We start from the raw sequence: 56,614 nt of genomic DNA, 5'->3' as shown, positions 1-56,614 counted from the left end.
GGTTTCTTCCAGTTTCCCGCGGACCTCGGCCAGGTGCCTTCTGCTGACGGGAAGTTCGGCGTCGCCCACCAGCACGCTGGCCCGGCCTGTTCCCAGGCGCACCTGTTTAACCTGATCCATCGCCACCAGGTACGAGCGGTGCGTTCGGAGGAAACCCGCCTCCGCCCACTGCCGTTCAAGATCGTTCAACGGGATCCGGATCAGGTAGCTGGCCTCCGCTGTGTGTAGCCGTGCATAGTCGCCCTGTGCCTGCACATAGCGGATCTCGTCGCGGCGGATCATCTTGCTGACCCCGCCCTGATCAACCGTAATGACCTCCGGCGGGCTCGCTCCATCCTCCATGAGCTCGCAGATGCGCCGTACAGACTCCGTGAGCCGCTCCGCGCGGATGGGCTTCAGGAGATAGTCGACAGCGCGAAGCTCGAAGGCCTCGAGCGCACGGTCTTCATCCGCCGTGACGAAAACGACGGCGGGAGGCCGGCTGAAGCGCGAGATTACCCTGGCGATGTCCAGCCCGGAGAGCGAGGGCATGTGAATGTCCAGGAACAGGGCGTCAATCGGGTTGCCCTGGAGGATCCGCAGCGCTTCGGCGCCGCTCGAGGCCCGGTGAATTGCTGTGATGCGGGCGTCTTTCGAAAGCAAGAATCCCAGCTCGGCGAGTGCCGGAAGCTCATCATCGACGATGACAACGTTGACCATGGTCCCAGATTACGCTCCCGGAACAGACGGTCCGGGATCGGTCAGGTTTGGTGGGCGGGTTGGGATTTCGGGATCCGGAGTGTGATGAGGGTTCCGGCGCCTGGCGCGGTGTCGATGATCAGTCCGTGGGAATCGCCGTAGACCTGGCGCAGGCGTGAATCGACGTTCCGCAGGCCTACATGAACCCCATCCAGGTGATCTGCGAGCACGGCCCGCAGGCGTTCGGGATCCATCCCCACGCCGTCGTCCTCGATGGTCACTTCGGCGTAGGCGCCGGCGTCGTGCGCGGTGATCGTGATGTTGCCGTTGCCGTCCCTGGAATCAAGCCCGTGGCGAACGGCGTTCTCCACCAGCGGCTGCAGGCTGAGGAAGGGGATCACGGTGCTGAGTACCTCGGGTCCGATTTGCAGGCTCACCTTCAGCCTGTCGCCGAACCGTGCACGCTCGAGGAGCAGGTAGCGGTCGATGGATTTCAGTTCTTCCGCGACTGTGGTGAAGTCGCCGTGGCGCCGGAAGGAATAGCGCGTGAAGTCGGCGAATTCGACAACGAGCTCCCGCGCACGCTCCGGGTCCGTATTGATGAACGAGGCGATGGCGTTCAGCGAGTTGTAGATGAAGTGGGGGCTGATCTGAGCCCGCAGCGCGCGGACTTCGGCTTCCATGAGCTGGGTCCGGGAGGAATCCAGTTCCGCGAGTTCAACCTGCGTGGCCACCCAGGCGCCAACCTCGTTTGTTGCCCGGATGAGGCCCGCATTAACGGCTGCGCCGAAGACGCCGACGGTTCCCACGATCCTGCCGCTCACCCGGATGGGTGCGATGACGGCGTCGTTGAGGTCCGTGCCGCCGCCCGCGCCGGTTGTAGTGCCGCGCAGCTGAGCCTCACGGAAAATTTGGGTACGCCCGCTTGCCAGCACCTCCCGGGCCAGAACCAGAACGCCCTCGGGCGCCGTGCCGGCGCCGTCCCAGGCGAGGATTCCGTTGGTGTCGGTGATCAGCAGCGCTTCGGAGCGCAACAGCCCGCGCAGGTGCCGGCTTGCCTTGGTGGCGCCGGTGGGGGTCAGACCGGCACGCAGGTGCTCCGAGGCCAGGGCAACCGTATGCAGGGTTGCGTAGGTGGCACGGTCAGCATCGGAGCCAAGATCACGGTAAGAGCGGGAGAACTTGAATCCCAGAACCGCGACCACGGCCAGGGTGATCACGACGACGGCGGCCACCAGCGCGACGTCGGCGGCGGGGCTCAGCATGGCTCAAGGGTAGCGCCGCCGGGCCCGGAACCCGTGAACCGTTCGTCGCAGCAGGAAGCCGTTCACCGCAGGTACTGCTCCGCTGGGCGATACACGCCGGGCAGGGCCTTGGATTAGCCCGCCCATCTGCCCGACAGTGATGGGAGTCACACACTTCAATGGAGGAGAAAACTCATGGGTCACGACCCGTCCGCCCCCGGCGCCGCGCAAGCGGCTGCTGTGGATTTCACCGAGGTCCAGCAGCGGCCCGCGTTCAAGGAGTTGAGGAAGCGCCACCGAAGCTTCGTCTTCCCCATGGCAGCGGCCTTCCTGCTGTGGTACTTCCTGTACGTGCTGCTCGCCGACTATGCGCACGAATTCATGTCGACGCCTGTCTTCGGCCACGTCAACATCGGCCTGATCCTTGGGCTGGCGCAATTCGTCAGCACTTTCGGGATCACCATGTGGTACGTCAGCTACGCCAACAAGCGCCTCGATCCCATCGCAGAGGAACTGCGTAACGATCTCGAGGAGCAGGCTCCCGATGTCTTCCACGAGGGAGGTTCCAAGTGAGGCAGTACCTGCCGCTGCAGACAGTCGAAACCACGACAGTCGGCGAGCCCTGGCTGAACATCACCATCTTCGGATTGTTTGTTGCCATCACCCTGGTGATCGTGCTGCGGGCGAGCCGCAACAACAAGACAGCTGCAGACTATTACGCAGCGGGCCGATCCTTCACCGGACCACAGAACGGCACCGCCATCGCGGGGGACTACCTCTCCGCGGCATCTTTCCTCGGCATCGTGGGGGCCATCGCCATCAACGGCTATGACGGCTTCCTGTACTCCATCGGATTCCTCGTTGCCTGGCTCGTGGCACTCCTCCTGGTCGCTGAACTCCTTCGCAACACCGGCAAGTTCACCATGGCCGATGTGCTCTCCTTCAGGTTGAAGCAGCGCCCGGTCCGCATCGCGGCGGCGATCACCACGCTCGCCGTCTGCTTCTTCTACCTGCTGGCGCAGATGGCCGGAGCCGGCGGCCTGGTGTCGCTCCTCCTGGGGATCGACGACCGCGTGGGGCAGTCGCTGGTGATCACCGTCGTCGGCGCGTTGATGATCCTTTATGTGCTGATCGGCGGCATGAAGGGCACCACCTGGGTCCAGATCATCAAGGCCTGCCTGCTGATCGCAGGTGCGTTCGTGATGACAATCTGGGTCCTCGCAATTCACGGATTCAACCTCTCAACGCTGCTGGGCGCGGCCATCGAAACCGCGGGTAATCCGGACATCACCGGACCGGGACTCCAATACGGCGCAACCGGAACCTCGCGCCTCGACTTCGTGTCCCTGGCGCTGGCCCTGGTCCTTGGAACTGCAGCCCTGCCTCACGTTCTGATGCGCTTCTACACCGTGCCCACTGCCAAGGAAGCCCGCCGCTCAGTTGTCTGGGCCATCTGGCTGATCGGTGCGTTCTACCTGTTCACCCTGGTGCTCGGCTACGGCGCCGGAGCCCTGATCGGCGCCGACCGCATCAACGGAGCTCCAGGAGGCGTGAACTCTGCGGCGCCGCTGCTCGCGTTCGAACTGGGGGGACCGCTGCTCCTCGGCATCATTTCGGCGGTTGCGTTCGCCACTATCCTCGCGGTGGTGGCCGGTCTGACCATCACAGCGGCTGCATCCTTCGCACACGATATCTACGCAAACGTGGTGCGGCGGGGCAAGGTCGATCCGGACGGCGAAGTGAAGGTGGCGCGCCGCACCGTCGTCGTTATCGGACTCCTGTCGATTGTCGGCGGGATCGGCGCGCAGGGCCAGAACGTGGCCTTCCTGGTGGCACTGGCCTTCGCCGTTGCGGCAAGCGCCAATCTGCCAACGATCATCTACTCGCTGTTCTGGAAGAAATTCAACACCCAGGGGGCGCTGTGGAGCATGTATGGCGGACTCGGCGCTGCGATAGTCCTCATCGCTTTCTCCCCGGTGGTGTCCGGCGGTGAGAAGTCGATGATCCAGACCGCGGACTTCGCCTGGTTCCCTCTCAGCAATCCCGGCATAGTTTCGATTCCGCTGGCATTCTTCCTCGGCTGGCTGGGTACCGTCCTGGCCAAGCGCACGGAGGATTCGCAGAAGCAGGCTGAAATGGAGGTGCGTTCGCTGACCGGTGTCGGCGCCGAGAAGGCGGTCGATCACTAGCGGCAAAAGAAGCAGGGCCGGAACTTGAGGTTCCGGCCCTGCTCTCGTGTTTGGACGTCAGTGCCCGGGATGTTCCCCGGGAACCGGAGGCGTCCCCGGAGTTGTACCGTGCTCGCCGTGCGGCACCGCGAAGTCTCCGGCGGTGGAAGCGGCGAGTCCCGGCGTCGTAATGGCAGCAACAACGAGCGCTGCGCCGAAAAGGACACCAAGAAGCTTGCCGGGTGAGGATTGAATGCCCCGCTCGGCGGTTCGGCGCAGTGCGCCCTGGCAGCAGAGTTGGAGCAGCAGGAGGGCGAGGGCGCACGCGAGCGTCAGGTCGAACCGGCGTAGGTCCGACGGCGCCAGGAGTGCTCCCCAGGTGAGCGCGCCGAGAACGACGGCGGCAACTAACGGCAGCGCGCGCCCGACCGTGCGCAGCACTCCGGCGAGCACGCGACTTGCCGGATCTTCCCCGCGCAGGGCCGCGAGCCCTGAAAACGTGTGCAGCAGTGCCCATCCGCCCGCTGCCGTTCCGGCAAGGATGGCCGTGGGAGTTCCGCCTGGTTCGAGCAGCGCACTGGCGGCGAGTGCAAAAAAGCTGAGTCCGGCGCCGAGTGCGGCGAAGGCTGCAAAGAGGCGGAGGAACTCGCCCAGCAGCGGTCCTTCCGCCGTCGAACCGGCGCCGGGTCGTGGAGCCGAGACCTGCTGCTCCACGACCGCGACACTGATCATTTCCGCAACTGCCGGTTACGCGCTGTGTGCGCGGGTGCCGGAGGTGCGTACAGCCTTGTCCTGGGAAAGCCCGACGCCCAGCAGGATCACTGCGCTGGCAAGGTGCAGTACGTTGTCGGCACCGTTCAGGGCGATGATGTTCAGCGAACTGCCCACCAGGAAGAGGCCGAGGACGCCCACCAGCAGGTAGACGGCACCGACGGCGGTGTTGACGCCCTTCGCAGCGCTGACGGAATTCAGGCCTGCGAGCAGAAGCGCGGCGCCGATGGCAAGGTGGATGACATTGTGGAGCGGGTTGACTTCGAAAACGATGAGCGTATTGCCCTCGGTCGCGAAGAAGCCCACACCGGCGGTGACGAAGAATCCGAGGACGCCGACCAGCAGGTAGACGGCGCCGAAGACGGTTGCCACGAGGCGGTTCGGTGAGGTGCGCATGATGGTGCCTTTCTGGTAATCCCCCGGTCCCTATGTGTCCGGAGGAGCTCCGCGAAGGAGCTTTGCCCTCAATTCGGCCCAGCACCGCTTCCGGATGGCTCGGGCAGGCAAACTACTCCTCGGAACCCCTTTCCAACAGCGGTTCCATGCGGTAAGGGATGAGTTCGTGCATCGCCAGGGAAGTGTCGCACCGTTCAACGCCGTCACACGCAAGGATTTTTCCGTTGATCCGGAAGAGGTCCTCAGCATCCACCGAGACCACCCGCACCAGGATGTCCGCCTGGCCGGTGAGGCCGTGGGCTTCCAGGACTTCAGGGATGTCATCGAGCTTTTCGGTGATGGCCGCGAGCTTTCGCTGGTCCACGTGGACCTGGATGAAGGCAGTCAGCGGGTAGCCGAGTGAAGCCGGATTGATGCGGCGTTCGAAGGAGAGAAACACGGAATTCTTCTCCAGGCGCGCCATGCGTGCCTGGACCGTGTTGCGGGAGAGTCCCAGCTTCTGGGCGAGCGCGACCACCGTTCGCCGGGAGTCGCGGGCGAGGGCAAGGAGGAGCCGTGCGTCGGTACTGTCCAGGGGCTGCATAGTGCGCAACGGTAGCACGGGCGGGACGCACCAAACAGAGCACAATGCTCAGTGAAATCGGATTCGGTTGTGCCAGGTGGCTTGCGTGAGTATGGTCACAGTAACAACGGGCAATGGCGCCCCCGCCCCGCTGTGCTGACCTGGACACGGCTCGCAGGTGCGTGCAAGACCGCCTGAGACGCTATTGAGAAGGATGTGTGAATCGTGCCTCTGAACAACAGAGTGGATGCGGATCCCGACGAGCTGGTGCAGCTCATCGGCCCCAACGGCGAACGTCGGGAGAACGCGGATTATGACCGCTGGGTAACCGATGTGGACGGCCCTGCACTGCAGGCGCTGTATGAAGACATGGTGGTCATCCGTCGGATCGATGCCGAGGCCACAGCACTCCAACGCCAGGGAGAGCTGGCGCTATGGCCGCCGCTGCTTGGCCAGGAGGCCGCGCAGATCGGTTCCGGCCGTGCGCTGCGCGAGGATGACTTCGTCTTTTCGAGCTACCGCGAAAACGGTGTCGCGTACTGCCGGGGCGTGGACCTCACTGACCTCCTGCGCGTCTGGCGCGGCAATGCCTCTTCCGGCTGGGATCCGTACGGAATCAACATGGCCACCCCGCAGGTCATCATCGGAGCGCAGACGCTCCACGCCACCGGTTACGCCATGGGCATTCTGAACGACGGCGCGGATGCAGTTGCCGTGACGTACTTCGGCGACGGCGCCACCAGCCAGGGTGACGTCAATGAAGCAATGGTGTTCGCTGCCAGCTACCAGGCTCCGGTGATCTTCTTCTGCCAGAACAATCACTGGGCCATCTCGGAGCCGGTCGGCCTGCAGGCGCACGTCCCGATTGCCCACCGTTCCCCCGGTTTCGGTATCCCCTCGGTCCGCGTTGACGGCAACGATGTACTGGCCTGCCTCGCGGTGACCCGCGAGGCACTGGACCGCGCGCGCACCGGCGGTGGACCGACCTTCATTGAAGCGGTTACCTACCGCATGGGTCCGCACACCACGGCGGATGACCCTACGCGCTACCGCGACGCCAATGAACTCGAGGACTGGGCTGCCAAGGACCCGATCGCACGTCTGGCCGGTCTGCTCGATTCGGAAGGTTTGCTGGCGGCTGAGGTGACAGATGCTGTGAAAGCCAAGGCCGACGACGTCGCAGCCCGCCTGCGCGAAGGCTGCATCTCCATGGCGGAGCCGGAAGCGCTCGATGTCTTCAAGCACGTGTACAGCGAACCCAACTCGTGGCTGGCGCGCCAGCAGGACCAGTATGAGCAGTACCTCGCCTCGTTCGAATCCTCGAATTCTGATTCGACGGAACTCACGGAAGGGAGCCGCTGATGTCCACCATGACTTTCGGCCGCGCCATCAACGCAGGCCTGCGCAAGGCAATGGAGAATGACCCGAAGGTTGTCCTCATGGGCGAGGACATCGGCAAACTGGGCGGTGTCTTCCGAATCACCGACGGATTGCAGAAGGACTTCGGCCAGCATCGCGTAATGGATTCCCCGCTCGCGGAATCCGGCATTATGGGCACCGCGGTGGGGATGGCCTACCGGGGCTACCGCCCGGTGATCGAAATCCAGTTCGACGGGTTCATCTACCCGGCGTTTGACCAGATTGTCTGCCAGGTAGCCAAACTGCATTACCGCACACAGGGTGCGGTGAAGATGCCGTTGACCATCCGCGTGCCGTTCGGCGGCGGCATCGGTTCCCCGGAGCACCACTCCGAGTCGCCGGAAGCGTACTTCACGCATACTTCGGGGCTGCGCGTCATCAGTGTCTCCAACCCGCAGGATGCCTATGTGATGATCCAACAGGCGATCGCAAGTGACGATCCCGTCCTGTACTTCGAGCCGAAGCGCCGCTACCACGTCAAGGGCGAGGTGGATGAGAGCGTGGACATCACGGCGTCGAGCATGAATGATGCGCGCGTGGTGGTCGAAGGCAGCGACGTCACTCTCGTCACGTACGGGCCGCTGGTGCCGACTGCGCGCGACGCCGCGACCGCCGCGTCCGACGACGGCGTGTCGGTCGAGGTCATCGACCTCCGCTCGCTCGCGCCGATCGACTTCGCCACCGTAGAGAAGTCGGTGCGCAAGACCGGCCGTCTGGTGATCACGCACGAGGCAGCGCAATCGGGCGGACTTGGCGCGGAAATCGCGGCCAGCATCACCGAGCGGTGCTTCTACCACCTGGAGCATGCACCGGTGCGCGTCACCGGATTCGACATCCCCTACCCCTATTCCAAGCTCGAGTTCCACCATCTTCCCGACCTCGACCGGATACTGGACGGAGTGGACCGTGTTCTCGACCGGCCCAACTCCCTCAGCTCACAAAGCGGACTGGAAGGATAGTGGCCCCGTTGATCAAGGAATTCCGACTACCGGACCTGGGTGAAGGCCTCACCGAATCGGAGATCGTCAGCTGGCATGTGGCTGTCGGTGACACCGTGGAGCTCAATCAGGTCATCGCGGACGTTGAGACGGCGAAGGCTGTCGTCGAGCTCCCTTCGCCCTACGCCGGCGTGGTGGCCAAGCTGCATGAGCAGCCGGGCACCGTGGTGGAGGTCGGTTCGCCGATCGTCTCCTTCGACATTCCGGGCGGCGAGTCGGAAACGGCAGCGGAGCCCGACGACGACGCCGCGCCGGCCAAGCGCGAACCGAACCTCGTGGGATATGGTGCCGCAGTTGAAAAGTCCGGCCGGCCCACACGGCGGGCGCGCCGCGGTGCCGCGCCGACGCTACCCGCCAAACCCGCCGATGCCCCGACCGTCGATGAGGCGGAGCCTGCAGCGGTACAGGACTCCTTCTCACCTACTGATCCGGAGCCGGAGGCACCCGCCAACTCAGGCGGAGCCTCCGCTGAGCGGCCGCGGTCAACACCGCCCGTGCGCAAGCTCGCGCGGGATCTGGGTGTTGACCTCGGCACACTCCAGGGGTCCGGGCCCCAGGGCCTGATCACCCGGGACGATGTGATGGCTGCACAGGGCGGCCAGGATGAGCCCGCGGACGCATCGGCCCCTGCGGCACCTACCGCTTCGACCGAACGGGAAACCCGCACCCCGATCAAGGGCGTGCGGAAGCATACTGCGGCCGCAATGGTAACGAGCGCGTTCACCGCGCCGCATGTCACCGAGTTCCTCACGGTGGACGTCACGGAGTCCATGGAGCTGCTCGCGAGGCTGAAGTCGAGCCGTGCGTTCGCGGATGTCCGCATCAATGTGCTTACGCTGGTCGCCAAAGCCCTGTGCATAGCGCTGGACCGCAACCCGACGCTCAACTCCCGCTGGGACGAAGCGGCCCAGGAGATTGTCCAGCACCACTATGTGAACCTTGGCATCGCGGCGGCAACTCCGCGTGGGCTGATGGTTCCGAATATCAAGGACGCCCAGGCGCTGGGCCTGCGCGGGCTTGCGGACGCGCTGAAGAACCTCACGGACACTGCCCGTGCGGGCAAGACCAGCCCCGCTGACCTCTCGGGCGGCACCATCTCGATCACCAATGTCGGGGTCTTCGGGATCGACGCCGGTACGCCGATTCTCAACCCGGGGGAGGCCGCAATCCTCGCCATGGGGTCGGTGCGGAAGATGCCTTGGGAACATCGGAACGAGATCGCCCTGCGGCAGGTCATGACGCTCAGCCTGTCCTTCGACCACAGGCTGGTTGACGGCGAGCAGGGATCGCGGTTCCTCGCGGACCTGGGAACAATCCTGTCCGATCCGGGTATGGTCCTCACTATGGTCTAGTTGGACCATTTACCTCGGAAGTTTTGTGCAGCTATGGTGGTTTCCACGCCGTCGAACTCACCAGAGCTGCACAAAACTTCCCGGGTTGGTGCCGGTTCTAGCGCAGTTCCAGCACCAGTTCCCGGACGACGGCGCCGCGTGCATTCGCGAAACCCTGCGCTTCCCCGATGGTGGTGAAGCCGTACCGTTCCAGGATGCGGATGGAGTTCGTGTTGTCCGCGACAGCCCGGGCGCGTAGCGGCCGTTCGGGGAACTCTTCGAGGAAAAGCCCAACGGCCGCCGTCGTAATGCCCTGCCCCCAGCGTGCCTTGTCAATCCAGTAGCTGATTTCAGGGATGCCGTTCTCGCGGTAGGCGAGGATGCTTCCCACCACCTCGCCGTCGGAGACGATGGTGCGCACTGTGACCGTTGGATCGTTCAGGATGTCTTGCCAGTGATGGTTGAAGACGCCGCGGTCCGAGGGGTTCTTGGCGCTGAATGCGGCCATGTGGTTGGCGCTTGGGTCGAGCTGGTGGGAGAAGAACTCGTCCAAATCGGCGGGTTCGACGGCGCGTAGCGTGATCACTGGGAGCTTTCAGGTAGACGGAACAGTAAGTGCAGCACGTGGAACTGTTTGCTTCTTCATCAGCGTACTAGGCACTCAGGCATCGACGTTCAGTGCAGCCCAGGCCATGTCTTCGAGGAGTTGGCGCAACTCAGCTGTATCCCTGCTGCTCTTGCGGCGGTGGGTGGAATGGGGCGTCGAGTTGATGAGACCGAAGGCTGCGTGCGCTTTGCGGCGGAGCTGGCTCCGGGTTGAGGTGGGGTCGAGGGTGGCCAGCGCGTCCACCCACACCTCGACGTAATTGCGCTGCAGTGAGCGGACCGTCTCCTGGTCGGCTTCCGCGAGCGAACTGAGATCCCGGTCCTGCACCCGGATGACGTTGGCATTGCGCAGGGCGAAGTCCACCTGGAATTCAATGAGGCCGCGCAGCGCCTGCTCCGGGGTGGGGGACTCGGCCACCACGGCGTTGCTTCCCTCGAGCAGATCCTCGCTGACTCCGGTCAGCAGCGCTGCGAGGACGGCGGGCTTTCCGCTGAAGTGCCGGTAGACGGCAGGACCGCTTACACCGGCTGCTGACCCGAGGTCCTCAATGGACACACCGTTATAGCCGCGTTCAGCGAAGAGTTGTGCGGCGGCATCGAGCAGCGCGGCGCGCCGGGACGCCTTGGCCAGACTGCGGCCGGTCATCCTGATGGGTACTGCGGCGTCCATGCCCGCCTTCCGTAAAACTGTGTGCGTATTTCTGTTGGCACCCCGGAGGGCTTTACCTATTGTGGTGGACATGTCGGTTAATAGCCACTAACCTAATTTGAGTTAATGTCTACTAACTGAGCGGGTTACCGAAAGGACGTCAATGGAGACCCTGGCATCGCGCCTGGACCCTGGAGCTGACGCGTTCCGGCTAAATGATGCCGGCCAGCGCGAGCTCGCTGCCGAACTTCGTGAGCGGCTCGCGAAGACCGCACTCGGCGGCCCTGAACGGTCACGTGAACGGCATGTGGCCCGCGGCAAGCTATTGCCGCGGGAACGCATCGATCAGTTGCTTGATCCGGGAAGCCCGTTCCTTGAGATCGCTCCGCTGGCGGCAAACGGGATGTACAGCGATGAGAGCCCCGGGGCCGGCGTCATCGCCGGCATTGGGCTCGTCCACGGCCGTCATGTGCTCGTAATCTCCAATGACGCCACGGTCAAGGGCGGCACCTACTACCCGATGACCGTCAAAAAACACCTTCGCGCGCAGGAAATCGCACTGGAGAACAACCTCCCATGCGTGTACCTCGTTGACTCCGGTGGAGCCTTCCTTCCGAAGCAGGATGAGGTTTTCCCTGACCGTGAGCACTTCGGCCGGATCTTCTACAACCAGGCCACCATGTCCGCACGGAAAATTCCGCAGATCGCTGCGGTTATGGGTTCATGTACCGCGGGTGGTGCCTACGTCCCTGCGATGAGCGATGAGACGGTGATCGTCCGTAACCAGGGCACCATTTTCCTTGGCGGACCGCCGCTGGTGAAGGCCGCAATCGGCGAGATCGTGACCGCGGAGGAACTGGGCGGCGGTGACGTCCACGCGAAGACCTCCGGCGTCGTCGACCATCTCGCGGAGAACGACCAGCACGCACTCGAAATCGTTCGGGACATAGTCTCAACCCTGCCGCTTCCCGAAACCGCGTGGACTCCCGGGACGAGCGAGGCCCCGGTTGTGGACCTGCAAAGCCTTTACGGCGCCGTGCCGGTGGACGTGAACGCACCCTATGATGCCCGCGAGGTCATCGCCCGGATCGTGGACGGAAGCCGCTTCCACGAGTTCAAGAAGGAATACGGCACCACCCTGGTCACGGGGTTCGCGTCCCTTCACGGACACCAGGTGGGGATCGTTGCGAACAACGGCGTCCTGTTCGGCGAATCCGCGCTCAAGGGCGCCCACTTCGTCGAGTTGTGCGATCAACGGGGAATTCCGCTGATCTTCCTGCAGAATCTTTCAGGGTTCATGGTCGGCCGCGACTATGAAGCCGGCGGTATCGCCAAGCACGGAGCAAAGATGGTGACCGCGGTGGCAACGTGCCGGGTGCCCAAGCTGACCGTCGTCGTCGGCGGCTCGTTCGGTGCTGGCAACTACTCGATGTGCGGGCGTGCCTACTCGCCCCGCTTCCTGTGGATGTGGCCGGCCAGCCGAATCTCGGTCATGGGTGGAAACCAGGCGTCCTCCGTGCTGAGCACGGTCAAGCGCGATCAGCTCGAGAGCCGTGGCGAGGAGTGGAGCGCCGAGGACGAGGAAGCTTTCAAGGCCCCGATCCGCGAGCAGTACGAGGCGCAGGGCAGTCCCTATTACTCGACGGCCCGCCTCTGGGATGACGGCATCATTGATCCGGCAGATACTCGCCGGGTGCTCGGTCTGGCGCTGGATGTCTGCGCCAACGGACCGCTGCCCGAGACCTCCTTCGGCCTCTTCAGGATGTGAGACCCATGAAAAACACAGCACTCTTCGACTGCGTACTGGTCGCAAATCGCGGTGAGATCGCTTGCCGCGTCATTCGCACCCTCCGCGCGCTGGGTATCCGTTCGGTGGCCGTCTACAGCGATGCCGACGCCGGTGCCCGCCACGTGGCCGAAGCGGACCTCGCGGTACGCATCGGCCCCGTGGCGCCCGCGCAGAGCTACCTGAACATCGAAGCGATTATTGCCGCCTGCAAGGCGACGGGCGCCCAGGCTGTGCATCCCGGCTACGGGTTCCTCAGCGAGAACCAGGCGTTCGCACGTGCCCTGGATGACGCCGGCGTCGCGTTCATCGGACCCAAGGTGCACGCCCTCAACATCATGGGCGACAAAATCCGGTCGAAGAACCATGTGACCGGCTTCGATGTACCGGTGGTTCCGGGCATTGCGGAGTCGGGCCTGAGCGACGCGGACCTCATTGCCGCGGCGCCGCAGGTTGGCTACCCGCTGTTGATCAAGCCGTCGGCCGGCGGCGGCGGCAAGGGTATGCATGTAGTGGAGCGTCCCGGGGACCTCCCTTCCACGCTCGAAACCGCGCGGCGCGTCGCGGCTTCCGCCTTTGGTGATGACACGCTGTTCCTGGAGCGGTTGGTTCGCAAGCCGCGCCATATCGAAGTGCAGGTCCTGGCGGATACGTACGGGAACGTCATTCACCTGGGCGAACGGGAGTGTTCCCTGCAGCGCAGGCACCAGAAGGTCATCGAGGAAGCACCGTCTGCGCTGCTCGATGAGGCAACCCGGGCGCGTATCGGCGAAGCGGCCTGCAACGCCGCACGCAGCGTCGACTACGTCGGCGCAGGCACGGTGGAGTTCCTTGTCTCGGACGAGGCCCCGGACGAGTTCTTCTTTATGGAGATGAACACGCGCCTGCAGGTGGAGCACCCGGTGACTGAGATGGTCACGGGGGTGGATCTCGTTGAATGGCAGGTACGTATCGCGGCAGGGGAGAAGCTGACCGTCGCCCAGGACGACGTCGTACTGACCGGCCACGCGGTCGAGGCGCGCGTCTACGCGGAAGACGCCGAGGCAGGCTTCCTGCCCTCGGCGGGCACCGTCGTCGGGCTCTCTGAACCGCAGGGTGAGGGCGTGCGCGTGGACAGTTCGCTGCTGCCCGGGCTGGAGGTGTCGCCCACCTATGACCCCATGCTCTCGAAGGTCATCGCCTGGGCATCGTCCCGGCCAGAGGCGCTTGATCGTTTGGACACAGCGCTCGCAGGCACGCGGATCGCGGGACTGCGGACCAACGTCGAGTACCTGCGCCTACTGATCAACGACGACGACGTTCGCGCAGGCAAGCTCGACACCACCATGATCGAGCGCAAACTTCCCGATCTCACCTTCCGTGCACCTACGGACGCTGAAATCGCTGCGGGCGCGGCATTGCTTTCCGTACCCGATGCGTCGGGGACCGGTGCGTCCGCCGATTCGCCGTGGCACCGTGGAGACGGCTGGCGGATCGGCGGTGCCCATGTCGGCATTCCCCTACAGCTGGAGGTCGGGAGTTCCGCTGTCCGCAACGTGACGCTCACACGGGACGGCGACGTTTCCCGCGTCGATGTCGGCGGCACCGTGTTCCAGGTGTCCCTCCTTCCTGGCGGCCCGGACACCGTGCCGCTCCGCGCCGTCGTCGACGGCGTCACACTTTCCACCCGTTTCGTGGCCGCCGGATCCACGCTGTGGCTCACGGACGCGGGCTGGTCCATGCCCGTGCGCAGGCTCTCGCGGCAGGAGATCCTGCAGGCGCAGCTGGCCTCGATCGCCCGTGCCGAAGGGACAGCGGATCCCGAGGTTCGCTCACCGATGCCGGGCACCGTGATCACGGTGAACGTGGCCGACGGTGACACCGTCGAGGAAGGTCAGGTCCTGCTGAGCGTCGAGGCAATGAAAATGGAGCACCAGTTGACCGCCGCCGTCACGGGAACGGTGGTCATCAACCTGAGCCCGGGCGATCTGGTTTCCGCAAACCAGGTGGTCGCGCGTATCCACCCTGAGCAGTCAGACACCCCCACAGAACAGGAAGAGCCCACATCATGAATTTCGAACTGAGCGAGGAATACCAGGATCTCGTCGATACCGTCCGTGACTTCGCCGACCAGGTTGTGGCACCGGTCTCGGCGAAGCACGACGAGGAACACAGCTTCCCGTATGAGGTCATCGCGCAGATGGGGGAGATGGGCCTGTTCGGGCTCCCCTTCCCCGAACAGTACGGCGGCATGGACGGCGACTACTTCGCGCTGTGCCTTGCCCTGGAGCAGATCGCCCGCGTTGACCAGTCCGTCGCGATCACCCTCGAAGCGGGCGTCTCCCTTGGCGCCATGCCGATCTTCCGCTTTGGCACCCAGGAGCAGAAGCAGCACTGGCTGCCGCAGCTGACCAGCGGCGAGGCGCTTGCCGGGTTCGGGCTGACCGAGTCCGAGGCGGGTTCGGACGCGTCTGGGACGAAAACCAACGCGAAGCTGGTTGATGGAGAGTGGATCATCAACGGCACCAAGGAATTCATCACCAACTCGGGCACGGACATCACCCGGCTCGTGACGGTTACCGCGGTCACCGACACCAGCACGCGCGAGGACGGCTCCGTGAAGAAGGAGATCTCAACGATCCTCGTTCCCACCGACACGCCGGGCTTCGCTGCTGAAAAGGCCTACAACAAGGTCGGTTGGAACGCGTCGGACACCCACCCGTTGACGCTCAAGGACGTGCGGGTTCCCGAGGCTAACCTGCTCGGTACCCGCGGCCGCGGGTACGCCAACTTCCTGCAGATCCTTGATGAGGGACGCATCGCCATCGCCGCGCTTGCAACCGGTGCCGCACAGGGCTGCGTCGATGAGTCCATCCGCTATGCCAAGGAACGGCAGGCTTTCGGAAGCAACATCGGTGCCTATCAGTCGATCCAGTTCAAGATCGCCCGGATGCAGGCACGCGCGCACACTGCCAGGCTCGCGTACTACGACGCCGCCTCCCGGATGCTCGCAGGCAAGCCGTTCAAGACGCAGGCCTCCATCGCTAAGCTGGTCGCAGGCGAGGCAGCCATGGACAACGCCCGCGATGCCACCCAGGTATTCGGTGGTTACGGGTTCATGAATGAGTTCACGGTGTCCCGCCACTATCGTGACTCGAAGATCCTTGAGGTCGGAGAGGGAACCACCGAAGTGCAGCTGATGCTCATTGCCCGCGAACTCGGACTCTAGGCTTCACTGATAAAAGCGTCGAAGGAGAAGCAGTGATAGACAAAGTTGTCGCTTCAGCCGCTGAAGCCGTGGCGGACATCCCTGACGGTGCATCGCTGGCCGTCGGAGGGTTCGGGCTGTGCGGAATTCCCGTGGCATTGATCGACGCGCTGCATAGCCAGGGAACCACTGAGCTCGAGACCATCAGCAACAACTGCGGCGTTGACGGCTGGGGCCTGGGCCGGCTGCTGGACGATCACCGTATCCGGCGGACCGTGAGCTCCTACGTGGGCGAGAACAAGGAGTTCGCCCGGCAATACCTGTCCGGTGAGCTGGAGGTTGTCCTCACGCCGCAGGGCACCCTGGCGGAGAAACTGCGCGCGGGCGGCGCCGGGATACCCGCGTTCTACACGACGGCAGGTGTGGGCACGCAGGTCAGCGAGGGCGGGCTTCCCCAGAAGTACGACGACGCCGGCAACATTGCGGTTGCCTCCCAGCCCAAGGAGGTACGCGAGTTCGGCGAACAGGATTATGTTCTCGAAGAGTCAGTCGCTCCCGACTTCGCGTTGGTCCATGCCTGGAAGGGTGACCGGCACGGCAACCTGGTCTTTCATGCGACGGCGATGAACTTCAACCCCCTGTGCGCCCAGGCCGGACGTATCACCATCGCTGAGGTGGAAGAACTCGTGGAACCGGGTGATCTCGACCCCGCCCAGATCCACACCCCGGGCATTTTCGTTCAGCGGGTCGTTCACACTCCGGACACCGAGAAGCGCATTGAGAAGCGGACAGTGTCACTGAACTCTACTGAACCGTCCAGCCAGGCAAAGGAGCACTAGAGAATGGCGCTGACACGAAATGAACTGGCTGCGCGTGTTGCGCAGGAGTTGGAGAACGGGCAGTACGTCAACCTTGGTATTGGGATGCCCACGCTCATTCCCAATTACATTCCCGAGGGCGTAGAGGTTGTCCTGCACTCCGAGAACGGGATCCTCGGCGTCGGTCCGTACCCCACCGAGGAGCAGCTTGACCCGGATCTCATCAATGCGGGCAAGGAAACCGTGACGGTCAACAAGGGTTCGGCGTTCTTCGACTCGGCCGCTTCCTTCGGGATGGTCCGAGGCGGGCATGTGGACCTCGCGGTGCTCGGCGCGATGGAGGTTGCGGCCAACGGTGACCTCGCCAACTGGATGATCCCCGGCAAGATGGTCAAGGGCATGGGCGGCGCCATGGACCTGGTGTTCGGTGCCAAGCGGCTCATCGTCATGATGGAGCACGTGGATCGGAACGGGAATCCCAAGATCGTCAAGGATTGTTCCCTTCCCCTGACCGGCAAGGGCTGTGTTGATCGGATCATCACCGATCTTGCCGTGATCGATGTAGACCATGAGCGTAACGGCGGGACGCTGGTCCTACGTGAGACAGCATCTGGTGTGAGCGTCGACGAGGTTGTTGCTGCGACCGGAGCTCCACTGGAGGTCGAGCTCGATGACCGCTGAAGAGTCCGGAGCCCGCACAATTGTTCAGCGCGGGCTCTACTATGACGAACTTGAGACGGGCGTCGTCTACGCACACCGCCCCGGCAGGACGCTCACTGAAGCGGACAATGTCCTGTTCACTACGATGACAATGAACACGCAGGCGCTGCACCTTGATTCGGCGTGGAGTGGGGAGCAACCCTTCGGCCAGCGTCTGGTGAACTCGATGCTCACCCTGGCAACCGTCGTCGGGCAGTCAGTCACCCAGCTCACCCAGGGAACCATCGTCGCCCAGCTTGGACTGAACGATATTTCCTTTCCCAAACCCGTCTTCCACGGGGACACCCTCTACACCGAGACCGAGATCACCGAGAAGCGTCCGTCGAAGTCGCGTCCCGGGCAGGGACTGGTAACCATGAAGCACACCGGACGGAACCAGGACGGTGAGGTGGTGGCCCTGGCTACCCGGACCGTGCTGATGTGGACCGCGGGTGCGCATGGGGAGGGCAGGGGCGTTCATGACTGACTTCGGCATGGGGCCGGCCCTGCTCTTTTGCCCCGCAGACCGCCCGGAACGTTACACCAAGGCAGTGGAACGTGCGGATGCCGTGATCATTGACCTCGAAGATGCGGTTGCACCCGAGGACAAACCGACTGCACGCCAGGCGCTCGTCGAAAGCACACTTGATCCGGCGCGGACCGTCGTGAGGCTGAATCCCGCGCAGACTCACGATTTCGCGAAGGACCTTGAGGCGCTTCGGGATACCCCGTACCGCACCGTGATGCTTGCAAAAGCCGAGGGGGCTGCCGACCTGTGGGGGCTGAACGGCTTCGAGGTCATCGCCCTCTGTGAGACTGCTCGTGGTGTGATGAACGCAGCCGAGCTGGCTGAGGAGCCCAACGTAGTTGCGCTGATGTGGGGTGCCGAGGATTTGGTGGCTTCCCTTGGGGGGACGGGCAGCCGCAGGAACGACGGCGGTTACCGCGACGTCGCTTTGCACGCGCGGTCGCGGGTGCTGCTTGCTGCTGGAGCCGCGGGCAAGCACGCGGTGGACGCTGTGTACGTGAACATTCCCGACCTCGACGGTCTGGCCGAGGAGGCGCGCGATGCAGTGGCGTCCGGCTTTGGCATGAAGGCCTGCATACATCCAAGCCAGGTCCAGGTCATCAGGGATGCGTACCGGCCTTCAGAGGCCGAGGAGCAATTCGCGCGTGACGTCCTCGCAGAAGCGCAGCGTCAGGGCGGCGTGTTCAAGTTCCAGGGCAAGATGGTCGATGGGCCGACTCTTCGGCATGCCGAGCAGACTCTGCGCCGAGCGACGCGCGACTGAAGCGGGCGGGGCGCGCCTAATGTTGACGGTCGCGGTGCCGTCTATTGTTCCGTGTCGTCCCAGCCGAGATTGCTTGCCATGCGCCGCAGTACGTCCACGGTTGCCTGGTACTCAGCCGGAGAGATCCCCTCAGCGATAAGATCCCGGTTTCGCTCAACGATTGCGGTTAGTTTCAGCACGCTGCTGCGGCCCAGGTCAGTGAGGGAGTAGCGGCCACCGTCGAGGCTGATCCAGCGACTCTCCGTGAGTTCGGCGATGTCTTCGCCGGTTGTCTCTTCAGGGGGTGTCTCGCCGGCAACCGCACCGCCCGTCGATGGCTCGATGACGGCGTCAGGAAAAGCCTCAGCCAACTGAGTTGTCGTTGCAGGCGTTTCGGCCAGCACGTTCAGGAGCTGCCATTGGCGGCGGGTTACACCGTGTTCCTCCATAGCAGCGTTGAACTGATCGGTGATCAGTCGGTCGACGAGTGCGAGCCAGAATCCAATGGGGCGTTCCACGTTTCCACTGTACAAGTACGCAAGGTGGTCCAGCGCGAAAGCAGCGGTCGATCAGGGCCTGCACTTCATCAGGAGCATTCGTCGGTCGGATCTTCGGGCATTGGCATCGGGGTTGCGCTTCTCATCTCGGCTTCAGTCAGCGGAGGGCCTGTCGCGGTTTCTTCTGCGCTTGCGGCCGAAGGGCGGCTCGATGCGCTGACTGGTGGGATTGATTCAGGCGCTTCAGAATCTTCAGTGGATGTGCAAGTAGTAGCTGGACTAGGCAAGTCGCTTCTCGGTGAACCGCTGGCGGGCTCAGACGGGAAGCCAGACTCAGCGCCGCACCCAACGGCGGACATCAATCCGATCGCTAGGACCGATACCGCCAGTGTTCGCCGTGCTGGTGCATTAAGGACGCTCATGCTCAATCATGTCCCGGCGCAGGAGCCATTGGAAGGTAATTCGGTTGGTCCGCTGCCAACGTAGGGGTGCTTCCTACTCGGCTATGACGGTCACGCTGGCGGTGTGATCATGAACGCCAAACGCAGGAGGACCGGCGTGGGGACGCAGGTTGACCGCTGATCCGGTATGTCATGGAATGTATGTCGATCACCTTAGCTACCCCGGACGTTGCGAATCTGGGTCAGGTACTTGAAGCCCTGCGCTCCTGGCAACACGATGGCATGCCCATACAGCTCCATCCGGGCGATATTGGATGGGCCTGGCAGATCGGTGCGTCGGCCCTGGCCGAGCGACTCCGGATTTGGTCCCTCGATGGAAGCATCCACGCTGTCGGACTGCTGGACGGCCCCACGCTCCTGCGGTTGGCGGTCGCTCCAGATGCCAGTGAGAATGAGGAGCTTGCCGCGCGTATTCTCACCGATGTTACTGACCCATCGCGTGGAGTCCTACCGAGCGGAACATCATCCGTTGAGGCGCGCTTCGGAACCGCAATACGATCTGGTCTTCAGGATGCCGGGTGGATGGGAGACGAACCCTGGACGCCCTTCGCCCGCGACCTCACCGCACCCGTGCAGGAGTGCGGCATGCGCATCGAGACCGTAGGGCCGGAGCTGGCCAATGCACGAGTCCAGGTGCAGAATGCATCCTTCGACAACTCACGCTTTAGCGAGGAGCGATGGCGCACCATGGCGAATGGCCCGGCCTACACCGATGCGCGTTGCCTGCTCGCATATGACGAACAGGGATCGGCTGTGGCAACCGCGACCGTCTGGTCCGCCGGAATCAACAGGCCCGGCCTCATCGAACCGATGGGCGTGGCGGGGAACCAGCGCGGCCACGGCTACGGGACTGCGATCACACTGGCGGCCGCCGCAGCGCTTCAGGAAATGGGATCACCGAGTGCGCTCGGGTGTGCGGAGAGCGCAAACGTGGGTGCTGTCGCTACTTACAAGGCGGCCGGATTCACCTGCTACCCGGAGGTCCACGACTTTCGCCGGAATGTATAGCCCGGCGCTTGCTTCCAAAGCGACCGTACGCCCGCGAGCACGGTTCCACGCAGCCCGTTCAGGGCCGTGTGATGGAATGGGTAAGGAACTGAACGCCTCGAAGGTTAGGACACCATGAAGGTAGTTATCGCCGGAGCGCACGGAAAAATCGCACGTCAGTTGACCCGCCTTCTGAATGATGGTGGCCATCAGGTGACCGGTTTGATCCGTTCCGAACAACAGATCCAGGACATTAACGACGACGGCGGTACGCCCGTGGTGCTCGACCTTGAGTCGGGCACGGTGCAGGAAGTGCAGCAGCACCTTCAGGATGCGGACGCCGTCGTCTTCGCTGCCGGAGCAGGATCGGGTAGCGGGATTGAGCGCAAGGACACCGTAGACCGGGCTGCATCCGTGAAGCTGGCCGACGCTGCCGAGGCCGCCGGCGTCGGACGATTCATCCAGGTTTCGGCCATGGGCACTGACGCCGTTCGTGACGGTCAGCGCCCTGACGGGCTCGACGACGTCTTCTACGCCTACCTGCAGGCCAAGCTTGCAGCAGAGGAAGACCTCAAAGTCCGCCGTACCCTGAGCTGGACCATCCTGCGCCCGGGCCAGCTCACCGACGACCCCGGCACCGGCCGGGTGAAATTGTCCTCGCACGCCGGACGAGGCCCAGTACCGCGCCAGGACGTCGCCGCTGTACTCAGCGCCTTGCTGGAGTCACGGCTTGGAGACCGCAGGGTGCTCGAGCTGGTAGCGGGCCCCGAATCAATCGCTGACGCGATCGCGGCCATTCCCCGCTGAGAAATCCGCACCAAAAAATCAAGCAAGCCGCGGTACGGAATACTGAGGGTATGGAGTTCTCCCGCGTACCATCAGCCCCACGCCGCGTCGTCATCCTCGGGTCAACCGGCTCCGTGGGGGTTCAGGCGCTGGACGTCATCGCGCAGGCGCCCCACCTGTTCACGGTGGCGGGCGTCTCGGCAGGCGGCGGGAACCTGGCACTGTTGGCGAGCCAGGCGGTGGAAGCCGAAGCTCCCGTCGTTGCAGCGGCAACCGGCACAGAACGGGAGCTTCGCGACGCCATCGCACTAGCCGCGCGGGATGCCGGCAAGTCCGGCTACCGGCCTGAAATCCTCACCGGCACCGACGCGTCGGCCACGCTTGCCGCCTGGCCGCACGCCGACGTCGTTCTCAACGCCATCACCGGATCCATTGGGCTGGCACCCACGCTCGCCGCACTGAAGCAGGGGCATCTGCTCGCGCTGGCCAATAAGGAGTCGCTCATCGCGGGCGGCCAACTCGTGAAAGACGCCGCAGGCGAGGGGCAGATCGTGCCGGTCGACTCGGAGCATTCCGCCATCGCCCAGGCCCTGCGCGCCGGAACACCCGACGAGGTCGAGCGACTGATCCTCACCGCGTCGGGTGGGCCGTTCCGCGGCCGCAACAGGGCAGAGATGGAGGCCGTCACTCCGGCGGAGGCGCTTGCCCACCCCACCTGGGATATGGGACTCATGGTGACAACCAACTCCGCGACCATGGTGAACAAAGCACTGGAGGTCATTGAGGCGCATCTGCTCTTCGATGTGCCGCTGGAGCGAATCGACGTCGTCGTGCATCCGCAGTCGGTGATCCATTCCATGGTGGAGTTCATCGACGGCTCCACCCTTGCGCAGGCATCACCGCCCGACATGCGGCTGCCTATCGCCCTCGGACTGGGCTGGCCGAAACGGGTGCGCGGCGCGGCGCGCCCCTGTGACTGGAGTGCAGCGGCCTCCTGGACGTTCGAGCCACTTGATCATGAAGCGTTCCCGGCCGTCGAGCTGGCCAAGCAGGCCGCCGGTCGCGGCGGGACCCACATGGCCGTCTACAACGCCGCGAACGAGGAGGCGGTGGCTGCCTTCCACACCGGACGCATCCGATTCACCGCTATCGTTGACACGGTCAGCGCGGTGCTGGCTGAACACACCAGCGACCAGCTTCTTACCCTCCAGTCAGTGCTCGACGCCGAAGACTGGGCACGCCGCAGTGCCCGGATTCGTTGTGGTTTGCAGGACTGAATCCCACCGCCCGAAAAGGAATCTTCGTTGTCCATTGTGCTCTTCCTAGCCGGCGTGATCTTCGTTGCGGTTGGCATTGCCGCATCCATCGCGCTGCACGAAGTGGGCCACCTCGTCCCCGCCAAGCTGTTCAAGGTGCGGGTCACGCAGTACATGATCGGCTTCGGCCCGACAATCTTCTCGAGACGGAAAGGCGAAACCGAGTATGGCGTGAAGGCGCTTCCGCTTGGCGGCTACGTATCGATGGTCGGTATGTTCCCGCCGGGGAAGAACGACGACGGCGAGGGCTCCGTCCGGCAGTCCAGTACCGGCATGTTCCAGCAGCTCGCGGCGGACGCGCGGCAGGCGGCAGCGGAGCAGCTCCAGCCAGGCGACGAAAACCGGGTCTTCTACAAGCTGTCTATCTGGAAGCGCATTGTCATCATGCTCGGTGGGCCGGTGATGAACCTGATCATCGGCATCGTCATGTTCGCGGTGCTCATCATGGGGTTCGGTTCCGCCCAGGCCACCACTACTGTCTCGGACGTTTCGCGTTGTGTGATTCCGGTCAGCCAGCAGGAGGAGACAGGCCAGACTGACTGCGCTCCGGGTGACCCGACCGCCCCTGCCTACGAAGCCGGCCTGCAGCCGGGAGACAGGATCGTGGGCTTCGACGGCCGGGAGGTCACTAGCTGGGAGCAGCTCTCCGCCTGGATCCGTGACACCGCGGGCCAGGAAGTGCCGATCAGTTACATCCGGGACGGCGAGACGATCACTGCGACCATCGAACCTCTGCTGACCGAACGCCCAATCCCGGATGTGGACGGCCGCGCCAAACTGAACGACGACGGCACTCCCGTCATGCAGGAAGTCGGCTTCGTAGGCGTGGGCCCCCAATCCGAACTTGTCCCGCAGCCGGCCTCCGAGGTCATGCCTGCGGTGGGGGACAGTCTGGTGAGGGTCACCGGCGTCGTTCTCAATCTTCCCCAGCGCGTAGCCCAGGTAGCCGAGGCAGCCTTCTCGGATGCACCGCGCGATCCAAACGGCCCGATCAGCGTGGTGGGCGTGGGCAGAATCGCGGGCGAAGTGTCCGCGATGGAGGAAATTCCGTTCGAGGCCCGTGCCGCCACCCTCGTCGGCCTGGTCGGTGGGGTGAACCTGGCACTGTTCGTGTTCAACCTGATTCCGCTCCTGCCCCTGGACGGCGGCCATGTTGCCGGTGCGCTCTGGGAGGGCTTGCGGCGTATGGTTGCCAGGGTTTTCAGGAAGCCGGATCCGGGGCCTTTCGACATGGCCAAGCTCCTTCCTCTGACCTACGTTATGGTCGTTCTCCTCATGGGTATGGGCGCCCTGTTGATCTACGCCGATATCGTCAAGCCGGTCAACCTGTTCGGCTAGGTTGAATTTGGATTCTCACCCTTATTTGGTTGAATTGGAGTTATCAACCATCTAAGGTTGACAAATGTACGTCCTGACGATTGACCAACGAAACAGCCGAAAGGGCCAGGACCGGATCCCGGAACTGATTTCGGCGCTCAGCGATATCCGGACCGAAATTCCCTTCGAACGCTCGGTCGGTGATGAGGCGCAGGCTGTCCTGTCCTCCGCCGAGGGTGTCATCGACGTGACTATGCGGTGCCTCCGGGATGGCGGGTGGTACGTGGGTATCGGTGTCGGGGCGATCGAGCTCCCCCTTCCCGCGAGTCCTCGGGAGGGCAGGGGCGAAGCGTTCGTGGCGGCGCGCGCCGCCGTCGAACGCGCCAAGAAAGCCGCAGACCGCACGCCTGTCGCTGTCGAGGGCCCATCTCCGGCGGCGGAAGCGGAGGCCGTGCTTGCCCTGATCGGACGGTTCGTGATGCACCGCTCCCAATCCGAATGGCGGATCCTGGATCTGTTGGAGCCGCAGCAGAGGGGAAGCCAGTCCGCCGTCGCCCGCGCCCTGGACATCAGCCCGCAAGCTGTCAGCAAAGCCGTGAACAGGTCCGCCTGGATCGAGGAATGGGCGGCACGTCCGGCTGCGGCAGTATTGTTGCAGCTGGCAGATCAACCGAAAGGCCGGGGGGAATGAACTGATGGAGATCCTGTACGGAATTTCTGCCTTGTTCGCGGCCGGATTCCTCGGTTGGCCGATCACGCTCACAGTGCTCCGCCTCGCTAGCAGCGTCGATGAGCGTGAATCCCCGGATGATGGGACCGAGGCGCACGACGACGGCGCGTCGCCAGAATCCGAAGCCGCCACGACTGCCGCCCCAACCGGCTCACCGGACACAGCGGGCGTCCTCAGCGGAGGATTGGTGATCGGCATCCTCGAGCGGATGGCAGTGGCGCTGGCCATCCTCCTGAACGAGCCGGTGGCCATCGCCTACGTCGTCGCGATCAAAGGTCTGGGCCGGTATGCAGAGTTGAAGGAAACCCCTGCGGCGGCCGAACGGTTCATCATCGGCACCCTCACCTCGCTGCTGTGGGCCTGTGGTGTCGCCGGTCTCACAGCGGCCTACCTCCTCTGATCAGGTAGCGCCTACCGGCCCCGAAGTTCGTTGCGCTTCGCACCGGTCCTGAGCCACTAGACTCAACAGCATGAGTGTTTTCGCAGTCGAGTACGTATACGGGGCCGAATCCGCAGCGGCCCGGGATGAGCACCGGCCGGCGCATCGTGAATGGCTGAACGGACTGGTCAAGCAGGGGAATGTTCTGGCCTCAGGTCCCTTCGTTGACAACGCCGGCGCGCTCTTGCTGTTCGTTGCCGAGAGCGAAGCAGATTTGAATGAACTCCTGAAGCAGGACCCTTTCGCAACGGCGGGCACCATTTCCGCCGTCAAGACAACGCAGTGGAACCCCGTTGTCGGCGTTCTCTCGGAGCACGCGGACAAATAGCCGTAGTAGTACCACCAGCAACCTACCCCTGGAGGATGCATTGACCTCGGTCAACCTCGGAATGCCTGACGCACCGCCACCTACCCTCGCCCCTCGGCGGAAGACCCGCCAGATCAAGGTTGGGTCCGTGGGGGTCGGATCCGACTCACCTATCAGCGTCCAGTCGATGACCACCACCCCGACCACCGACATCAACGCAACGCTCCAGCAGATCGCTGAGCTCACGGCGTCGGGCTGTGACATTGTCCGTGTTGCCTGTCCTTCAGCAGACGACGCCGAAGCGTTGCCCATCATCGCCAGGAAGTCGCAGATCCCGGTTATCGCGGACATCCACTTCCAGCCGAAGTACGTCTTCGCCGCAATCGATGCGGGCTGCGCCGCAGTGCGCGTGAACCCCGGTAATATCCGCAAGTTCGATGATCAGGTGAAGGAAATTGCAGCCGCCGCGAAGGCTGCCGGCACGTCGATCCGGATTGGCGTCAACGCTGGTTCACTGGACCCCCGCCTGATGGAAAAGTACGGCAAGGCCACTCCGGAGGCGCTGGTTGAATCCGCTGTGTGGGAAGCATCGCTGTTCGAGGAACACGACTTCCACGATTTCAAGATCTCGGTCAAGCACAACGATCCCGTGGTGATGGTCCGCGCCTACGAGCTCCTCGCCGAACGTGGGGACTGGCCTCTGCACCTCGGTGTAACCGAAGCCGGACCGGCCTTCCAAGGGACCATCAAGTCCGCCACAGCCTTCGGTGCGTTGCTGTCAAAGGGGATCGGTGACACCATCCGCGTCTCCCTCTCCGCCCCGCCGGTCGAGGAAATCAAGGTGGGCAATCAGATCCTGCAGTCGCTCAACCTGCGTCCGCGGAAGCTCGAGATCGTTTCTTGCCCGTCCTGCGGAAGGGCGCAGGTGGATGTCTATACCTTGGCTGAAGAGGTGACTGCCGGGCTTGAGGGCATGGAAGTGCCCCTGCGCGTCGCGGTGATGGGCTGCGTGGTGAACGGACCCGGCGAGGCACGGGAGGCGGACCTCGGTGTGGCCTCCGGAAACGGTAAGGGGCAGATTTTCGTCAAGGGAGAGGTCATCAAGACTGTCCCTGAGGACCAGATTGTTGAGACACTCATTGAAGAAGCAATGAGGATTGCCGAAGAGATAGGCGTTGCCGATGGCGAATCTGCTGGGTCGGGTGGCCCCGTGGTTACCGTCCGGTAAGGAGCCACCGCGCGAAGCCGAGTTCCGGACGCTTGGCAGGAAAGACACGCCACAGCTGTGGCGGCTGGTGAATTCAGACAGCACGGCCAACGTGTTCATGGCCTCGCACCTGGAAATAGCGGGATCAGCCGCGCCGTCGTCGTCGGGTGGAGAAGTGATCGGCACTTTCCGCGGCTCGCGCCTGGTTTCCGCGTGCTGGACCGGTGTCAACGTTGTCCCGGTTGGCATGGCGGACGACGACGGCGCGTTGCTCGGATCGCAGCTTGGAATGAGCGGCCGCCGATTCTCATCCATCTTCGGTCCGGCCTCGTCCGTGATGTCGATCTGGTCCACGTTGAAGCCCTTCAGTCCTGAACCGTTCGACGTGCGTGCCGAGCAGCCGTTGCTTGAGATCCGACAACCCTCAGCCATTCCGCCCAATCCGTCCTTGCGTTTCACCCGCCCGCACGAGCTTGAGAAAATTCTTCCCGCGTGCGCCGCAATGTTCGAGGAAGAGGTGGGCTACTCGCCCTATGTAGGCGGGGAGGAGCACTACCGCAGGCGCGTGGCCGGCCTGATCCGCAGGCAGCACTCGCTGGTCGATTTCGACGACGACGGCCAGGTCATCTTCAAGGCTGAGCTCGGCACGGTGTCGGCCCGTGCCGTCCAGATCCAGGGCGTCTGGATGAACCCCGCCTACAGAGGGAAGGGCCTGAGCGCCGGCTACATGTCCGGGGTTGTCGGCGAATCCCTCAAACTCGCTCCTGTCGCAAGCCTCTACGTGAATTCCTTCAACACCCGTGCGCTGGCCCTCTATAAGACGGTAGGGTTTACCCGCACCGGGGAGTTCGCCACGGTACTGTTCTAGCAATGCTCCCTCGCAAGTCTCAGCTGAAAGGCCCGTCATGAAAAAAGCGACCCTGTACGCAGGCGGCACAGCAGTTCTACTTGCCTTGTCTTTCGGTGTGAGCGCCTGTTCGGGGGATCCGGCAGGGGAGGAGCCGTCGTCGTCGGCTGTATCCACCAACCCGAGTGAAGCACCGTCCGAAGCGCCGTCCGACGAGCCGTCCGACGAGCCGTCGGGTGAACCGACTGAGGCTGACTCCACCGAACCGGCATCGACTGGCACGCAGTACACCGCAGATGAACTTGAGGCAGTGCTGACCGCAATCAACGAGGCAGAGGCGCTGAATGCGCAGGTTATTCCTGACGCGGAGCTTCGCCCGCTGCTTGAGGGCAGCGCCGCGGAAGGACTCGAAGACATCGTGGTCACTCCCGAAGAATGCAACGTCTTCGCCGAGTCCGACCTCCCGGAGCTGACCGCGGAAGCGAATCTTGCGGTCATGACGTTCGCGGGGGAGTCCTCGCTACAGCCGGACACGTTGAGCCTCTCGAGCGTGCCCTCCGAGGAAACCATCGCCGAGCAGCTTGCTGCCAGCCGCACCCAGCTTGAGCAGTGCTCGGAATTTGAGATGGAGATTTCGGGCCAGGTGGTCACGGCAGCCGTTCAGGAGCTCGAAACGGAAACCGACGCGGAGGAAGAAGTAGCCGTCCAGACCACCGTCCAGGTTCCCGGAAGCGTCCAGGAATCGGTGACGGTCACGGGCTTCGTCGGCAGCACCAGCATCAACGTGCTCGTTGGAAGCTCCGGGGACCCGCAGGCGGATGTGGAACGCGCTGCCGGGTTGATCAATCTGGCCGTCGCGGAGCTCGCAAAACTGTAGCCGGGGCCGGTGTCACCGGTTAGCTTCCGGACCGGTTAGATTGGTAGATGTTGTTTGCCGCCGCCGGTCAACGGATCGGCGGGGGATAGTGCCAAAGAAACGGATTCCAAGCGTGGTCCTTCGACTCTCCACCCTCTTCCTGCGCACCCTGCGCGAAGATCCTGCCGACGCTGAAGTCGCCAGTCACCGGCTGCTGTTGCGCGCAGGCTATATTCGCCGGGCAGCCCCGGGCATCTACAGTTGGCTGCCGCTGGGCCTTAAGGTCCTCGCGAAAGTGGAGAACATCATCCGCGAGGAGATGGATTCCATTGGTGCCCAGGAGGTCCACTTCCCCGCGTTGCTGCCCAAGGAACCCTATGAGGCCACGAACCGGTGGACGGAGTACGGGGACGGCATCTTCCGGCTGAAGGACCGCAAGGACGCGGACTACCTGCTGGCGCCCACCCACGAGGAAATGTTCACGCTCCTGGTCAAGGACCTGTACAACTCGTACAAGGACCTTCCCCTGAACCTCTACCAGATCCAGACCAAGTACCGGGATGAGGCACGCCCCCGGGCAGGGCTCCTGCGCGGGCGCGAATTCATCATGAAGGATTCGTACTCCTTCGACATCGATGATGACGGTCTGGACCGCAGCTACCATCTGCACCGGGCGGCCTACCTCCGGATCTTCGAACGCCTGGGGCTCGAAGTTATACCTGTTGCTGCAACGGCCGGCGCCATGGGTGGGTCCAAGAGCGAGGAGTTCCTCCACCCAACGGAAATCGGTGAAGATACGTTCGTCGTGTCCGACGGCGGCTATGCAGCCAACGTCGAAGCCGTCAGTACCGTTGTGCCTGAGGATATCGATTACACGGATGCTCCCGGCGCCGAGGTGAGGGACACTCCCGACACTCCAACCATCGAGACCCTCGTAGCGCACGCCAATGCGGCCCTTCCGCGTGAAGAGCGCGATTGGACGGCGGCGGACACCCTCAAGAATGTCGTCCTCGCCGCCGTCCTTCCCACAGGTGAACGTGAACTTGTGGTCATCGGCGTGCCCGGGGACCGCAACGTCGACCTGAAACGCATCGAAGCCAATATCGGCGCGCACCTCTCAGTAGGCGGCGAGGTCACCGTCGAGGCAGCTACTGATGAAGACCTGAAGAAGCACCCCGGGCTCGTCAAGGGCTACATTGGACCCGGTCTGAGTCTTGATGCGGCAGTACTCGGATCCAAGGGCTCAACCGGGCTCACCTACCTGGTGGATCCCCGCATCGTATCCGGAACCGTTTGGGCGACCGGCGCCAACGTCCGCGGCAAGCACGTCTTCGGGCTGGTGGCGAGCCGAGACTTCTGCTGGGACGGCGTGATCGAATCCGTGGAAGTGAAGGAGGGCGATCCCGCTCCTGACGGCTCCGGGTCCCTGCGCACTCAGCGCGGGATCGAGATGGGTCACATCTTCCAGCTTGGTCGCAAATACGCGGAGGCGCTGCACCTGAAGGTGCTGGATCAGAACGGCAAACTCACCACTGTGACCATGGGCTCTTACGGTGTTGGCGTGACCAGGGCGGTGGCTGCGCTCGTCGAGTCCAACCGGGACGAGAAGGGTATCGTGTGGCCGCGGAACGTCTCCCCGGCCGATGTCCACCTGGTGGCCACGGGTAAGGGCGAGGAGGTTTTCGCTGCTGCGGAGCAGCTTGCGAAGGAGCTCGACGCCCACGGTATCGGCGTGATGTATGACGACCGTCCCAAGGTGTCGCCAGGAGTGAAGTTCGGCGACGCGGAGTTGATCGGTATTCCCACTATCGTCGTTGTTGGCCGCGGACTGGCGGAGGGCGTTGTCGAAGTGAAGGACCGGGCTTCCGGGACGAGCGAGAACGTGGCGGTTGCCGACGTCGTCGATCACCTCCGTGCGTTGATCAAAAACTAAGGGCACCCGTTGGTTTCAGGGCTGGAGGAGATCCAGCTCGCAACAATCGTGCTTGTAGTTGTTGCCGGTTTCGCTGCGGGCTGGGTGGATGCGGTGGTCGGCGGTGGTGGACTCATCCAACTCCCCGCGCTTCTCATGGTTCCCGGTATCACGCCGGTGCAGGCGCTTGCGACCAACAAGATGGGATCCATCTTCGGTACGACCACCAGTGCCGTCACCTACTTTCGGCGAGCCAGGCCGGACCTGAAAACAGCAGTTCCCATGGCGGTGATTGCGCTGGCTGGAAGCTTCGGCGGAGCAATACTTGCCTCGTCACTGCCGGCCTCCGTGTTCAAGCCAGTCATCATTGTGGCGCTGATAGCCGTCGCTTTCTTTACAGCGTTCCGTCCGACGGTAGGCACCCTGACGAAGCTCCGGTACACCGGTCACCGCCACTACGGCACAGCGGGTGCCATTGGGCTGGTAATCGGCTTCTACGACGGGCTGCTCGGACCGGGCACGGGTTCCTTTCTCATCATTGCAATGGTGACCCTGCTCGGTTACAGCTTCCTGGGGGCCAGCGCGAAAGCGAAGATTGTGAACATGGCCACCAATCTCGGGGCTCTGGCGTTCTTCGTGCCGAATGGCTCCCTGCTGTGGGGGCTTGGGCTGCTGCTCGGCGGCGCCAACATGGCGGGCGGATATCTGGGTTCGAGAATGGCGATCACGAGGGGCAGCACTTTCATCCGGGTTGTTTTCCTGGTTGTGGTCGCGGTGCTGATCGTGAAGCTCGGCTACGACGTGTGGGCTGAAAATATCCGCTGACCGGCGAACCACATCAGGGATTGGCGAGGCGATGCGCCGGCGGCAGGTTTGACAGCGGCTTACGCAGCAGGTTGCTGGCGACCCAGAGCGAGCGGTCGGCGTCGTCATGCAATCCGTCGCGCAGGTAACCCAGCGCGTTGTCTACTTCCCGTACCACGGACCAGTCCCGGCCAAGCATGGGATCAAGTCCAGCGGCCAGTGCGAGGTCGGTGCAACGGTCCCTCAAATGTGCCGCGGGGTCGGTTGCCTGAAGATCGTGAACACGGTTCCACAGCATCGGTGCCACGGCGAATTCGGCGTCGCCCAGCACCGGCTTCGGGTCGATGGCGAGGAACTGTCGGGGATGCTCCAGCACAGGGAGGATGTTGAAGTAGTGGAGGTCGGAGTGAACCAGGACATCGCAGCTGCTTCGCCGTCCAACAGCGCCGTGTACCTGGCACACCTCCAGCGCGTATTCAAGCAGCCAACGGTCGAACGGACGGCCGAGGGACTCCCACTCAGCCGGCAGGGTGTCAGTCCATTGTTCGGCCAGGTCCGCCACCGATGGGATATCCCGCCACAGTTGGTCTGGGGACTGCAGGGTGGATGGCGCAATGGACAACCTGCGCATGATCGACCCCCAGACCTCCGCGGTGTCCGCAAGCGCGATCTTCGCGAGGGAGGAGTCGCCGTCGAGGCGTTCCAGGAGCAGGACGTAGTCTTCGCGGGCACTGTCCAGGAGTTCGACGGCGCCCCGGCCGTCCCACAGCGCCAGTGCGTCCGGTTCGGGAAGGGCCTCCGCGTGCGGGACCGTGATTTTCAGGACCGCGGGACGCCCATCGGCGCAAACGACCGGAAGCACAATGGCGCCGTGGCCGGTCCAGGGTTCTGCGCCCGGCTCGAGATCGAGGACGAGTTCCCACTCATCCAGGTAGCGGGCGGCGAGTGCGGGCCAGCCATCAAGCCATGCCCTGCCGCTCGGCAGGTTCAGCGCGTTCCGCACAAGCGACCGCGGTAGCTCGATGTCCAGTGCACCCACCTGCTAAGCCTAACCGTTGGCAACGGCGGGGATGGGATTCAAGAGCGGCGGCCTCATAGTGCCTCTGCGCTAACCCGCGTTTGTAGCGACGTCGGGCAGCTTCGGGTGGAGACTCGGATGAATCCCCGGAAACTTGCCGAGCCCGGCGGCGCCTCCAGCGGCGCCGGCGGAGCGCTGCGCCGTTTCCGTAAGCCGGGTGATTGCCCAGTCGCGGGCAGCGCCGGGGGCGCTGACTCCCACCAGGTCCGCGTAGGTTCCAACGAGCGCTTGCTCCAGGTTCTGCAGGGCGGCGTCCGGCTCAGTCAGGAATAAGCGGTCCAGTGCGTAGGCTCCGGCAGGAAGCGGCTCGGCTACGCAGCGGTCAGCCAGGATCGCCGAGCCGACGGCCGCCGCGGACTCGTGCCCTGCCACCCCGGAGAGATAGGGTTCCGGCTCAGCCGACCGCGCGGCAACAACCTGGTACGCGTAGGCAGTGCGGTGCTCAGCCAGGACCGCCGAACGTGTACCGTCCTGGTCCTCCTCGGCTTCGAACGCTTCGTCCTGTGCGCAGGCCGGGGCGTCGTCGTCATACTCCATGTCCGCCACCGGCTCCGGCGGGGCTTCCACGCCCAGACTCTTGGCGAGAGTGCGTGCTTGCAGCCACTGCGAAGTACCCACGGACGCCAGCAATCGCGCGGGGCCGGCCTCCACCGTGGCTGCGGCGGCGAAAGCAGCCGTGAAGGAAGCCGTCAGGTCAGCCAGGAATTCGGGCGCGGTCTTCGCCTCAGCGGCGGCTGGCGGAGATTGGGCAGCCGGCTGGGTAACCGGGGAAGCGTCCGGCGAGCGGGTCGGGTGGGCGGATGCGGCCGGTCGCAGAGCCGCAGCGTGCAGTTCGAGAAGTTCGGCGAGCGTGGCGTAGGACCCGGCCTCGTCCGCGGCGGCGGACCCTGCAATGGACCGGGCTGCTGCGGCAAGATCGTCTGCTGACGCCGCGCTGTTCACGAGCGCCTGTTCGCTGGCACTCAACTGTGGCTCCGGCGTCTGGCGGCCGATGACCAGCCCGATGCCGGCGACCAGTACCAGCACCAGGATCAGAAGCACGCCGCGAAGCATCCGGCGTAGCACTCCGCCACCACCGTTACCGGGGGATTCGGAGCGGGCCGGGGCCGCCGCGGAAGGCTTCACAACCGATCATCATGCCATGGCTGGAGGCAACGCATGCTCCCATTCACTGGACTGACATAAAGTCGTTAGGGTAGTAGCTACAAGATCATCGAGCGGGAGGCGACAGTGGGTAAGCAGACCACACCAGCAGCAAATCGCCGGAGTACGCCTCCTGCGCACGTAAATCCCGCAGATGAGGCAGCAAGACTGCGCGAGTTCCTGCAGCCGGTGGTGCAGAAGCACGGTCTCCTCCTGGAGGACGTTGAAGTCCGGATCGCTGGAAGCCACCGCACCGTCAACGTGATTGTCGACGTCACGGAGGATCAGGAGGGCGGGGTGAGCCTGGAGACCATTTCGGATGTCTCCCACAGCCTGTCCGAGGCCATGGACGCGGATCCGCAGGACGACGGACGTCCGTACAACCTCGAAGTTTCCTCACCCGGTGTCTCGCGGCCGCTGACCGAACCGCGCCACTGGCGGCGCAACGTCGGCAGGCTGGTTTCGGTCGAGCTTATCGATGGCGATGAGCTTGTTGGCCGCCTGATCGAGGCCCAAGACACCCTTGTGGTAGTTCGCCCGCAGCTTCCGGTCAAGAAGGGCATGAAACCGAAGGTCGGGCAGGAGCAGGAGTTGGCCTATGACAGAATCCGCAAGGGAACCGTCCAGGTCGAGTTCACCCACGCTGAAGCTGAGGAACCCGGCGGCGAAGATGTCTGAGTTTCACGAGAATCGCTGGCCAAGGAGGCCCCAATGGACATAGATATGAGTGCTTTGCGGCTACTGGAACGCGAGCGCGAGATTCCGCTCGACCTGCTCATTCCGACCATCGAGCAGGCGTTGCTGGTTGCCTATCACAAGACCACCGGAGCCCAGGAGATCGCGCGGGCTGAGCTGGACCGCAAGAGCGGGCATGTGACCATCTGGGCAACCGAAATCGACGACGACGGCGTGGCCGTCGGGGAGTACGACGACACGCCTTCCGGCTTCGGCCGGATCGCGGCGAGCACGGCGCGGCAGATCATCCTGCAGCGCCTGCGGGATGCCGAGGATGACAACATCCTCGGTGAGTTCCGCGGGAAGGAAGGCGAGCTTGTTGCCGGGCTGATCCAGCAGGGCAACAACCCGCACATGATCCAGGTCAACCTCGGCTCCGTCGAGGCCCTGCTGCCGCCGCCGGAACAGGTTCCAGGGGAGAAGTACCTGCATGGCACCCGCCTTCGGGCGTTCGTCGTGGACGTACACCGCGGCATGAAGGGGCCATCGATCACGCTTTCGCGCTCCCATCCGGGGCTGGTCCGCAAACTTTTCGAGTTGGAGGTCCCTGAGATCGCCGACAAGACAGTGGAGATTGTCGCCCTTGCTCGTGAAGCCGGCCACCGAACCAAGATCGCTGTCAAAGCGCATGTTCCCGGCGTCAACGCAAAGGGTGCCTGCATCGGCGAGATGGGTTCGCGTGTGCGCGCAGTGATGAACGAGTTGAATGACGAAAAGATCGACATCGTGGATTACAACGATGATCCGGCTGCCTTCATCGCGAGTTCCCTTTCGCCGTCGCGGGTTACATCGGTGACAATCACAGACGAGAACACGCGCAGCGCCCGCGTGGTGGTGCCGGACTACCAGCTGTCACTCGCAATCGGCAAGGAGGGCCAGAATGCCCGCCTGGCTGCCAAACTTACGGGCTGGCGGATCGATATCGTGTCCGACGCTGCGCAGGGCTGAGGTTCCCACAGGTTGCCGACAAGTGCTGGATGCGCCATATCGGGTGCCGAGGCGCTAGAATAGATAGGGCTTATGTTATTGCGCCACCAACCGGTACGAACCTGCATTGGTTGCCGCTCGCGTGATGACCAGGCCAGTCTGGTCCGGTGGGTGGTTATCGATCATGGCGGCGTCAACGTCGCCGAGGTGGATTTCCGCCGTCGGCTAGTGGGCCGGGGTGCCTGGTTGCATTCCCGACCGTCCTGTGTGGAGCTCGCGCTCAAACGCAAAGCGTTCAACCGTGCCTTCCGAGGCGCCGCTGAGACGCGTGGCGTTGAGCAGTGGCTCCACACACTCCAGTCAGTCTCCTGATGGCGACTGACTGCAAGAACACCGTCCTCCCTGAAAGCGGGTCAGAAAACTGATGGAAACCCGATGAGTACCCAGCGATGAGTGCCCAACGATGAACAATCTGTTGAGCTCTGCATTCGGCGCGTCAACTGCCTCGGCAGCTGGGGCGTGCAGTAGGAATTAGACGGTTCGCCCCTGACTCGGTGCGGACCGAGACAGGAGAAATGTGGCCAAGGTCCGCGTACACGAGCTCGCCAAAGAGCTCGGAATTACCTCAAAGGATGCAGTAGCCAAGCTGCAGGAACTGGGCGAATTCGTCCGGTCGGCATCCTCAACTATCGAAGCGCCGGTCGTGAAGAAACTCCGCGGCGCATTCCCCGATGCCCAGGAAGCCAAATCGCCGGCTCCCACCAAGGCACCGCAGCCAGCCCCCAAGGCTGCTGCTCCGAAGCCCGCTGCGGCTCCGGTTGCCAACGACTTGCCTGCCGAACCCAAGGCTCCGTCCGCTCCCGCTGAGCAGACGCCGGCGGCCCCGGCGTTCAAGGCGCCAGAGGCCCCGAAGGCAGAGTCGGCGTCAGGGCAGGCCGAGGGCGGCACTTCCGAAACCAAGCCGGCTCCCAAGCCAGCCGCAGCGCGTCCGGCCCCGGCCCGTCCCGCAGCAGCCCGCCCCGGGGACCGCACCGGTAGCCCGCGTCCCGGCAACAATCCCTTTGCCACCTCGCAGGGCATGCCCCGCGGCGGACGTGGCGACGGCGACCGCTCCGGCGGCCCCCGTCCCGGCAATAACCCATTCGCTACCTCGCAGGGCATGCCCCGTCCCGGCGGTCGTCGGGATGACGAGCGCGGGGGGCAGCGGCCCGCGGCCGGTGCGGGCGGACCGCGCCCTGCAGCAGGTGCTGGCGGTCCTCGTCCCGGAGCACCCCGACCGGGTGCACCAAGGCCGGGTGCCCCCCGCCCGGCCGGCGCCGGCGGTGCGCGCCCAACGCCGGGCATGATGCCGAACCGGACTGAGCGTCCGGCAGCTCCGGGCCGTGGTGGCGCTCCCGGTGGCGCTCCTCGTCGTGGTCCCGGTGGCGGACCCGGCGGCGGAGGAGGCGCCCCCGTCGGCGGTGGCTTCGGCAAGGGCGGCCGCGGTCGCGGCGGAACAGCCGGAGCATTCGGCAAGGGCGGCGCAGGCCGCGGCAAGCAGCGCAAGTCGAAGCGGGCGAAGCGGCAGGAGCTCGAGCAGATGTCGGCCCCATCGCTGGGCGGCGTCAGCGTACCCCGCGGCGATGGCAGCACCGTTATCCGCCTGCGTCGCGGCTCCTCGATCACCGAATTCGCCGAGAAGATTGATGCAAACCCGGCGGCACTGGTCACAGTGCTGTTCCACCTCGGTGAAATGGCTACGGCCACCCAGTCGCTGGATGAAGGCACTTTCGAGGTCCTCGGCGCGGAGCTGGGGTACAAGATTCAGGTTGTATCGCCGGAGGACGAGGAGCGCGAGCTGCTCGAGAACTTCGACATCGACCTGGACGCCGAACTCGACGCCGAAGGTGATGCACAGCTCGAGGCGCGCCCGCCGGTAGTTACCGTCATGGGCCACGTCGATCACGGAAAGACCCGGTTGCTGGATGCAATCCGCAAGTCGAACGTCGTCGCCGGCGAACACGGCGGAATCACCCAGCACATCGGTGCCTACCAGATCGACCATGAGCATGAGGGCGACAACCGTCCGATCACGTTCATTGACACCCCGGGCCACGAAGCGTTCACCGCCATGCGTGCCCGTGGTGCCAAGGTCACCGACATCGCCGTGCTGGTGGTCGCCGCGGACGACGGCGTCATGCCCCAGACTGTTGAGGCCCTGAACCACGCGCAGGCAGCGAACGTGCCGATCGTGGTTGCGGTCAACAAAATCGATAAGGAAGGCGCCAACCCTGACAAGGTGAAGGGGCAGCTCACCGAGTACGGTCTGGTACCCGAAGAGTACGGCGGCGAGACGATGTTCGTGCATGTCTCCGCGCTCAAGGGCGACGGCATTGACGAGCTGCTCGAGGCAGTACTGCTCACCGCGGACGCTGCACTCGACATGCGCGCCAACCCGAACAAGGATGCACGTGGTATCGCGATTGAAGCGAACCTGGACAAGGGCCGCGGCGCGGTTGCCACCGTGCTGGTCCAGTCGGGAACGCTGAACGTCGGTGACACGATCGTGGCGGGTATCGCTCACGGCCGCGTCCGTGCGATGTTCAACGAGGACGGTGACAACGTCAGCGAGGCAGGGCCGTCGCGCCCTGTTCAGGTGCTCGGCCTGTCCACGGTTCCCCGTGCAGGCGACACCTTCCTCGTCACCCCCGATGAGCGCACTGGCCGCCAGATCGCTGAAAAGCGTGAGGCTGCGGACCGCAACGCAGCGCTGGCCAAGCGCCGCAAGCGCGTCAGCCTTGAGGACTTCGACCAGGCCGTCGCGGAGGGCAAGGTAGACACCCTCAACCTCATCCTCAAGGGCGATGTTTCGGGTGCTGTCGAAGCGCTCGAGGACTCACTGCTCAAGATCGATGTGGGCGAAGGAGTCGCACTGCGCGTCATCCACCGCGGTGTCGGTGCCATCACGCAGAACGACGTCAACCTCGCAACGGTCGACAACGCGATCATCATCGGGTTCAACGTCCGGCCGGCCGAACGGGTTGCTGAGCTCGCCGACCGCGAGGGCGTGGACCTGCGCTTCTACACCGTCATCTACGCCGCAATCGATGACATTGAACTCGCACTCAAGGGCATGCTCAAGCCCGAGTTCGAGGAAGCACAGCTCGGTACGGCGGAGATCCGGGAAGTCTTCCGGTCCTCCAAGTTTGGCAACATCGCGGGCTCGATCGTCCGTTCCGGCGTAATCCGCAGGAACTCCAAGGCGCGTCTGATCCGCGACGGAGTGGTGGTTGGCGACAACCTCAGCGTCGACACGCTCCGCCGCTTCAAGGACGACGCCACCGAGGTCCGGACGGACTTCGAGTGTGGCATCGGTCTCGGGTCGTTCAATGACATCAGGGAAGGCGACACCATCGAGACCTACGAGATGCGCGAGAAGCCGCGGGTCTAGGTTCGCCGAAGGCGGGGCCGCTTGTCCAGCGGTCCCGCCTTCCACCCACGACGACGGCGGGACCCGCCGTCGTCGTTCTACTCTCCAAACTCTTGGGGACTGTTCGACAAGCTAAGGAGAAGTCATGGCAGACGCTGCACGCGCGGCGCGGTTGGCCCAGCGCATCAAGGTGATTGTTGCCGAGGCGCTTCGTCGCCGGGTGAAGGACCCGCGGCTTGAGGCCGTCACCGTCACAGATGCACGGGTGACCAACGATCTGCAGCACGCCACGATCTACTACACGGTGTTCGGCGAAGCCGAAGAGCAGGCAGTGGTTCATAAGGCGCTCGAATCGGCGAGGGGTGTCCTGCGGTCGGAGGTTGGCCGGAACATCACTGCTCGGCTCACGCCCACCCTTGAGTTCGTGCCGGACGAGATCCCCGTGAACGCGAGCCACCTTGAGGAGCTGCTGCGTACGGCCAAGGAACGCGACGCGGAAGTGGCCGAGCTGGCGCGGAAAGCCGCCTTTGCGGGCGAGGCCGACCCGTACCGCAAGCCCGGCGACGACGAAGGCGACGATCCCCGCTAGCGAAGGAAGATCGTCGCGTTCTTCGCCCGGCCAAATTAGGAACGGCGCTCAGGAACGGCGCGGAAGCCTGCTCACACCGGTGAGCAGGCTTTCTGTTTCAGTGCAGAGGGCGAGGCGTATCCAACCCTCACCGTTTGATCCGAACGCTGTTCCGGGCGCTACCGCCACGCCTTCTTCTGCGAGGAAAGTATGTACCCACGAGCGCACGTCGCCGCCCGTGGCGTGTGACAGGTCAGCCCACAGGTAGAACGCTCCCTGCGCATCAAGGAACTCAATGTTGAGTGCTCTGAGCGCCGCTGTCGCCGCGTCACGATTGGATCGGTAGTGAGCGGCGGCCGTCGCGATGTAGTCCTCTGGTCCCGTGAGCGCGGCGACCGCAGCGTATTGGGGGGATGCACCCACACACGAAACGATTGATTCCATGACGGCGTTGAACTGGGCTCCTAACCCGTCAGGCAGAATCAGGGCACCGATCCGAAGGCCCGTCAGCCCGTATGTCTTTGACAGCGTGAGCGAGGTGATTACACGCGTACCCGATTCATCGAAGCGAGCGGGGCTCACGTGCGGGACGTCGTAGGTGAACGCTTCATAGCACTCGTCCGAGAGGATCCACAGATCGTGGTGCTCGGCGAACGTAACGAGGTCCCGGGTCAGGCTCTCACTGAAGACCGCACCGAGCGGATTCGACGGCGAATTCAGCACGAGTACACGGGTGCGATCGGTGACGAGTTCTTCGAGATCGTGGATCTGTGGCTGGAATCCGTGGCCTGGCCGCAGGGGATAGTCCACCGGTACGGCATGCACCAGCCGTGCAGTCATCCCAAAGGTTGGGTAGCCGGGATTGGGGATGAGGACTTCGTCGCCGGCGTCCAGCAGCATGCTCATCGCGAGGTGAAGCCCCTGCTGCGCGCCGGCCGTTACATAGATCCGGGACGCATCAATCTCGATGCCGTTACGGTTGCCGAACCGGGCTGCGAATGCGCTGCGGAGGGGAGCGAGGCCCTCATTAGGTGTGTAGTTGGTCTCATCACGGTCCAGCGCAGCGATCCCGGCATCGAGGATGTGTCGCGGGACAGGAAAGGCTGGCTCTCCAATGCTGAGCACTATGGCGTCCGGGCGCATCCACGCCGCCTGGGTTATTTCCCGGATCTGGTTGGCCGGCACTTGTTTCACATGGGCTGCGATGGAGGGCATAGGGGCATCGTATCGCCGAGCCGGTTTCAGCGTGCACGGCCTGAAGCCAGGCGAGGCCCCGCCGGGAAGGAGGACCCACTGTCTCGACCTATACTGAAAGGCGTGAATTCGGGGCAGGTCCACTCAGGACTCGTAATCGTGGACAAGCCGCAGGGCTGGACCAGCCATGACGTGGTGGGGAAGGTTCGGCGACTGGCAGGTACGCGAAAAGTGGGTCATGCGGGCACACTCGATCCGATGGCAACCGGGGTTCTGGTGGTAGGGATCAACCGGGCTACCCGGCTCCTGACCTATATCGTCGGGACTTCGAAGACTTACACCGCCACCATCCGGTTGGGGCAGTCGACCGTTACTGACGATGCCGAGGGCGAAGTGGTTTCGGAGGCAAGTGCTGCCGCAGTGTCCCCTAAGGCAATCAGGTCGGCCGTCGCGGCGCTCACCGGAACCATAGACCAGGTTCCAAGCAGCGTCAGCGCCATCAAGGTCAAGGGCGAGCGTGCCTATGCGCGGGTCCGGTCAGGGGAGGACGTGACGCTCCCTGCCCGGCCGGTGACAATCCATCGTTTCGAGATTCATGACGTGCGGCGCGTCGACGGCGGGCAGGTGCAGGACGTCGACGTGAGCGTGGAATGCAGTTCCGGAACCTATGTGCGGGCATTGGCTCGCGACGTTGGCGCCGCGCTTCAGGTTGGAGGCCACCTGACGGCCTTACGGCGCTGTGAAGTGGGACCGTATTCGCTGGAACAGGCAGCAACGCTCGATGACCTGGCGCTCGATCTTCGCGTTCTGGGTATCGATCAGGCCGCACGTGCGCTTTTCCCGGCGCGGGAGTTGAGCCGAGCCGAAGCCGATGACGTGTCGCACGGCAGGCGTATCCACGCTTCTGGAACGGTCCGTGGGGGACTGACCCCCCATGAATCTTTCGCGGCGGACAACCGGCCGATCGCCGGTTTCGCGCCGAATGGGACCCTGGTGGCACTGCTTGAGGACCGGGGGGAGGAAGCGAAGCCTGTGCTCGTTTTCGCACCGGGGCAGGGCGGTGGCGGCGAGTGATCGTGGACGGCTTCTTCGTCATCGGTACGATCGTGTGCCTGCTGTCGAGCGTGTTGTGTATCGGCGCGGCGATCCTCCGGCAGCCGCCGAACGATGTCACCATACTCGCGGTCGCCGCGGTTGAACTATTCCTGTTGGCGTACCTCGTAGGCGCGGCCTTCAGACAGTTGGGGGGCGAGCCGGTAGCTGGGGAACCATGGGAGTTCTGGGGATATCTGGTGACTGCCCTGCTGCTTCCGGCTGGTGCTTTTTGGTGGGCCATCATCGAACGGTCCCGGTGGAGCAATCTCGTTCTGGGAGCGATTGGTGTGACCGTATTCGTGATGCTGGTGCGGATGGAGCAGATCTGGGATGGAGCGGTGCCGGTATGAGGAGAGGTAGCGAGCCGGCTGACAATCCAGTGGCGGGGGACACCGGGGAATCCACCGGCGCCTCAGGCAGCACCCTCAGCCGGGGCCCCGGACGCTTGCTGATTGCGGTATATGGGGTTTTCGCGATCGCGGCAAGTGCACGTGCGCTCTACCAGATCGCCACTAAATTCTCCGAAGCACCGCTGGCCTACACCTTGACTGCGCTGGCGGCGGCGGTCTACGTGTTCGCAACCATTTCGCTGAGCCGGTCAGGACGCCGCTGGTACAGGCTTTCCGTCGCGGCGGTAGGTCTGGAACTGGTGGGTGTGCTCACGGTGGGTACGCTCAGCATTCTTGATCCTGTCCTCTTTCCCGCTGACACCGTGTGGTCCATTTACGGGCGCGGCTACGGCTTTGTTCCGCTGGTGCTTCCGGTGCTCGGCCTGTGGTGGCTGTACCGGCACCGGGCCCCGGCAGCGTCTGCGGACTCAACGGGGGTCTGATTGACGCATCACCGAAATCACACACATTCCTACTGTCTGGATGCCAGGGGTGAGAGTATGGCTGCAGAGGCATTATCGGTAGGACATTGGGAAGGTGAGGGAGCATCATGAGCGGTAGCACGCCAGAGAATTCGCCGCGGGACGAGCGGACATCGCCGGCAGCAGCAGGTGAACGGCAGAGCGCAACAGCTCCGAATCCTGTCGCGGGCAGCGGTGCGTCGCCCCGCGACAGGACGACTTCGGGCAAGATCGACGGATCGAAGGATGCAGGCAAGCCGGGTAATGCCGGCAATCCGAACCACACCGGCGCGACGAATGAGGCGAAGAAGAAAGGCACGGGCAGTACGAAGCCCGCCAAAGAAGGCAACGACTGGAGTGTCTTTCGTACGGTCGTCGTGCTGGTAGGCCTGGTCATCGCTGGTTTCGGAGCGTATTACCTGATCACCGGCACAGCTGGGCTTCCCGAAACCGGCGACGGTGCAGTGAACCCCACCCTGGAGAACCAGTTCCGCTTCTTTGCCGCGATGATGATCGGGGTCGGAGCGGCCTTCGTGACGATCGCCATCAAGTTTCAGTGGGCCAACATGCTGTGGCTCGTGTGCCTTATGGTCTTCATCGGTGGGATTGGGCGGGTCCTTTCCTGGGCGTTTTCGGGTACCCCGCATTTTCTCCTGATCATCCTTATGGTGGTTGAGCTGGCGTTTCCCGCCGCGTTGCTGGTGTGGCACCGGTACATTGCGAAGACCAGCGAGCTGCGGCGGGAATACGCTGCCCGCTCCTAGGTTTGCGCCCGGCGGCGGCGTATGGACGTGAGCTGCACGAGGGCCAGCCCTGTCCCGACAAGTGCCATCGCCGCGCCTGCCGCTACTTCGGTCCTCAGGCCGGTTTGGGCAAGTTGCGGGCGTGCCGGCGTGACCGCCGACGGTTTTGCCGGGGGAGTGACCGTTTCGGCTGGAGCAGCGTCGGCGCTTTCAGAGGGTTCCGGTTCCGGGGATACCTCCTCCTCCGGCGTCGGCGGTTCAACCGGTGTCGCCGGTTCCTGTACGCAAACGGTCTCCGAGGGTTCGCCGAACGGGGACGCGAACGCGTTGGTGTATTGATCACCTGGGTAGCGAGCCACTACTGTGTAGCATCCCGGCTCCGTGAAAAGAGCGAACTGGCCGCTGGTATGGGCTCCGTTCAGCGCAGGAACACTTGACTCCGAGTGCAGGGGAGCATTCGGGGGCACCTCGCCGCCGAGTACCGGCGGTTCACTTAAGGGCCCGTACATGGACAGCAGGACGGTACCGGGGGCGCCCTCCGGCTGCGTGCCGAATCCCTGCAGGGTGACGCCGTCAGCGACACTGTCTCCGACCAGGGCCTCATGGGCTGACAAGGTGGTCTGTACCTGTGGCGTCCACGGCACGAAGGTCGTCTCCGCAGCTATCCCGTACTTTCCCTGCCAACCAATTACATAGGCGGCGGCTTCGGCGGGTTTCGCGCTGCCAGGATCGATGGTTTCGGTCCAGACGTACCACCCGGGTGCGGGAACCGTCAGACTCGGCGTCGAGTAGGTCCCGGGTCCGTCGACACTCGTGGTAACCGTGCCGACAGACGGTGTGCCTGCAGGGACGTTTTCCGCGAGAACAGGTGGAGCGTCCAGGGGTCCCCACAACGTCGAAACCACTTCCACGGACACAGCCTCGCCGCCTGGCGGCATGGACATCCATGGCACAGCACCAACCGGGCTCTCTGCGGACGGATCACCCGCAGAGACTTTCAAGATGTCGTGGATGCCGGTCCCAACATCAGTGCGCGCCGCCGAGGTCTGTGTTTGCACGGCAGGCCGGAACGCCGGGAGATCCGCGATCGATGCCGCCGCGTCGCGCGGCTCGACAACGGCGGCGGTCAGCAGTCGCTGCACGTCCTTGCGGGAAGGGACAAGCCATTTGACTCCCGCTGCCGGCGTGCGTGGAACCGTCACGGTGAGTGCGCCGCTGCCGAATCCGGTTCGCTTGAGGGTGAGTTCGCGAGGCTGGTCGGTGGTGGTCCAGGTGTGCGCGGTTGATTCCTGAAATCCGAACGCGCCGGTGAGCTTCACGGAAGCGGTCAGCCCTGACGCGGGTGTGCCGTCTGCGCCAGCCACCTCGATGTGTGCGGCGATCACGCCGTCGGTGTCTTCCTCATCCAGCTTGATGCGGACCTTATATGGTCCCGCCTCGGAGACAGCTGTGCGGGTCATCGCCCGCGCCCGCTCCACAACCTCCGCGGGCAGGCGTTCTGCGGTCAGGATGCGGGTCATGCCGGCCGAGTCCCAGTGCATTCCCGGCGAGGTCATGGCCCAGACGGCAAGTTGAACCGATGCGGCGGTGGCGTCATCGGTGGTGTTGCCCCAACGATGCAGCAGATAGGACAGCGCCGCGTTCTCCGTGGTGCTCAGCTGGGTTCCGTCGCTGCGTGTGAAGCCGCCGGTGTGGCCGCCGTTGTACCGATCAGCATGCGGAGGCGCGAGCCGCTCAAAGTCCGTGCAGTATGCCACCACTCCATCCGCGTTCACATGTTGCCCGACGAAGTGTTCGGCACCATCCAGCCCTGCCGCACGGTTCCACCCACCGCCGACAGGCACGGCGTGGGCGCCCGGCATTGGCGGCAGCAGGAACGTCAACACTGCGAGCAGCGCGACGCCGAATATGGCCAGGGCGCCGAGCCAGGCACGGCCAGCACCGGCACCGGCGACAGAAACAAAAGACACAGGTCCTCCTCATGGGTATGGGCTGTGCCGGGTAAACGTTGGCGCAGCAACACCCACTGTGATGCCGGGAGCCGGTGCAATGCGTGCCTGGAGGACGCTATGTGGATAACCCTCATGAATCACCGTGAATGTGGAGGAAGAGACGTGACTCACCCACTGATGCGGGAGGTCGGGAGGCATAGAAACCATCAGCCATAATGAAGGGACGGTGCGCGGCCGGCGAGCCGCCCTTCCAACAGCCAAGGAGATGCGTGTTCTACTGGAGAGACTTGGCCGATGTGCCCGACGGCTTTGGTCCATCAGTTCTCACCATCGGAAACTTCGACGGCGTGCACCGCGGTCACCAGGTAGTTCTGGAGCAGTTGGTGAGCGCAGCGTCGGAACGGGACGCAGCCGCCGTCGTTATCTCTTTCGACCCGCACCCCGCGCAGGTTCACCGCCCGGAAAGCGCCCCCGAACTCATCATGGGGCTGCAGGACCGCACGGAGACACTTGCGGATACGGGGATCGACGCCCTGCTCATGATGCACTACACGCTGGAGCTCGCTGCACTGACGCCTGAGGAATTCGTGTGTTCAGTGCTGGTCGAGGGCCTGCGCGCCAAGGCGGTTGTGATCGGACATGACGTCCGCTTCGGACGGGGCAACTCCGGGGATCTCTCCACAATGCAGGCGCTTGGCGAGCGACTCGGCTTCGATGTCATCGTCATCGACGATTACGGCTCAAGTCTGCGCACCAGCACGACGGCGGCAGGAGAGCGCCGTTGTTCGTCCACCTGGGTGCGTGAGGCACTGGAGGCTGGGGATGTCAGCACTGCAACGCGCATCCTGGGCCGGCCGCACCGCATGCGCGGCGAGGTGGTGCACGGCGCCGCACGGGGGCGCGCCCTCGGTTTTCCGACAGCCAATCTCTCTTCCGCTTCCACCGGATACATACCGGCGGACGGGATCTATGCCGGTTGGCTGATAGACAGCAGTCAGGTGCGCTGGCCCGCCGCGATCTCGGTCGGGTCGAATCCGACGTTTGACGGCGTCAGCCGGCAGGTCGAGGCGCACGTGATCGACCGTCCCTTGGAAGAAATCGACGTCTTCGATTTGTACGGACAGACCGTCGTCGTCGAGTTCGTGCGGCGGTTGCGCGGGATGGTCGCCTACCGTGGGCCGGAGGCGCTGATCGAACAGATGCGTCTCGACGTCGACCAGACGCGGAAGGTCCTTTCGACAGAACAGCGTGCCTACGGGTAAAGTTAGCTGCGGTCCTGCTGCAGTCCGTGGTTGCTGGACCACAGCCGGACTCAACTCGGAAGCTTTCGACACGAGCGCCGGCATCTCTTTGTTCACGGTACAACTCATAGGAGTTATTTGTGGCACTTGACGCCGCTCTGAAGCAGGAAATCATCAAGGAATACGCAACCTCTGAAGGCGACACCGGTTCGCCCGAGGTGCAGATTGCGATGCTTTCCCGCCGCATTCTCGACCTGACCGAACACCTCAAGATGCACAAGCACGACCACCACACGCGTCGTGGCCTGCTGCTTCTGGTGGGTCGCCGTCGTCGTCTGCTGGATTACCTGCACGACACCGACATCACGCGCTACCGTACGCTCATTGAGCGCCTCGGCCTGCGCCGTTAGATAGACTGTGAGGCGGCACCTTCCCACAGGGAAGGAGCCGCCTTCCATCTTTTGGCGGCAGTTGTGCTGCCCGTAGAAGAAACCTTCATAACCAGGAGCCAGGCGGACATGCAGGCATTCGCGGTCCTCGGTAGTGGTCTCCGGGACATCCCACTTGGGAACGTCCCGTGGACCTCGATCGAAGACCGGGTGCCACAACCCGTCCTAACGGCGTTGCTCAGCAGAACGCCGCCTGCCTCCGCCACCTAAGAAACGGAGGTGACTCTCTTGGAGGGTCCCGAAATCCAGTTCGCCGAAGCCGTTATCGACAACGGCCGCTTCGGCCAGCGCACTGTTCGCTTCGAAACCGGGCGCGTTGCCCAGCAGGCCGCAGGCGCTGCCATGGTTTACATCGATGAGGACACCGCGCTCCTCTCTGCCACCACCGCAGGAAAGTCCCCGCGTGAGGGCTTCGATTTCTTCCCCCTGACCGTTGATGTTGAAGAGCGTATGTACGCTGCCGGCCGAATCCCGGGCTCGTTCTTCCGCCGCGAAGGCCGCCCGTCCACGGAGGCCATCCTCGCGTGCCGGCTGATGGACCGACCCTTGCGTCCGGCCTTCGTAAAGGGCCTGCGTAACGAGGTCCAGATCGTCGTCACGGTTCTGGCCATCAACCCGGACGTCCGGTACGACGTCGTCGCCATCAATGCGGCATCCATGTCCACCCAACTGTCCGGTCTGCCGTTCTCCGGCCCGATCGGCGGCGTACGCGTTGCGCTGGTATCGGATGGCACGGGCGAAGATCAGTGGATTGCTTTCCCGAAGCACTCCGAGCTTGAGAATTCCGTGTTCGACATGGTGGTCGCAGGCCGTATCGTCGGGGACGACATCGCCATCATGATGGTCGAGGCCGAAGCCACGGACAACTCCTGGTCCCTGATCAAGGAGGACGGTGCCACTGCTCCCACCGAAGAGGTTGTCGCAGACGGCCTTGAGGCTGCCAAGCCGTTCGTCCGTGCGCTGTGTGAGGCACAGTCGGACCTGGCGGGGCGCGCTGCCAAGCCCACGGTCGAGTTCCCCGTGTTCAAGGACTACGAGGACGACGTCTTCGCGGCGGTCGAAAGTGCTGCCGGTTCCCGTCTGGCGGAGATCTTCACGATCGCCGACAAGCAGGAGCGTGAAGATGCAGCGAACGCCTATCGCACCGAGACCATTGAGGCCCTCGCCGGACAGTTCGAAGGCCGCGAGAAGGAAATTGCCGGAGCGTTCAACTCCGTGACCAAGAAGGTTGTCCGTCAGCGGATCCTTCGTGACCAGGTCCGCATTGATGGGCGCGGACTTAGCGACATCCGTAAGCTGACCGCCGAGGTCGAGGTCCTTCCGAGGGTTCACGGTTCGGCGATCTTCGAACGCGGTGAGACCCAGATCATGGGCGTCACCACGCTGAACATGCTCAAGATGGAGCAGCAGATCGACTCCCTGTCGCCTGTCACGCGCAAGCGCTACATGCACAACTACAACTTCCCGCCTTACTCCACGGGCGAGACCGGGCGCGTCGGTTCGCCGAAGCGGCGCGAGATCGGTCACGGGGCCCTTGCCGAACGGGCCCTCGTCCCGGTCCTGCCCAGCCGGGAGGAATTCCCTTACGCCATCCGCCAGGTCTCGGAGGCTCTCAGCTCCAACGGGTCGACGTCGATGGGCTCGGTCTGTGCCTCTACCCTGTCGCTGCTCAACGCCGGTGTGCCCCTCAAGGCGCCGGTTGCAGGCATCGCAATGGGCCTGGTGTCTGACGAGGTCGACGGCCAGACCCGCTACGCGGCGCTCACCGACATCCTCGGTGCCGAGGACGCATTCGGTGACATGGACTTCAAGGTTGCCGGTACCTCCGAATTCGTGACCGCTATCCAGTTGGACACCAAGCTCGACGGCATTCCTGCCTCGGTGCTGGCTGCGGCGTTGAAGCAGGCCAGGGAAGCGCGCCTGCACATCCTCGGGGTTCTCGACGCTGCGATCGATGCGCCGGATGAGCTCTCCGAGTTCGCGCCACGCATCATCTCGGTGAAGATCCCAGTGGACAAGATCGGCGAGGTCATCGGCCCCAAGGGCAAGATGATCAACCAGATCCAGGAAGACACCGGTGCCGACATCTCAATCGAAGACGACGGCACGGTCCTGATCGGCGCCACGGACGGCTCGTCCGCGGAGGCAGCACGGGCGGCAGTCAACGCGATTGCGAACCCGCAGGTTCCTGAGATCGGCGAGCGCTACCTGGGCACGGTCGTCAAGACCACAACGTTCGGCGCGTTCGTCTCGCTCACTCCCGGCAAGGACGGTCTGCTGCACATCTCCGAGCTGCGGAAGCTCGCCGGTGGCAAGCGTGTGGACAACGTCGACGACGTGGTTTCCGTAGGCCAGAAGGTACAGGTCGAAATCACCAAGATCGATGACCGCGGAAAGCTCTCGCTCTCGCCTGTCGTCGCGGAGGACCCGGCGAACGAGTCCGCTGACGGCGCCGGTGACGACGCTTCGCGCGCCCACGCGCAGGAGCCGGCCGAAGGCAGCGACGAGAACTAACGCACCCTCTGAACAAACCCAGCGGCTCCGCGGCGAATTGACGTTCGCCGTGGAGCCGCTGGCATTAAGGAGAAACAACATGACTGAAACTGGACGCAACGTCCCCGTGGAATTGCCGCTAACGCAGGGAAGTTCTCCAGACGCAGCGATGCTTGTGGCAGGGACGCCGGGCGGCGCCCTTGTCCGTCGCTCCGTACTGCCGGGTGGGGTGCGGGTACTCACCGAGGCCATGCCGGGTCAGCGTTCCGCCGCCATCGGTTTTTGGGTCGGGGTGGGGTCCCGGGACGAGGCCGAGGGCCAGCATGGTTCGACGCACTTCCTTGAGCATCTGCTGTTCAAGGGCACCAAACGACGCAGTGCGCTGGATATCGCCGCCGCCTTCGACGAGGTGGGCGGGGAGTCCAACGCAGCAACTGCGAAGGAGAACACCTGCTACTACGCGCGGGTGCTCGATACGGACCTCCCAATGGCCATCGATGTCATCGCGGACATGGTAACTTCCGCTGTGATTGACCCCGATGAGCTCGAACAGGAGCGCTCGGTCATTCTCGAGGAAATCGCCATGGACAGCGACGACCCAGCCGACGTCGCGCACGAGAAGTTCGTTGAGGCAGTGTTCGGATCTCATTCTCTGGGACGCCCGATCGGCGGAACACCCGAAGCGATCATGGCGGTACCAAGGGAATCCGTCCTGGACCATTACCGACGGTTCTATCGCCCTGAAGAGTTGGTAGTAACGGCTGCAGGCGGGCTGGATCACGATTCCGTCTGCGCCCTTGTGAGCGGGGCATTGGAGCGTTCGGGCTGGCCACTTGCCGCGGATGCTACGCCGGTAGCGCGCCGTGCAACTGCCCCTGCAGCACTGGCCGGAACCGGCGGCCTGCAGGTTATTCGCCGCGCAGTGGAGCAGGCCAATGTCCTGATGGGCTGTCCCTCCATGACTGCAACGGACGACCGGCGGTTCGTGATGAGCGTCCTGAACGCCGTGTTGGGCGGCGGTATGTCTTCAAGGCTGTTTCAGGAGATCCGCGAGAAGCGTGGTTTGGTGTATTCGACCTACTCCTTCTCTGCTTCCTATGCAGATGCGGGCTACTTCGCCATGTACGCGGGGTGCAGCCCTGCCAAGACCGGACAGGTGATCGGATTGTTGGCGGCCGAGCTTGAGCGACTGGCATCGGAAGGCATCAGTCCCGCCGAGCTGCGCAGGGCGGTCGGCCAGCTCTCAGGCGGTATGGTGCTTTCGCTGGAGGACAGCGGTTCGAGGATGTCCCGGCTGGGACGGGCCGAGCTGGTCAGCGGAGAGTTCCTCGGACTCGACCTGACTCTCGAGCGGGTGAACGCCGTGACAGCGAAGCAGATTCAGTCGCTCGCCGGCGAGCTGGCCGCGGCTCCACGCACAATCACGGTTGTGGGTCCTTTCGACGGTGACGCCGAGTTGGGCCCGCAAGCCGGCTGGTGGGGTGCGGACCGACCTAACTTCTGACCGAACTGACTAGCCCCCGGCGAATGGCGGGAGGACATCAAGTACGTCCTCTCCGCCGATCACCGTTGCGCGGTCCCGCAGCGAAACCTCGTTGAGTAGGAAGCTGCTGCGTCCGAGGACCCGGCTCATCGAGGGCTCGCCATCGGGATGGAGATCCCGTATTTCGTCGAGCACCGCGGCGAACGGCACGCCCTCCAGTTCCAGGCGCTCTTCAGCGACACCCGCGGCCGCCTGGGCCGCTCCGAAGTACCGAACCAGCAACTCAGCCGCCGATCGCGCTCATGCTGCGGTCGGGCTGCACAAAGTCCGCAGCACCCAAACCCGTATGGTCCATTCCGTGCGCTTTGGGCTTTGCCCACATCGCTTCCTGCCAGCGCAGGGCGACGGCTTCGTCGTCGGCCCCGGACCGCAGGAGGTCCCGCAGATCCGTCTCCTCGCGGGAGAACAGGCAGCTCATGATCTTGCCCTCAGCCGTGACACGCGTGCGCCGGCAGTCCGCACAGAACGGTTCAGTCACAGACGCGATGATTCCTACCACACCGACGACGACGTCGGGCGCGCTCGATCTGCGCACTTCCCACCGTTCGGCGGGCGCTCCGTCACGATTGCGGGGGTCCGGGGTCAGCGTGAAAGTTGTCGAGAGGAGTTCCCTGATCTCGCCCGCCGTGATCATGCCCTCGCGGGTCCACCCATGGTCCGCATCCAGCGGCATCTGTTCGATGAAGCGGAGTTCGAACCCGCGGGAGACGGCCCACTCCAGAAGATCCGGTGCCTCGTGGTCGTTTATGCCGCGCATCAGGACGGCGTTGATTTTCACCAACCCGAGCCCGACCGCGTCGGCAGCCTCGATTCCGCGCAGCACCCGGTCCAGGAACGGGCGTCGGGTGAGCTGAGCGAATGTATCCGGATGCAGCGAATCCATGGAGACATTGATCCTCGTAAGACCGGCATCCTTCAGGCGCTGTGCCTTCTTATCAAGCCCCAGACCGTTTGTTGTCAGGGAGATGGGAAGCTCCGGATGCTCGTCGCGGATGTCCGCGATGATGTCGATCAGATCCGCCCTTACCAGCGGCTCTCCGCCGGTCAGTCTCAACTCGCGGATGCCCAGCCGGGACACGCCGATGCCGACGAGCCGAACGATCTCCGCGCGTGTGAGCACCTGGTTCTTCTGCAGCCAGTCGAGTCCTTCGGCCGGCATGCAGTAAGTGCAGCGCAGATTACATTTGTCCGTCAGCGAAAGGCGCATGTCCGTTGCCCGACGGCCATAGGAGTCAATCAGCCCGCCGTCAGGGGTCGGACCGCCTACCTGAGGTATTCCAAGTCGGATTCCCATAGTTCGAGGTTACGCCCTTTGCCCGTGTGCCTCTATCCGGGTTACCTCGTTGCGTAGTGATGGAACGGGTCCGCCTACGCGCCATTAGGGTGATACTCGACAAAGGACACGTTTGTCCGAGCAGGCTGATAAGCAGGGTGCCATGACAAGAACAGTTGAAGAACACCAGCAGGCAGTGCTGGGGCTGCTGCGTTACAGCAGCGGTTTCGCGGACCGCCCGGCAGACACCCTGCCGCTCGCCGCCGCGCGCGGCAGGGTGCTGGGGGAGGATGTCCACGCGCCCGTCAGTCTGCCGCCGTTCGATAACTCGCAGATGGACGGCTACGCCGTCCACGGCGCGGATCTGGCGCGCGGGAACGGTGGCCTCCACCTCACGGTGGCAAGCCCTGTCCCGGCCGGAGCGGTGCCTGAGCCTTTGAAACCGGGTTCCGCCGCACCCATCATGACCGGTGCCATGATCCCGGAGGGAGCTGCCGCCGTCGTACCCATCGAGCGGGCAGAACCCTCGCAGTTCCCCACACCCGCGCAGTACCGCGGGCAGCACGAGCTCACCGTGGAACTTCCGCTGGTGGAGGAGGGACTGTTCATACGCGGCGAGGGCAGCGACCTCGAAGCGGGAAGTGTTGCTCTTCCGGCAGGAACAGTCCTGGGACCGGCGCAGCTGGGTCTGCTTGCTGCATGCGGGCTGTCTGAGGTTCGTGTTCGTCCCAAATTCCTCGTTCTGCTCCTGACCACCGGAGACGAGGTACAGGAACCGGGTGGCCAATTGGCGCCGGGACGGATATTCGACGCCAACACCACGCTGCTGCAGACCGCGCTCGAAGAGGCGGGAGGATCGGTCCGGCGCCACAGTGTCCTGACCGATGATCCGGATGAGCTTCGGAGTGCGTTGAAATCAGTCGGCGGAGAGGTCAACCTGATCCTGAGCACCGGGGGAATCAGCAAGGGTGCCTATGAAGTGGTGAAGCAGGCGCTGGAGGACAGCAGCGTGGAGTTCCTGTCAGTGGCGATGCAGCCGGGCGGTCCACAGGCGATCGGCACGATTGACGGTGTTCCTTTCCTCGGATTCCCAGGAAACCCCGTGAGCGCGCTCGTTTCCTTCGAGATGTTCCTGCGACCCGCCCTCGCTGTAGTTGCGGGGATACCGGGAAACCGCGTCTGCCTTACCGCCAGACTGGCCGAGGACATCCAGTCCCCGGAAAACAAGCATCAGGTCCGCCGCGGGATCTACATCGACCGCTCCGGGCAGGGCGAGGGCATCGGCACGGCTACAGTGCAGGGCGGTGCGGGCTCCCATCTGCTCCATGCTCTGGCATCATCAAACGCGCTCCTTCATTTTCCCGTCGGAACAGGGGCACTGGAGGCTGGTACGCCTGTTGCCGTCTGGCTTCTGGATGAACTGCGCGGCGGGGTCCAGCCGACACATCCCAGCAACCCCAACCGGGAGGCCTATCCATGACCGATCCCTCAGCCGGGCTCACGCACGTCCGCGAGGACGGCACCGCGCACATGGTCGATGTTTCCGCCAAGAATGCCACGGCCCGCGAAGCAACAGCGGAGAGCATCCTCCGCACCACGTCCGAAGTGATCGCGTTGATCACCGAGGGCAGTCTCCCCAAGGGCGATGCACTTGCAGTGGCACGGGTGGCCGGCATCATGGCGGCCAAGCAGACGTCCACGCTGATCCCGCTGTGCCATCCCCTGCCGATCAGCAAGGTCACCGTCGACTTCGAAGCGGAGAAGGACGCCGTCGTCGTGCGCGCGACGGTGAAGACAACTGCGGTGACCGGCGTCGAAATGGAGGCGCTGACTTCCGTATCGATCGCTGCGCTGGCCCTTTATGACATGGTCAAGGCCGTGGACAAGCACGCCGTCATCACCGATACACGCGTGCTGGCGAAATCCGGGGGCAAGAGCGGAGACTGGACCGTATGATTCCGCAGCGCACGGCAGCAATTGTCATCGCCTCCACGCGTGCCGCCGCCGGTGTCTACGAGGATGAATGTGCACCGCTGATCCAGCGGTGGTTGGCGGACCGTGGCTTCCCGGTGCAGCGTGCCCTCGTAGTGCCCGACGGCGATGCGGTGGGAGAGGCGATCGCGCGATGTCTTGAAGATAATCCCTCCGTTCTCCTGACCAGTGGCGGCACTGGTCTGAGCCCGGATGACGTCACGCCGGAACAGACCGAACCGTTCCTGACGCGCCCGCTGCCCGGAATCATGGAGGCTGTACGCCGCGCGGGCTCCTCGGTGACGCCTATGGCAGCGCTCAGCCGCGGACACGCGGGCGCAGCCGGCACCACCTTCGTCATCAACCTACCCGGATCACCCGGCGGCGTTCGGGACGGGCTGGCAGTCCTTGAGCCCATCCTTGACCACATCTGCGCCCAACTGGAGGGAAACCATGAGCACTAGTACCGTCCTGCACTCGGGCGTGTCGGAGGAACCGCTCGATCTCAACCATGCGCTCGCCGTCGTCGGGTCCGCCGACTGCGGCGCCGTAGTTGGGTTCGGGGGAGTGGTGCGAAATCACGACGGCGGGCGGGAGGTGGACCGGCTGGGTTACAGCGCGCACCCGTCGGCGGGCCGGGTGATCTCGGACATCGCCGGAGAAATCGCACAGAAGTATGACGGCATCCGGATCTGGGTGGCGCACCGAACCGGCCCGCTTCGAATCGGGGACCCCGCGCTTGTCGCTGCCGTCGCTTCCGGCCACCGCGGCGAGGCCTTCGCTGCATGCACCGAACTCGTGGACACGGTCAAGGCGAGGGCACCGATCTGGAAGGAGCAATTCTTCACGGACGGCACGGTGGAGTGGGTGGGCGTCGACGGCTGAGAATGCGACTGCCTGAACCGATAGCCTTGAGTACATGACACAACTGACGCCGGTAGCTGTCCTTGGCGCGTCCGGCCGCATGGGTTCCGAGGCCGTCAAGGCCATCAGGAACTCTCCGGACCTCACCTTGGTGGCCGCCCTCGGACGCCAGGACCCTCTGGAGGATCTGATAGTCGCCGGCGCCGAGGTGGTGGTGGACCTCACCGTTCCGGAAAGCACTGAGCGAAACGTCGCCTTCGCCGTAGAGCATGGGCTCCACTGCGTAGTAGGAACCACAGGCTGGGATGAAAAGCGGATAGCAGGCCTGCGGACGCTGCTGGGCGCTCATCATGGTGTCGGGGTGCTGATCGCGCCAAACTTCGCGCTCGGTTCGGTGCTCGCCACAGCTTTCGCCGCCCGCGCCGCCCGCTATTTCGAGTCGGTCGAACTGATCGAACTGCACCACCCCGACAAGGTGGACGCACCATCCGGCACAGCCGAACGTACCGCAGCCCTCATCGCTGAGGCCCGCCGGGATGCCCGGATGCCCGGCAGCCCGGACGCGACTCAATCCGCACGGGACGGAGCCAGGGGCTGCGACGTCGACGGCATTCGCGTGCATTCGGTCCGCCTGCGCGGCCTGGTGGCGCACCAGGAGGTCCTGTTCGGAGGGGTTGGAGAGCAACTGACCATCCGGCACGACTCCTTCCACCGGGAATCCTTCATGCCGGGGGTGCTGCTCGGCATCCGCCGGGTCGGTTCGCATCCAGGCCTCACCGTCGGGCTCGACGGCTATCTCGACCTGCAGGCGTGAGGCAGTTCGTGCTCTTTTTGAAGAAACATCGCGTCAAAATAGGAGTGGCGTTCGTCACCCTCCTGCTTGTGTTCTGGTTGATCGTCGCGCTTCAGCGCAGCGTCATTCTCCTCACTGACCCGGATCCGGTGGCGAAGGCGCTCGGCGCCGCATACCTGTTGCTTCCACTGATCGGGGCATGGGCGCTGGTTCGCGAGCTGGCCTTTGGGGCCCAAACGGAGGCCATGGCACGCGCGCTTGACGCTGAAGGCGGGCTTCCCGTCGACGACCTTCCGCGCACGCCCGCCGGCCGGATTGTTCGTGAGGCAGCCGACGCGCAGTTCCCGGACTACCAGGCAGCGGTCGAAGCGAGACCTGAGGACTGGCGTGTGTGGTTCCGCCTCTCCTGCGCGTACGACGCCGCCGGAGACCGCTCCCGCGCCCGCCGCACTATGCGCCACGCGGCAAAATTACACCGGAGCAAACTCACCTAGCGTTTTCGGGCAGAGCCGGGAGACCGGGCAACGTCGCTCGCTCCTGCGACGATGAACTCAAGCGGTCCCCGCGCACGGAGTTTCCGCAGGACCAGTCCTAGTGCGATAAAAGCGGCGGCCTGCGCCCAGTACACGGGTGCCGGGTCAAGGGCGGGCTGCTGCTGGTCCACGATGCTCATGATCCAGATGTGCAGTGAGTACAGGGTGAGTGTCATCGCCCCGGGTGCGGAAAGCGGCAGTAGCAGCCAGTCAAGACGGCGCGTCACCAGCAGGCACAGCCCGACGACGGCCGCTGCCGTGCCGGCGGTGTGGGCGAGATCCAGCGGCGTGCCGGAGTGCGGAGCACTGACCGCGAGCCACCACCAGGTGCCGCTCTGGTCTACGCCGGTAAGGCTCACACTGAGCATGGCTTCGATGTTGTACCGGCGGCCGTCCGGTGTCTGGAGCAGGACAGCAAGACCGCCGAGCGGACCGAGCAGGAACGCACTCGTGATCTTCGCTGTGATCGCCAGTCCGATCCCGCCCGCAATGAGGCCAACCTGAATGCGGAACGCGCGGAGGTCCAGGCGGCCGATAACCATCCCGAGAAGCAGGTAGCTCAGCCACTGCAGCGCCGGATAGTAGCCCGTCACCAGGACGTCGGAGAGCAGCGTGACCGGCTCCGCGAAATGTTCCAGGGCAGGGTTGCCGTCCACGTCCGGCGGGCTGACATTGTCCTGGAGCCAGGGCCTCAGTAAGAACGCGGCGACC

Annotated in this window: 58 protein-coding genes (2 of these 58 cut by a window edge); 43 read left to right on the top strand and 15 right to left on the bottom strand. The window is 64.1% G+C overall.

What is annotated here, in order from left to right; translation table 11 throughout:
* Window positions 1-699, bottom strand: the 5' portion of a protein-coding gene (locus ACX80C_RS06965; RefSeq protein WP_167992073.1) for a LytR/AlgR family response regulator transcription factor. It extends 21 nt beyond the left edge of the window; only the first 699 of its 720 coding nucleotides appear in the window; it begins with the start codon at window positions 697-699; the stop codon falls past the left edge of the window.
* Window positions 700-740: 41 nt separating this feature from the next.
* Window positions 741-1,943: a sensor histidine kinase gene (locus tag ACX80C_RS06960; protein WP_459325639.1), complete on the bottom strand. Its 1,203-nt coding sequence runs from the start codon at window positions 1,941-1,943 to the stop codon at window positions 741-743.
* A gap of 174 nt (window positions 1,944-2,117) precedes the next feature.
* Here ACX80C_RS06960 and ACX80C_RS06955 point away from each other — a divergent pair, with 174 nt between their 5' ends.
* Window positions 2,118-2,495, top strand: a complete 378-nt coding sequence (locus tag ACX80C_RS06955) for a DUF485 domain-containing protein (protein WP_459325637.1) — start codon at window positions 2,118-2,120, stop codon at window positions 2,493-2,495.
* A complete protein-coding gene (locus tag ACX80C_RS06950) occupies window positions 2,492-4,111 on the top strand; it encodes a solute symporter family protein (RefSeq protein ID WP_459325635.1) in 1,620 nt (539 codons plus the stop codon). Before ACX80C_RS06955 ends, ACX80C_RS06950 begins: the two co-directional genes overlap by 4 nt.
* 57 nt (window positions 4,112-4,168) lie before the next feature.
* Here ACX80C_RS06950 and ACX80C_RS06945 read toward each other — a convergent pair whose 3' ends face one another.
* From ACX80C_RS06945 to ACX80C_RS06935, 3 genes are all read right to left on the bottom strand, one after another.
* A complete protein-coding gene (locus ACX80C_RS06945; RefSeq protein ID WP_459325634.1) occupies window positions 4,169-4,822 on the bottom strand; it encodes a hypothetical protein in 654 nt (217 codons plus the stop codon).
* Window positions 4,823-4,837: 15 nt separating this feature from the next.
* Entirely contained in the window at window positions 4,838-5,257 is a 420-nt protein-coding gene (locus ACX80C_RS06940; protein WP_459325632.1) for a DUF4383 domain-containing protein, read from the bottom strand.
* A 112-nt stretch (window positions 5,258-5,369) separates the two neighbouring features.
* On the bottom strand, window positions 5,370-5,840 hold the full coding sequence (locus ACX80C_RS06935) for an Lrp/AsnC family transcriptional regulator (RefSeq protein WP_167992088.1): 471 nt from the start codon (window positions 5,838-5,840) through the stop codon (window positions 5,370-5,372).
* 204 nt (window positions 5,841-6,044) lie between these two features.
* Here ACX80C_RS06935 and pdhA point away from each other — a divergent pair, with 204 nt between their 5' ends.
* From pdhA to ACX80C_RS06920, 3 genes are read left to right on the top strand one after another with little or no spacing between them, the layout of a single operon-like run.
* Window positions 6,045-7,181, top strand: coding sequence for a pyruvate dehydrogenase (acetyl-transferring) E1 component subunit alpha (pdhA, locus tag ACX80C_RS06930; protein WP_459325630.1), 1,137 nt, complete (start codon window positions 6,045-6,047; stop codon window positions 7,179-7,181).
* On the top strand, window positions 7,181-8,197 hold the full coding sequence (locus tag ACX80C_RS06925; protein ID WP_459325629.1) for an alpha-ketoacid dehydrogenase subunit beta: 1,017 nt from the start codon (window positions 7,181-7,183) through the stop codon (window positions 8,195-8,197). The genes pdhA and ACX80C_RS06925 overlap by 1 nt, the downstream gene beginning before the upstream one ends.
* Before the next feature lie 8 nt (window positions 8,198-8,205).
* Window positions 8,206-9,588: a dihydrolipoamide acetyltransferase family protein gene (locus ACX80C_RS06920; protein ID WP_459325880.1), complete on the top strand. Its 1,383-nt coding sequence runs from the start codon at window positions 8,206-8,208 to the stop codon at window positions 9,586-9,588.
* Window positions 9,589-9,685: 97 nt separating this feature from the next.
* Here ACX80C_RS06920 and ACX80C_RS06915 read toward each other — a convergent pair whose 3' ends face one another.
* Window positions 9,686-10,153: a GNAT family N-acetyltransferase gene (locus ACX80C_RS06915; RefSeq protein ID WP_459325627.1), complete on the bottom strand. Its 468-nt coding sequence runs from the start codon at window positions 10,151-10,153 to the stop codon at window positions 9,686-9,688.
* A gap of 75 nt (window positions 10,154-10,228) precedes the next feature.
* Window positions 10,229-10,843, bottom strand: coding sequence for an SACE_7040 family transcriptional regulator (locus ACX80C_RS06910; RefSeq protein ID WP_459325626.1), 615 nt, complete (start codon window positions 10,841-10,843; stop codon window positions 10,229-10,231).
* Window positions 10,844-10,985: 142 nt separating this feature from the next.
* On the opposite strand from ACX80C_RS06910, the gene ACX80C_RS06905 reads away from it, so the two are divergent.
* From ACX80C_RS06905 to ACX80C_RS06875, 7 genes are read left to right on the top strand one after another with little or no spacing between them, the layout of a single operon-like run.
* Window positions 10,986-12,590 carry a carboxyl transferase domain-containing protein gene (locus ACX80C_RS06905; protein ID WP_459325624.1) on the top strand — a complete coding sequence of 535 codons (1,605 nt, stop codon included), beginning with the start codon at window positions 10,986-10,988 and terminating at the stop codon, window positions 12,588-12,590.
* Window positions 12,591-12,595: 5 nt separating this feature from the next.
* Complete coding sequence (locus tag ACX80C_RS06900) at window positions 12,596-14,659, top strand: acetyl/propionyl/methylcrotonyl-CoA carboxylase subunit alpha (protein ID WP_459325622.1); 2,064 nt, start codon at window positions 12,596-12,598, stop codon at window positions 14,657-14,659.
* The gene (locus ACX80C_RS06895; RefSeq protein ID WP_459325878.1) at window positions 14,653-15,816 is read left to right on the top strand and encodes an acyl-CoA dehydrogenase family protein; all 1,164 of its coding nucleotides are present in this window, start codon (window positions 14,653-14,655) and stop codon (window positions 15,814-15,816) included. The genes ACX80C_RS06900 and ACX80C_RS06895 overlap by 7 nt, the downstream gene beginning before the upstream one ends.
* 32 nt (window positions 15,817-15,848) lie before the next feature.
* The gene (locus tag ACX80C_RS06890; protein ID WP_459325621.1) at window positions 15,849-16,634 is read left to right on the top strand and encodes a CoA transferase subunit A; all 786 of its coding nucleotides are present in this window, start codon (window positions 15,849-15,851) and stop codon (window positions 16,632-16,634) included.
* A 3-nt stretch (window positions 16,635-16,637) separates the two neighbouring features.
* Window positions 16,638-17,294, top strand: coding sequence for a CoA transferase subunit B (locus ACX80C_RS06885; protein ID WP_459325619.1), 657 nt, complete (start codon window positions 16,638-16,640; stop codon window positions 17,292-17,294).
* Entirely contained in the window at window positions 17,284-17,799 is a 516-nt protein-coding gene (locus tag ACX80C_RS06880; protein WP_459325618.1) for a MaoC family dehydratase, read from the top strand. Before ACX80C_RS06885 ends, ACX80C_RS06880 begins: the two co-directional genes overlap by 11 nt.
* Window positions 17,792-18,604 (top strand): HpcH/HpaI aldolase/citrate lyase family protein, encoded by an 813-nt coding sequence (locus tag ACX80C_RS06875; RefSeq protein ID WP_459325616.1) that lies wholly within the window; start codon window positions 17,792-17,794, stop codon window positions 18,602-18,604. Before ACX80C_RS06880 ends, ACX80C_RS06875 begins: the two co-directional genes overlap by 8 nt.
* A gap of 41 nt (window positions 18,605-18,645) precedes the next feature.
* Here ACX80C_RS06875 and ACX80C_RS06870 read toward each other — a convergent pair whose 3' ends face one another.
* Window positions 18,646-19,101 (bottom strand): MarR family winged helix-turn-helix transcriptional regulator, encoded by a 456-nt coding sequence (locus tag ACX80C_RS06870; protein ID WP_459325615.1) that lies wholly within the window; start codon window positions 19,099-19,101, stop codon window positions 18,646-18,648.
* Between the two features lie 581 nt (window positions 19,102-19,682).
* Here ACX80C_RS06870 and ACX80C_RS06865 point away from each other — a divergent pair.
* The 12 genes from ACX80C_RS06865 to ACX80C_RS06810 all read left to right on the top strand — a co-directional run bounded on the left by ACX80C_RS06865 (window position 19,683) and on the right by ACX80C_RS06810 (window position 31,070).
* Complete coding sequence (locus ACX80C_RS06865) at window positions 19,683-20,549, top strand: GNAT family N-acetyltransferase (RefSeq protein ID WP_459325614.1); 867 nt, start codon at window positions 19,683-19,685, stop codon at window positions 20,547-20,549.
* Window positions 20,550-20,663: 114 nt separating this feature from the next.
* Window positions 20,664-21,335: an SDR family oxidoreductase gene (locus ACX80C_RS06860; RefSeq protein ID WP_459325612.1), complete on the top strand. Its 672-nt coding sequence runs from the start codon at window positions 20,664-20,666 to the stop codon at window positions 21,333-21,335.
* 50 nt (window positions 21,336-21,385) lie between these two features.
* On the top strand, window positions 21,386-22,591 hold the full coding sequence (gene dxr / locus ACX80C_RS06855) for a 1-deoxy-D-xylulose-5-phosphate reductoisomerase (protein ID WP_459325611.1): 1,206 nt from the start codon (window positions 21,386-21,388) through the stop codon (window positions 22,589-22,591).
* Window positions 22,592-22,618: 27 nt separating this feature from the next.
* A complete protein-coding gene (locus tag ACX80C_RS06850) occupies window positions 22,619-23,968 on the top strand; it encodes a M50 family metallopeptidase (RefSeq protein ID WP_459325609.1) in 1,350 nt (449 codons plus the stop codon).
* Between the two features lie 64 nt (window positions 23,969-24,032).
* Window positions 24,033-24,638: a MarR family transcriptional regulator gene (locus tag ACX80C_RS06845; protein WP_459325607.1), complete on the top strand. Its 606-nt coding sequence runs from the start codon at window positions 24,033-24,035 to the stop codon at window positions 24,636-24,638.
* Window positions 24,639-24,642: 4 nt separating this feature from the next.
* Window positions 24,643-25,077: a hypothetical protein gene (locus ACX80C_RS06840; RefSeq protein WP_459325606.1), complete on the top strand. Its 435-nt coding sequence runs from the start codon at window positions 24,643-24,645 to the stop codon at window positions 25,075-25,077.
* Between the two features lie 70 nt (window positions 25,078-25,147).
* Entirely contained in the window at window positions 25,148-25,444 is a 297-nt protein-coding gene (locus ACX80C_RS06835) for a YciI family protein (protein WP_459325605.1), read from the top strand.
* Between the two features lie 40 nt (window positions 25,445-25,484).
* On the top strand, window positions 25,485-26,651 hold the full coding sequence (ispG, locus tag ACX80C_RS06830) for a flavodoxin-dependent (E)-4-hydroxy-3-methylbut-2-enyl-diphosphate synthase (protein ID WP_459325603.1): 1,167 nt from the start codon (window positions 25,485-25,487) through the stop codon (window positions 26,649-26,651).
* A complete protein-coding gene (locus ACX80C_RS06825) occupies window positions 26,605-27,498 on the top strand; it encodes a GNAT family N-acetyltransferase (RefSeq protein WP_459325601.1) in 894 nt (297 codons plus the stop codon). Before ispG ends, ACX80C_RS06825 begins: the two co-directional genes overlap by 47 nt.
* Before the next feature lie 37 nt (window positions 27,499-27,535).
* Entirely contained in the window at window positions 27,536-28,354 is an 819-nt protein-coding gene (locus ACX80C_RS06820; RefSeq protein WP_459325599.1) for a hypothetical protein, read from the top strand.
* A gap of 112 nt (window positions 28,355-28,466) precedes the next feature.
* Window positions 28,467-30,266, top strand: a complete 1,800-nt coding sequence (locus ACX80C_RS06815) for a proline--tRNA ligase (protein WP_459325597.1) — start codon at window positions 28,467-28,469, stop codon at window positions 30,264-30,266.
* A 9-nt stretch (window positions 30,267-30,275) separates the two neighbouring features.
* On the top strand, window positions 30,276-31,070 hold the full coding sequence (locus ACX80C_RS06810; RefSeq protein ID WP_459325596.1) for a sulfite exporter TauE/SafE family protein: 795 nt from the start codon (window positions 30,276-30,278) through the stop codon (window positions 31,068-31,070).
* A gap of 13 nt (window positions 31,071-31,083) precedes the next feature.
* Here ACX80C_RS06810 and ACX80C_RS06805 read toward each other — a convergent pair whose 3' ends face one another.
* On the bottom strand, window positions 31,084-32,088 hold the full coding sequence (locus ACX80C_RS06805; protein WP_459325595.1) for an aminoglycoside phosphotransferase family protein: 1,005 nt from the start codon (window positions 32,086-32,088) through the stop codon (window positions 31,084-31,086).
* 69 nt (window positions 32,089-32,157) lie between these two features.
* The gene (locus ACX80C_RS06800) at window positions 32,158-33,252 is read right to left on the bottom strand and encodes a ferritin family protein (protein WP_459325594.1); all 1,095 of its coding nucleotides are present in this window, start codon (window positions 33,250-33,252) and stop codon (window positions 32,158-32,160) included.
* Window positions 33,253-33,336: 84 nt separating this feature from the next.
* Between ACX80C_RS06800 and ACX80C_RS06795 the strand changes: the two genes are divergently transcribed.
* The 5 genes from ACX80C_RS06795 to rbfA all read left to right on the top strand — a co-directional run bounded on the left by ACX80C_RS06795 (window position 33,337) and on the right by rbfA (window position 38,930).
* Window positions 33,337-33,948, top strand: coding sequence for a ribosome maturation factor RimP (locus ACX80C_RS06795; protein WP_459325877.1), 612 nt, complete (start codon window positions 33,337-33,339; stop codon window positions 33,946-33,948).
* 33 nt (window positions 33,949-33,981) lie between these two features.
* On the top strand, window positions 33,982-34,953 hold the full coding sequence (gene nusA / locus ACX80C_RS06790) for a transcription termination factor NusA (RefSeq protein ID WP_459325593.1): 972 nt from the start codon (window positions 33,982-33,984) through the stop codon (window positions 34,951-34,953).
* Between the two features lie 72 nt (window positions 34,954-35,025).
* Complete coding sequence (locus ACX80C_RS06785; protein WP_459325591.1) at window positions 35,026-35,304, top strand: YlxR family protein; 279 nt, start codon at window positions 35,026-35,028, stop codon at window positions 35,302-35,304.
* 205 nt (window positions 35,305-35,509) lie between these two features.
* Complete coding sequence (gene infB / locus ACX80C_RS06780) at window positions 35,510-38,362, top strand: translation initiation factor IF-2 (protein ID WP_459325590.1); 2,853 nt, start codon at window positions 35,510-35,512, stop codon at window positions 38,360-38,362.
* 124 nt (window positions 38,363-38,486) lie between these two features.
* Window positions 38,487-38,930, top strand: coding sequence for a 30S ribosome-binding factor RbfA (rbfA, locus tag ACX80C_RS06775; RefSeq protein ID WP_459325588.1), 444 nt, complete (start codon window positions 38,487-38,489; stop codon window positions 38,928-38,930).
* A gap of 48 nt (window positions 38,931-38,978) precedes the next feature.
* Here rbfA and ACX80C_RS06770 read toward each other — a convergent pair whose 3' ends face one another.
* Window positions 38,979-40,124, bottom strand: a complete 1,146-nt coding sequence (locus ACX80C_RS06770) for a pyridoxal phosphate-dependent aminotransferase (RefSeq protein ID WP_459325586.1) — start codon at window positions 40,122-40,124, stop codon at window positions 38,979-38,981.
* A gap of 102 nt (window positions 40,125-40,226) precedes the next feature.
* Here ACX80C_RS06770 and truB point away from each other — a divergent pair, with 102 nt between their 5' ends.
* The 4 genes from truB to ACX80C_RS06750 all read left to right on the top strand — a co-directional run bounded on the left by truB (window position 40,227) and on the right by ACX80C_RS06750 (window position 42,812).
* Window positions 40,227-41,177 carry a tRNA pseudouridine(55) synthase TruB gene (truB, locus tag ACX80C_RS06765; RefSeq protein WP_459325584.1) on the top strand — a complete coding sequence of 317 codons (951 nt, stop codon included), beginning with the start codon at window positions 40,227-40,229 and terminating at the stop codon, window positions 41,175-41,177.
* A gap of 2 nt (window positions 41,178-41,179) precedes the next feature.
* Window positions 41,180-41,548, top strand: coding sequence for a hypothetical protein (locus ACX80C_RS06760; protein ID WP_459325583.1), 369 nt, complete (start codon window positions 41,180-41,182; stop codon window positions 41,546-41,548).
* Complete coding sequence (locus tag ACX80C_RS06755) at window positions 41,545-42,030, top strand: hypothetical protein (protein WP_459325581.1); 486 nt, start codon at window positions 41,545-41,547, stop codon at window positions 42,028-42,030. The genes ACX80C_RS06760 and ACX80C_RS06755 overlap by 4 nt, the downstream gene beginning before the upstream one ends.
* Window positions 42,031-42,137: 107 nt before the next feature.
* Window positions 42,138-42,812, top strand: coding sequence for a DUF4345 domain-containing protein (locus ACX80C_RS06750; protein ID WP_459325580.1), 675 nt, complete (start codon window positions 42,138-42,140; stop codon window positions 42,810-42,812).
* Here the strand turns inward: ACX80C_RS06750 and ACX80C_RS06745 are convergent.
* Window positions 42,809-44,761, bottom strand: coding sequence for a hypothetical protein (locus ACX80C_RS06745; protein WP_459325578.1), 1,953 nt, complete (start codon window positions 44,759-44,761; stop codon window positions 42,809-42,811). The two genes, ACX80C_RS06750 and ACX80C_RS06745, sit on opposite strands and share 4 nt — an antisense overlap.
* Before the next feature lie 251 nt (window positions 44,762-45,012).
* Here ACX80C_RS06745 and ACX80C_RS06740 point away from each other — a divergent pair, with 251 nt between their 5' ends.
* The 4 genes from ACX80C_RS06740 (at window position 45,013) to ACX80C_RS06725 (ending at window position 50,430) form a co-directional block, all read left to right on the top strand.
* Window positions 45,013-46,005 (top strand): bifunctional riboflavin kinase/FAD synthetase, encoded by a 993-nt coding sequence (locus tag ACX80C_RS06740; RefSeq protein WP_459325576.1) that lies wholly within the window; start codon window positions 45,013-45,015, stop codon window positions 46,003-46,005.
* Between the two features lie 119 nt (window positions 46,006-46,124).
* Entirely contained in the window at window positions 46,125-46,394 is a 270-nt protein-coding gene (gene rpsO / locus ACX80C_RS06735) for a 30S ribosomal protein S15 (protein WP_167992168.1), read from the top strand.
* A 267-nt stretch (window positions 46,395-46,661) separates the two neighbouring features.
* Window positions 46,662-48,947 (top strand): polyribonucleotide nucleotidyltransferase, encoded by a 2,286-nt coding sequence (locus tag ACX80C_RS06730; protein ID WP_459325875.1) that lies wholly within the window; start codon window positions 46,662-46,664, stop codon window positions 48,945-48,947.
* Window positions 48,948-49,026: 79 nt separating this feature from the next.
* Window positions 49,027-50,430: a M16 family metallopeptidase gene (locus tag ACX80C_RS06725; protein WP_459325575.1), complete on the top strand. Its 1,404-nt coding sequence runs from the start codon at window positions 49,027-49,029 to the stop codon at window positions 50,428-50,430.
* 9 nt (window positions 50,431-50,439) lie between these two features.
* Here the strand turns inward: ACX80C_RS06725 and ACX80C_RS06720 are convergent, their stop codons facing one another.
* Together ACX80C_RS06720 and moaA are read right to left on the bottom strand one after the other, a co-directional pair.
* A complete protein-coding gene (locus tag ACX80C_RS06720) occupies window positions 50,440-50,691 on the bottom strand; it encodes a MoaD/ThiS family protein (protein WP_459325573.1) in 252 nt (83 codons plus the stop codon).
* A 1-nt stretch (window position 50,692) separates the two neighbouring features.
* Complete coding sequence (moaA, locus tag ACX80C_RS06715) at window positions 50,693-51,763, bottom strand: GTP 3',8-cyclase MoaA (protein ID WP_459325572.1); 1,071 nt, start codon at window positions 51,761-51,763, stop codon at window positions 50,693-50,695.
* 142 nt (window positions 51,764-51,905) lie between these two features.
* Between moaA and ACX80C_RS06710 the strand changes: the two genes are divergently transcribed.
* The 6 genes from ACX80C_RS06710 to ACX80C_RS06685 are packed head-to-tail and all read left to right on the top strand — an operon-like array spanning window position 51,906 to window position 55,864.
* Window positions 51,906-53,222 (top strand): molybdopterin molybdotransferase MoeA, encoded by a 1,317-nt coding sequence (locus tag ACX80C_RS06710; protein WP_459325570.1) that lies wholly within the window; start codon window positions 51,906-51,908, stop codon window positions 53,220-53,222.
* The gene (gene moaC, locus ACX80C_RS06705) at window positions 53,219-53,698 is read left to right on the top strand and encodes a cyclic pyranopterin monophosphate synthase MoaC (RefSeq protein WP_459325569.1); all 480 of its coding nucleotides are present in this window, start codon (window positions 53,219-53,221) and stop codon (window positions 53,696-53,698) included. The genes ACX80C_RS06710 and moaC overlap by 4 nt, the downstream gene beginning before the upstream one ends.
* Complete coding sequence (locus ACX80C_RS06700; RefSeq protein WP_459325568.1) at window positions 53,695-54,177, top strand: MogA/MoaB family molybdenum cofactor biosynthesis protein; 483 nt, start codon at window positions 53,695-53,697, stop codon at window positions 54,175-54,177. The genes moaC and ACX80C_RS06700 overlap by 4 nt, the downstream gene beginning before the upstream one ends.
* Window positions 54,167-54,598: a molybdenum cofactor biosynthesis protein MoaE gene (locus ACX80C_RS06695; protein ID WP_459325567.1), complete on the top strand. Its 432-nt coding sequence runs from the start codon at window positions 54,167-54,169 to the stop codon at window positions 54,596-54,598. The genes ACX80C_RS06700 and ACX80C_RS06695 overlap by 11 nt, the downstream gene beginning before the upstream one ends.
* A gap of 34 nt (window positions 54,599-54,632) precedes the next feature.
* Window positions 54,633-55,391 carry a 4-hydroxy-tetrahydrodipicolinate reductase gene (dapB, locus tag ACX80C_RS06690; protein ID WP_459325566.1) on the top strand — a complete coding sequence of 253 codons (759 nt, stop codon included), beginning with the start codon at window positions 54,633-54,635 and terminating at the stop codon, window positions 55,389-55,391.
* 8 nt (window positions 55,392-55,399) lie between these two features.
* Complete coding sequence (locus ACX80C_RS06685) at window positions 55,400-55,864, top strand: hypothetical protein (RefSeq protein ID WP_459325564.1); 465 nt, start codon at window positions 55,400-55,402, stop codon at window positions 55,862-55,864.
* On the opposite strand, the gene ACX80C_RS06680 is transcribed toward ACX80C_RS06685, so the two are convergent.
* Window positions 55,861-56,614 carry the 3' portion of a heparan-alpha-glucosaminide N-acetyltransferase domain-containing protein gene (locus ACX80C_RS06680; RefSeq protein ID WP_459325563.1) on the bottom strand. It continues 428 nt past the right edge of the window, so 754 of the gene's 1,182 nt are visible here — the last part of the coding sequence; its start codon lies off the right edge, out of view — the gene reads right to left on this strand; it ends in the stop codon at window positions 55,861-55,863. The two genes, ACX80C_RS06685 and ACX80C_RS06680, sit on opposite strands and share 4 nt — an antisense overlap.

The organism is Arthrobacter tecti, from assembly GCF_054511355.1.
This window is presented reverse-complemented; position numbering and strand designations above follow the sequence as displayed.

Coding starts and splice junctions, on each gene's coding strand:
- ACX80C_RS06960 (WP_459325639.1), bottom strand. CDS start 1,943: ATGCTGAGCCCCGCCGCCGACGTCGCGCTGGTGGCCGCCGTCGTCGTG.
- ACX80C_RS06955 (WP_459325637.1), top strand. CDS start 2,118: ATGGGTCACGACCCGTCCGCCCCCGGCGCCGCGCAAGCGGCTGCTGTG.
- ACX80C_RS06945 (WP_459325634.1), bottom strand. CDS start 4,822: ATGATCAGTGTCGCGGTCGTGGAGCAGCAGGTCTCGGCTCCACGACCC.
- ACX80C_RS06940 (WP_459325632.1), bottom strand. CDS start 5,257: ATGCGCACCTCACCGAACCGCCTCGTGGCAACCGTCTTCGGCGCCGTC.
- ACX80C_RS06935 (WP_167992088.1), bottom strand. CDS start 5,840: ATGCAGCCCCTGGACAGTACCGACGCACGGCTCCTCCTTGCCCTCGCC.
- ACX80C_RS06925 (WP_459325629.1), top strand. CDS start 7,181: ATGTCCACCATGACTTTCGGCCGCGCCATCAACGCAGGCCTGCGCAAG.
- ACX80C_RS06910 (WP_459325626.1), bottom strand. CDS start 10,843: ATGGACGCCGCAGTACCCATCAGGATGACCGGCCGCAGTCTGGCCAAG.
- ACX80C_RS06905 (WP_459325624.1), top strand. CDS start 10,986: ATGGAGACCCTGGCATCGCGCCTGGACCCTGGAGCTGACGCGTTCCGG.
- ACX80C_RS06900 (WP_459325622.1), top strand. CDS start 12,596: ATGAAAAACACAGCACTCTTCGACTGCGTACTGGTCGCAAATCGCGGT.
- ACX80C_RS06885 (WP_459325619.1), top strand. CDS start 16,638: ATGGCGCTGACACGAAATGAACTGGCTGCGCGTGTTGCGCAGGAGTTG.
- ACX80C_RS06880 (WP_459325618.1), top strand. CDS start 17,284: ATGACCGCTGAAGAGTCCGGAGCCCGCACAATTGTTCAGCGCGGGCTC.
- ACX80C_RS06875 (WP_459325616.1), top strand. CDS start 17,792: ATGACTGACTTCGGCATGGGGCCGGCCCTGCTCTTTTGCCCCGCAGAC.
- ACX80C_RS06865 (WP_459325614.1), top strand. CDS start 19,683: ATGTCGATCACCTTAGCTACCCCGGACGTTGCGAATCTGGGTCAGGTA.
- ACX80C_RS06860 (WP_459325612.1), top strand. CDS start 20,664: ATGAAGGTAGTTATCGCCGGAGCGCACGGAAAAATCGCACGTCAGTTG.
- dxr (WP_459325611.1), top strand. CDS start 21,386: ATGGAGTTCTCCCGCGTACCATCAGCCCCACGCCGCGTCGTCATCCTC.
- ACX80C_RS06845 (WP_459325607.1), top strand. CDS start 24,033: ATGTACGTCCTGACGATTGACCAACGAAACAGCCGAAAGGGCCAGGAC.
- ACX80C_RS06840 (WP_459325606.1), top strand. CDS start 24,643: ATGGAGATCCTGTACGGAATTTCTGCCTTGTTCGCGGCCGGATTCCTC.
- ACX80C_RS06835 (WP_459325605.1), top strand. CDS start 25,148: ATGAGTGTTTTCGCAGTCGAGTACGTATACGGGGCCGAATCCGCAGCG.
- ACX80C_RS06825 (WP_459325601.1), top strand. CDS start 26,605: ATGGCGAATCTGCTGGGTCGGGTGGCCCCGTGGTTACCGTCCGGTAAG.
- ACX80C_RS06820 (WP_459325599.1), top strand. CDS start 27,536: ATGAAAAAAGCGACCCTGTACGCAGGCGGCACAGCAGTTCTACTTGCC.
- nusA (WP_459325593.1), top strand. CDS start 33,982: ATGGACATAGATATGAGTGCTTTGCGGCTACTGGAACGCGAGCGCGAG.
- ACX80C_RS06785 (WP_459325591.1), top strand. CDS start 35,026: ATGTTATTGCGCCACCAACCGGTACGAACCTGCATTGGTTGCCGCTCG.
- rbfA (WP_459325588.1), top strand. CDS start 38,487: ATGGCAGACGCTGCACGCGCGGCGCGGTTGGCCCAGCGCATCAAGGTG.
- ACX80C_RS06770 (WP_459325586.1), bottom strand. CDS start 40,124: ATGCCCTCCATCGCAGCCCATGTGAAACAAGTGCCGGCCAACCAGATC.
- ACX80C_RS06755 (WP_459325581.1), top strand. CDS start 41,545: ATGAGGAGAGGTAGCGAGCCGGCTGACAATCCAGTGGCGGGGGACACC.
- ACX80C_RS06750 (WP_459325580.1), top strand. CDS start 42,138: ATGAGCGGTAGCACGCCAGAGAATTCGCCGCGGGACGAGCGGACATCG.
- ACX80C_RS06725 (WP_459325575.1), top strand. CDS start 49,027: ATGACTGAAACTGGACGCAACGTCCCCGTGGAATTGCCGCTAACGCAG.
- moaA (WP_459325572.1), bottom strand. CDS start 51,763: ATGGGAATCCGACTTGGAATACCTCAGGTAGGCGGTCCGACCCCTGAC.
- ACX80C_RS06710 (WP_459325570.1), top strand. CDS start 51,906: ATGACAAGAACAGTTGAAGAACACCAGCAGGCAGTGCTGGGGCTGCTG.
- moaC (WP_459325569.1), top strand. CDS start 53,219: ATGACCGATCCCTCAGCCGGGCTCACGCACGTCCGCGAGGACGGCACC.
- ACX80C_RS06700 (WP_459325568.1), top strand. CDS start 53,695: ATGATTCCGCAGCGCACGGCAGCAATTGTCATCGCCTCCACGCGTGCC.
- ACX80C_RS06695 (WP_459325567.1), top strand. CDS start 54,167: ATGAGCACTAGTACCGTCCTGCACTCGGGCGTGTCGGAGGAACCGCTC.
- dapB (WP_459325566.1), top strand. CDS start 54,633: ATGACACAACTGACGCCGGTAGCTGTCCTTGGCGCGTCCGGCCGCATG.